Raw genomic sequence first — 56,152 nt, forward strand, 5'->3', positions numbered from 1 at the left:
ACCGCCCGCCTGCCCGGGGTACTCGGCACCAAGTGGGGATGGTCGGATCTCGGTGCGCCCGAGGTCGGCTCGGCCTCCTATGGAACCGGGTTCACCGTGGCGGCCTTCACCTGGGGCACGGCCGACGATCAGACCGGCGACGTGCTCGGCGCACTGCCCAGCGTGGTGGTCGACGTGCTCGGTGTGTCCGCCTGGTTCGCCCCTCGCTGAGCGCGCGCCCGCCGGCACGGCGGGCGCTCAGCGCACCCGGAACGAGACCACCACGTGGTCGCGGGCGAACTCGCGCAGGGCGGCGTCGTCGCCGAACGGAATCACGGTCTGCGGGGTCAGCGCCAGCGACACCGCGGTGCGCGCGATCATCTCGGCCAGCGGGGCTGGGTCGTACGCGGGCAGTTTGCCCTCCCCTTGGAGCCGAGTGATGAACTCGGCCACGTAATCGCGCCCGAGTTCGATGATCGGCGCGCCCTTCACGGTGAGGAACGGAAGCACCAATTCGGGTTCGGTGGCAAGCAAACGGTGCACCAGTTGGTTGCCGCGCAGGCCGTTCACGAACGCGACGAACAGCGCGACGATCTGCTCTTCGGCGCCGGCGTCCCGGTCGACCTGGCGCTGCAGCACGCCGTCCACCTCGTCGATGAACTCGCGCGTCTGGCGCAGCGCGACCGCCTCGATCAGATCGGATTTGCTGGCGAAGCGCCGATAGAGGGTGGCCAGTGACAGGCCGCAGCGCCGGGCAACCTCGACCATGCTGGTCCGCTTGATGCCGAAATCCAGGAAGGCCACCAGCGCGGCGTCGAGCACGCGCGCCTGGTTGCGATCCTCCGGACCGGAGTTGCGCACGAGCGGCAGCAATTTCGTCAGGCTCGCCATGTCACCCACCCTCTCCTCGGCGAAACGATGACACCGTCAGCATCGCATACCTTCACTCGTCTCGACCGGTGACCTTTGACAGCACCCGCCCTCAGATGACAAGGTGACCACAAAACCTTCTCATCGCTTCACCGCCGGTGAACGGAAAGACGAGGACGACGATGACCGCGCCCCTTCGTGCGACGACGCCCGAGCCGGTGCCCGGCAGCCGTTACGGCACCGCCGAGGACTTCGACATCGAGGAGTTCTGGAGCGGCGTTGCCGCCTTCCTCGGCGGCACCGCGAACGTGATCATGCAGCTGAGCCTGATGCCGGTCGCTTACGGCGTGCTGGAGAGCACCGTCGAATCCGGCAAGGTCACCGTGCACCCGTGGAAGCGGCTGCGCACCACGCTCACGTATCTCGCGGTCGCCCTGATGGGCACCGAGGAAGAGCGGGCCGCCTATCGCGATGCGGTGAACACCTCGCATCGCACCATCCGGTCCGGCGCCGAAAGCCCGGTGAAATACAACGCCTTCGACCCGAACCTCCAGCTGTGGGTGGCCGCCTGCCTCTACTGGGGCATCGTGGACCTGGAGGAGCGCCTGCACGGCCCGCTCGACGAGGCCGACGCCGACGCGTTCTACCAGTACGCCGCCCGGCTCGGCACCACCTTGCAGATGCGCGCGGAGCTGTGGCCCGCCGACCGCGCCGCCTTCGCCGAGTACTGGAACGCCAATCTGGGCACCAAGACCATCGATGCACGCACCCGCGCCTACTTCGACGGCCTGATCGACCTGCGCATGGTCGCGCCGCCGCTGCGCCTGTTCGCGCCGATGCAGCGCTTCATCGTCACCGGGCTCCTGCCGCCGCACCTGCGCGACGAGATGGGCATGCGCTGGACACCCCGCCAGGACCGCGCGCTGGGTCTGCTGCTGCGCGCGATCGGCGCGGTCCATCGCAGGCTTCCCCAGCGGCTGCGGCTCTTTCCGATGAACTTCTACCTGTGGGACCTGCGCAGGCGGCGCCGGCTCGGCAAGCCGCTGGTCTGATCGCGATCGCCGGCCAGCGCGCGCAGGAAGAACGCCAGATTCGCCGGTCGCTCGGCCAGCCTGCGAGTGAGGTAGCCGTACCACTCGTCGCCGTAGGGGACGTAGACCCGCATCGGGTGACCGGCCCGCGCCAGCCGCAGCTGCTCGGCGTCGCGCACCCCGTACAGCATCTGGTGCTCGAATTCCCCTGTGCCGCGACCTGATTCGGCGGCCATCCGCTGGGCGGCCGACACCAGCGCCGGGTCGTGGCTGGCCACCATCGGGTACCCACGTCCGCGCATCAGGATCTCCAGGCAGCGCAGGTAGGAATCGGTCACCTCGACGGCCCGCTGGTAGGCCACCGCCGCGGGCTCGCGATAAGCCCCCTTGCACAAGCGGATTCGTGAGCCCGGCCCGGCGAACTCGGCGCAGTCGTCCCGAGTGCGGTGCAGGTACGACTGGAGAACCATACCGAGCCAAGGGAATTCCGGCCGCAGCTCGCGCACGGCCGCCAAGGTGGCGTCGGTGGTGGTGTGGTCTTCGGCGTCCACCGTGACCCACACGCCTGCCTCGGCGGCCTTGGTGCACACGGTGCGCAGGTTATCGGTGGCGATAGCCGGACCGTCTACCGGCAGTGCCTGCCCGAGCGCGGACAGCTTGACCGAGACCTCCACCGGCATCGCCGCGCCATCCGGCCGCGCCGACCTGTCGGCGGCGGCGAGTTCGTTGATCAGCGAAAGGTATTCCGCCACCGTGGCATCGGCGCGGGCCCGGTCGGTGGTGTTCTCGCCGAGGTAGTCGATGCTGATCAACCTGCCGCTGTCGAGCAGCGCACGCACCACCGGCGCCAGCTCGGCCCGCGACTCGCCAGGCACGAACCGGCGCACGATCTCCGCGGTGACCGGTGTCCCGGTGAGGGCGCGCTTCATCCGCGGCGAGGCGGCCGCCGCGAGAATCACCGGACGCAGCGGGTTCATCGGTCCTCGAGAATGTCACGCATCACGCCTCCTTCTTCCGGCCGGCGCCCGGCGCCGCCGGTCTCACGAGTCCATGTGCGGGTACCGGTGCTGTACCGGCGGCACGAATGTCTCCTTGATGGTGCGCGGCGCCGTCCAGCGCAGCAGGTTCAGCGGCGAGCCCGCCTTGTCGTCGGTGCCAGAGGCGCGCGCGCCGCCGAACGGCTGCTGGCCGACGACGGCGCCGGTGGGCTTGTCGTTGATGTAGAAATTGCCCGCCGCGAAACGCAGAGCGGCGCCGGCCTGTTCGGCGGCATTGCGATCGTCGGCGAAGATGGCGCCGGTCAGCGCGTACGGCGCGGCCGATTCCACCTCGGCCAGAATCGCTGCGTACGAACCGGGTTCGGCGTCGTCGTAGACGTGCACCGAGAGGATCGGCCCGAAGTACTCGGTGGTGAACGACTCGTCGCGCGGATCGTCGGAGAGCAGCACCGTCGGCCGGACGAACCAGCCTTCGCTGTCGTCGTAGGTACCGCCGACCGGAATGGTGACGCCCGCGGCCCTCGCGCGTTCGATGGCCGCGACGTTCTTGTCGAAGGCGCGCCGATCGATCAGCGCCCCGCCGAAGTTCGACAGGTCGGCCACGTCGCCGTAGCGGATCTCGTCGGTCGCGGCGAGGAAGTCGTCACCGATGGCCCGCCAGACCGAACGCGCGATGTAGGCGCGCGAGGCCGCCGAGCACTTCTGGCCCTGATACTCGTATGCGCCACGAATAAGCGCGGTGCGCAAGGCATCCGGGTCGGCCGACGCGTGGGCGACGATGAAGTCTTTGCCGCCCGTCTCCCCGACCAGTCGCGGATATCCGTGGTAGCGGCCGATATTCGCGCCGACTTGCTGCCACAGCGATTGAAAGGTGCGGGTGGAGCCGGTGAAGTGGATGCCTGCCAGGCGCGGGTCGGCGAGCGCCACCTCCGAGAGCTGGATCCCGTCGCCGGTGACCATGTTGATCACGCCGGGCGGCAGGCCCGCCGCCTCCAGCAGCCGCATCGTGTGGAACGCGGCGAGCGTCTGCGTCGGCGAGGGCTTCCACACCACCGTGTTGCCCATCAGCGCGGGCGCGGTCGGCAGGTTGCCCGCGATGGCGGTGAAGTTGAACGGCGTGATCGCGTAGACGAAGCCCTCCAGCGGCCGGTAGTCCATCCGGTTCCACACGCCGGGGCTCGACTGCGGCTGCTGGGCCATGATGTCGCGCGCGAACGCCACGTTGAACCGCCAGAAATCGACCAGCTCGCACGGCGCGTCGATCTCGGCCTGCGCCACCGACTTGGACTGGCCGAGCATCGTCGCGGCGGCCAGCTTCTCCCGCCACGGTCCGGCCAAGAGATCGGCCGCGCGCAGGAAGACCGCGGCCCGGTCGTCGAAGGGCATGCTGCGCCATCCCGGCGCGGCCGCGATGGCCGCCTCGATGGCTCCGTGTGCTTCCGAATGAGTGGTATCGGTATAGGTCCCCAGCACGTGCCGATGACGATGCGGCGCGACGATCTCGTGCCGCTCGCCGATACCCGGCCGATGCTTGCCGCCGATGACCAGCGGCACGTCGACGGATTCGGCGGAGATCTCGGCCAGCTCGGCCATCAGCAGCTCGCGCTCGCGACTCCCCGGCGCATACGTGTGCACCGGCTCGTTGGTCGGAGTAGGGACAACCGTGACAGCGTCCATAACTCAGGCTAGCCCCAAATCCAGGTGTGGACGGAGCCCTCGGGCCACCGCGTGTCGGACGCGGTTCAGAACGGCGCCTCGGCCCACCAACCGTCGCGCACCTCGTCGAACGTGTGCCCCGGCCAGGCGACCTCGACCAGGATCGACGAGGTGGACGGGCTCACCCAGCCGTGCGCCGCCAGGGTGAACGGCGCGGCTGGATCGGTCGGCCGGAACACCTGGAGCCCACCGGGCCTGCTGAATTCGCGTTCGCCGGTCAACATGGCGTGCGCGGCGAGGTAGGCCTGTACCTCGCGGAACCCTTCGTACTCGGTGTACCAGGCGGTGACGCCGTCCGGATCGGTGCAGACGATCTGGCGCAGCGGCAGCGGGTCACCCGGCGCGGTCACCACCGTCGCCGCGGCGTGGCAGCGGGCGCCATGCCATCCCGTTCCGTCCGGGCTCGCCGGGATGAGCTGGGGAAAGGCGATCGCGACGGAATGCTGCGCACCCCACGCCCGCGGCTGCGGCCGGTTCGGGCGGACGAACTTCAAGTAGACGCCGACGGCGGCCACCGCACCCAGCCCGAGCACCAGCGCGGACACCAGCAGCAGCACGGAGAACGTCCGCCACCCGGACGACACCTTCCGTCCGGCGGCCCGCGCGGGTGGCGCGGCGAACGCGGCCGGACCGCTGGCCCAGCCGTGCGCGACCGCCGAACGCGGATCGGTCGCGCTCGCCGCCCTCGGCGCGGCGAGCGCCGTCTCCGTCCAGAGCGGAGTCCGCGGTGGAGTGAGCGGCGCCGAGCTGACCGAATCGTCTGCTGCCGCATGATCCGCGAGCCCGGGCGTGGTCACGCGACCGGTCACTGCCCGCGCCACCGCATCCGCGAAGGCACCGCAACCGGCGAAGCGGCGCGCCGGGTCCTTGTCCATCGCCCGGGCGATCGCCTCGTCCACCGCGGACGGCAGCCCCGGCACGAGCGATCCGGCTCGTGGCGGAGGCTGGGTGAGGTGTGCGGCGACGACCGCGCCCGGGTTGGTCCCGGTGAACGGCGGCTGTCCGGTCAACAGGGCGAACAGGGTGCAGCCGAGCGCGTACTGATCAGCGCGATGGTCGACCGGTCCGCCCGAAAGCTGTTCCGGCGCGGCGTAAGCCAGGGTGGCGTGCAATTCGCCGGTCCTGGTCAGCTGGTGGGTGTCCTCGAGCATTCGCGCGATGCCGAAATCGCTGAGCAGCACCCGGTCGCCGCCACCGTGCGCGGCGCTGAGCAAGATGTTGGCCGGTTTCACGTCCCGGTGCAGCACGCCGCGGTCGTGCGCGTAGTCCAGCGCGGCCGCGGTCTGGGCAACGATTCCGGCGGCGCGCGCCGGGTCCATCGGCCTGCCGCGGAACGCGGCCGCGTCGCCGCCGTCGACGTACTGCATGGAAATCCACAGCACGCCCTCGTCGGCGCCGCGATCGAGCACCGACACGATGTTCGGATGATCGAGCCGCGCAACGACATCGGCCTCGCGCTCGAATCGCCGCCGCGCTTCCTCGTCGGCGTAGAGCTGCCGATCGAGCAGCTTGAGCGCGATAAGGCGCGGCAGCCGCGGGTGACCGGCCAGGTAGACCGTGCCCATTCCGCCGCGGCCGAGCACCCGCTCGATCCGGTAACCGGCGAACACCTCGCCGACGGCGAGCCCCACCCCCTGCATCACAGCAACCTTTCACCGAGCCGATCGAGCGTCACGAGTGTACGAAGCGGGGTACATCAAGGCGAGCCGGTCACCTGTCGGCGCAGGTCGCGACCGGCTCGTGCCTACGTCGCCACATCGTGACCGGCCCATCGCGGCAACGCTCCCGCGCCGGACGAGGAACACTGTCGCCGGTGCGGGGCGAAATCAGTTCGCGCGCAAGCGCTCCACCGCGGCGGCGATGCGTTCGTCGGTCGCGGTCAGTGCGATCCGCACGTGCTCGCCCGAGGTCGGCCCGTAGAAGTCACCGGGCGCCGCGAGGATGCCGCGCTCGGCCAGCCAGTCCAGCGTGGTCCGGCAGTTCTCGCCGCGGGTGGACCACAGATACAGCCCGGCCTCCGAGTGATCGATGCGGAAACCAGCGCCCTGCAAGGCATTCCGGAGCTGCTCGCGGCGGGCGCGGTAGCGTTCGCGCTGCTGTGCCTCGTGCGCGTCGTCGCCGAGCGCGGCCGTCATCGCGGCCTGGATCGGGTAGGGCACCATCATGCCCGAGTGCTTGCGCACCTCGAGCAGCTCGGCGACCAGTTCGGGATCGCCCGCCACGAAACCGGCGCGGTAGCTGGCCAGGTTCGAGGTCTTCGAGAGCGAATGCACCGCGAGCAGACCAGTGTGGTCGCCGTCGCACACTTCGGGATCCAGGATCGAGAAGGGGCGGCTGTCCCAGGAAAGACCGAGGTAGCACTCGTCGGACGCGACGATCGCGCCACGCTCCCGCGCGAACGCGACGACCTTGCGCAGGTGCTCGACGCCGAGTACCCGGCCGGTCGGGTTGGACGGCGAATTGAGGTAGATCAGCGCGGGCGACTGGGGGCCGAGCCGGGTGAGCCCGTCGGCCCGCAGTATCTGGGTGCCCGCGAGCAGCGCGCCGACCTCGTAGGTCGGGTAGGCGATCTCCGGGATGACCACCAGATCACCGGAGCCGAGGCCGAGCAGTCTCGGCAGACCCGCGATCAGTTCCTTGGTGCCGATCACCGGCAGCACCGCCGCCGGGTCGAGTCCGGTGATCCCGTACCGGCGCTTCAGCGCGTCGACCGCGGCCGCGCGCAGTTCGGGAGTGCCGTGCGTGGTCGGGTAGCCGGGGATCTCCGCGACCGCGTTCAGCGCCGCCCTGATGATCGGGGCGACGGGGTCCACCGGGGTGCCGACCGACAGATCGACGATCCCGCCGGGATGCGCCGCGGCTCTCGCCTTGACCGCCGCGATGGTGTCCCAGGGAAAATCGGGCAGCAGAGCGCTGACCCGGCCACGCGAACTCACTCGGGTCTCACTCGCCCATCGGGGGAAGTTCTTTGATGAACGGCGGGTCGTAGTCGACCTTGCCGACCTTGGTCGCGCCGCCCGGCGAACCCAGCTCGTCGAAGAAATCGACATTGGCGTTCACGTATCCGCTCCACTGGTCCGGCGTGTCGTCTTCGTAGAAGATCGCCTCCACCGGGCACACCGGCTCACATGCACCACAGTCCACGCACTCGTCGGGATGGATGTACAGCATGCGACCACCCTCGTAGATGCAGTCCACGGGGCATTCCTCGATGCATGCCTTGTCCTTCACGTCAACGCACGGTTCAGCGATGATGTACGGCACTGCCGCTCTCCTAGTCTGTCCTCACCTGCGGGGATGGTCCGCCACGCAAAACCCTATCCCGACCACCCCACGTTACTACTGGTCAGCCTGCCCTAACTTCACCGGCTCCGCCCCCGCTCGCGGCGGGTATACCGGGTTCTCGTCCGCATCGAGGCCAAGCAGCCCGAGCTTAGTACTCCCAGCCGATCTTCTGCCGTCTCACGCCTATTGCGGTGGCGCGATCTCCAGTTCGGCCCACCGCAGTTCCAGTGGGAACGGATCCGACACCGAGACCGCCACCGGGCCCATGTCTCGATGTGTTGTGCCGACGTGCGTATACGGACCCGCGCGACCCGACAGCGCATAACGCTCGATCGTCAATGCGCCTACCTTGTCGAAGCTGAGCAGCCAGTAGTGCGGTATTCCGGCATCCGCGTAGTCACTCATCTTGTGCACGCGGTCGCGTCGAGCCGACCAGGTCGACAGCACTTCGGCGACGATCAGGCAGTGATCGGCGGCCAGTTGCTCGAACTCCGGCAAACACCGATGCAGTACCGCGTCGGGCTTGCGAGCTGTGGGCGGCACTTCCCAGAGCAGGACATCGACCTCGGTGTTCGTCTCGTAGCAGGAGCCGTGGCCACCGCGTCGCATCTCGTCGACAGCCACACGCTCCAACGCCAGGGAAAGCCTCGTACCGACCTTCTGGTGATCGCGGCTGCGCTGCTCCCGCGGCACGACGAAACCGTCGACGATCTCCATGCCTCGGCGGATGTCCTCGTCCAGGTCGAGATACGTCTCCCAAGTGATCGGCTCCGGTTGCGGGCCCTGCCAGCTGACGGTCACGATCCGATCGTAGTCGCGCACACTGCCGCCGACCGCTATCCGAGCGACAACGAAAGGGCGTGTGACTTGCGATCGACCCGGCCGTAGGTGGTCGTGCGTTCCCTGGCGGGACGGCCGATGCCGGCGGCGATCTCGACGAGCTCGGCGACCGTCTTCGCCGAGCCGTGCTGCGAGCCCGCCATCCGGGAGATGGTCTCCTCCATGAGTGTGCCGCCGAGATCGTTCGCGCCGCCGTCGAGCATCATGCGGGTGCCCGCCGTGCCGAGCTTCACCCAGCTGGTCTGGATGTTGTCGACGCGGCCGTGCAGCATGATGCGAGCCAGCGCGTGGGCCGCGCGGTTGTCGCGGATCGTCGGACCAGGCCGCGCCGCGCCCGCCAGATAGAGCGGGGCGCTCTGGTGCACGAAGGGCAACAGCACGAATTCGGTGAAACCGCCTGTCTGGTCCTGGATTCCGCGAATCACGCGCAGGTGGCCCACCCAATGCTTCGGGCTGTCGACGTGCCCGTACATCATGGTCGAACTGGAGCGAAGGCCGATCTCGTGGGCGGTGGTGATCACCTCGATCCACGCCGACGTGGGCAGCTTGCCCTTGGTGAGTACCCAGCGCACCTCGTCGTCCAGGATCTCCGCGGCGGTGCCGGGAATGGTGTCGAGCCCGGCCTCCTTCAGCGCGACCAGCCAGTCGCGGATGCTCTGCCCGCCGCGCGAGGCGCCGTTGACGATCTCCATCGGGCTGAAGGCGTGCACGTGCATGGACGGCACCCGCTGCTTCACCGCGCGCACCAGATCCGCGTAGCCGGTGACCGGCAGATCCGGATCGATGCCGCCCTGCATGCAGACCTCGGTGGCGCCGTCGACGTGCGCCTCCCATGCCCGGTCGGCGACCTCGTCGGTGCTCAGCGTGAACGCGTCGGCGTCGCCCTTGCGCTGGGCGAACGCGCAGAAGCGGCAGCCGGTGTAACAGATGTTGGTGAAGTTGATGTTCCGGTTCACCACATAGGTGACGTCGTCGCCGACCGTGTCGCGGCGCAGCTGGTCGGCCAACGCTGTGACGGCCTCGAGATCGGCGCCCTCAGCGGTGGCCAGCGCCAGGTAGTCGGCGTCGGAGAGCCCGGCGGGATCGCGTTCGGCGGCGCGCAGCGCGGCGAGCACGTCGGCGTCGAGCCGCTCGGGGGCCGAGGTGGCCAGGTCACGCGCCTGTTCGCGAATGGTGTCCCAATCGCCGAACGCGCCGACCACGTCCTGGCCGAGCGCGGAGTCGCTGCGGCTCTCGGTGTTGCGGCCCTCGGTGTCGATGGCGGTGTTCAAGTCGACCCGGCCCGCGGAGTCCCACGATTCGTCCGGCTCCTGCCACGGCAGGCCCGCCGGGATCGCGTCCGGATTCGCCAGACCGGTCGCGGGATCGGTCAGCGCGGCCACGTGCGCGCCGATGCGCGGATCCACCCACGGGTTGCCCACGAGGACGTATTTCGGGTGCGCCGAAGTCCTTTCGACGAGCTGGTAGCCCGCCGCCTCGGTGATCTCGCGCAGCGTGTCCAGATTCGGCCACGGCCGTTCGGGATTCACGTGATCCGGGGTCACCGGCGAGACGCCGCCCCAGTCGTCGATGCCCGCGTCGATCAGCGCCAGGCATTCCTCCAGCGACACCAGATTCGGCGGAGCCTGCACCGGCACGTCCGGGCCGAGCAGCAGGCGGGTCACCGCGATGGTCGCGCGGAACTCGGCCAGATCGGCGTCGGGCGCGTCGCGCATGGCGGTGTCGTCCTTGGCGCGGAAGTTCTGGATGATGACTTCCTGGATGTGCCCGAAAGCCTTGTGCTGCTTACGAATCGCCATGATGGACTCGGCGCGCTCGGTCAGCGTCTCGCCGATGCCGACCAGGATGCCGGTGGTGTACGGCACCGAGAGCCGCCCGGCGTCGGTGATGGCGCGCAGCCGCACCGCGGGGTCCTTGTCGGGACTGCCGTAATGGCACTGCCCCTTCTCGGTGAACAGCCGCGTCGAGGTGGTCTCCAGCATCATGCCCATGGACTGGGCCACCGGCTTGAGACGGGCGATCTCCTCCCAGCTCATCACGCCGGGATTCAGGTGTGGCAGCAGGCCGGTCTCCTCGAGCACCATGATCGAGACGGCGCGCAGGTAGTCCAGCGTGGAGTCGTAGCCGCGCTCGTCGAGCCACTGCGCGGCCTCCGGCCAGCGCGCCTCCGGCCGGTCGCCGAGGGTGAACAGCGCCTCCTTGCAGCCGAGCGCGGCGCCGCGGCGGGCGATGTCGAGCACCTCGTCGGGCTCCAGGAACATGCCCTTGCCCTCGGCGCGCAGCTTGCCAGGCACCGTCACGAACGTGCAGTAGTGACACTTGTCCCGGCACAACCGGGTCAGCGGAATGAACACATTGCGCGAATAGCTGATGGTCTTCGGCCTGCCCGCGGACTCGAGGCCGGCGTCGCGCACCCGCGCCGCGCTGCGACACAGCTCGACCAGATCCTCGCCGCGCGCGTGCAGCAGCACCGCGGCCTCGTCCACGTTCAGCGTCACGCCGTCTCGGGCCCTGCGCAGCGCGCGGCGCATGGCCGACGGGCTGGGCGGGGCGGGCGGGACACTCGGGGTCGCTAGCTCGGTCACGCCCTCGATCATGCGCTACCCATCCTGGACTGTCTCCCTCCAGTGCTCGTGTGTGAGCGTAAACAGCTCACGGGCACGGCGAGCCGCGCGGGACCCGTCGTGAGCGTTCACAACCTCACCATGCGCCACGGTTATTCCGCCGGCGCGGCGCGGGTGGCGAATGTTCGTGCAACCATGGCAGGCATGTCGCAGCCGCGCACGATCATGGCCGACCCGGCCTGGCGCCCGAGCCCCAAGGCCAAACTGCTGTGGACCGTGCAGGCGGCGCTGTCGTGGGCGGTGCCGTTGTTCGCGCTGCTCGTGTGGGCCGCGGTGGACTCACAGCGCCGCGGCTGGCAACTGACCGCGCTGGTGATCGGGCTGTTCTGCGCGGCGTTCAGCGTCGCCGTCGTGCCGTGGTGGCGCTACGCGGTGCACCGGTGGGAGGTCACCGACGAGGCCGTGTACACCAGGGTCGGCTGGCTCGCCCAGGAGAGCAGGGTCGCGCCGATCTCGCGGGTGCAGACCGTCGACACCGAACGCGGTCCGCTGGAGCGGCTGCTCGGCCTGGCCACGGTCACGGTAACCACCGCCTCGTCGGCGGGCGCGGTGCAGATCTCGGCGCTCGACCTGCCGGTCGCCGAAGCGACCGTGACGCGGCTGACCGAGATCGCCGCACGACATCGCGGAGACGCGACATGACCGAACCGCTACCCGGCGACATCGGACCGCCGTGGGCGAGGCTGGACCAGCGAATGCTGTTGGTGCACCCGGTCACCGAGGTGATCAGGTTCATCCCGGTGCTCATCGGGTCACTCATCCTCGGCACCAGCAGCGGCAATCCCGCGTGGAGCATCATCCCGCTGGCGCTGATCGTCGGATTCGCGATCACCCGCTGGTTCACCACGACCTATCGGGTCGGACCGACCCACGTCGAACTCCGGACCGGATTGCTCCAGCGCAGAGAGCTTTCGGTGCCGCGCAGCCGGATCAGATCCGTCGACATCGAATCCGATCTGCTGCACCGGGCATTGGGTCTTGCCGTGGTGGTCATCGGCACCGGGCAGCAGGCCGACAGCGGAGAGAAGTTCAAGCTCGACTCACTCGACGCGCGGGTGGTGCCCGCGTTGCGCGCGGAGCTGCTCGCGCACACGGGGCGTCCGGCCGGGACTCATGTCCAGGCCACGGGCGTCGCCGATGAGGAAGCGGCTCGGGCGCGGTCGCGGGAGATCGGGCACTGGCGGCCACAATGGGTGCGGTACGCGCCGCTGTCGCTGACCGGGTTCGCCGTCATCGCGCCGGTGGTCGGCGCGGCGTTCCAGTACGGGCTCGGCGAGTGGCTGTTCGAGTCCGAGGCCGCGCAGGATATCGGTGATCGCGCCGTCGCCGCCATCGTCCTCGCCGTGCTCGGCCTGATCGCCGTCATCGTGCTCCTGGTCAGCCTCGCGGCGTGCACGCGATACCTGACCACGTATTTCGGCCTCCGCGTGCTGAACGACGGCCGCACACTGCACCTGCGCCACGGCCTGTTCACCACCAGGCAGATCACCCTCGACCTGGCCCGCTTCCGCGGCGCGACCGTCAACGAGCCACTGCTGCTTCGCCTTTCGGGCGCCGCCGAACTCGAGGCCATCATGGTCGGCGAGAACCCGCGCCAGAAGATCCTCCCGCAGGCCCCGCGCGCCGCGGTCGAACGCACCCTCGCGGAACTGCTGAGTCCGCGCGCGAGACCGGGAGGTGCGCCAGGCGCGCCACCCGGCGCCGGCAGACCGGAGGCCGTCACCGCGCCCGAATTTCGTGCCGCCGCTGTCCAACACGCGCCACCCGGTCAACCGGCGCCGCTATCCACCACCGGGCCCGAGCCACGCGCTGTCGAGGCCGAACCTCCCCCGCTCGATCAGGGCACGCTACCGCGACCTTCTGAGTCCGAACCCCGCGCGTCCAGTCCCAGTGCCGCAAGCGAACTCGTGCCCGTGGCGCAGCTGACCGCCCGGCTCACCCGGCACGGTCCCGTCGCGCGCCGCCGCCGGTACACCAGGGCCCTGTCCCCCGTCGTCCTGCTGACTGTCGCGGTGCTCGCCATCGCGCTCGATACTCCCGTCTCTCCGTGGTGGTGGCTGTTGCCCGTCGTCGCCGCGGCGCTCGCCGTCGCTTTGGCCGAAGACCGCTACCGTGGCCTGGGCCACGCCGTCCTTCCCCGCACCGAGGCCGGGCCCGCCTGGCTCATCACGCGCGCCGGGTCCCTCGATCGCGATCGCGACTGCTTGGAGGCGCCCGGCATCATCGGCTGGACCGTTCGCCAATCCTTCTGGCAGCGCCGATCCGGCGTCGCCACCGTCATCGCCGCCACGGCCGCGGGCAAGAAGCGCTACCACGTCATCGACATCCCGCTGCCGCAAGCCTGGGCCCTCATCGAAGCCGTCACCCCCGGCGCGCTCGGCCGCCGCTGACACACCTCCCGCACACGTCGCAGAGGTCGTATGCGCCGCGCGGCAGCAAAGGGTCTGGCTGCTAGGCGCACAGACGTGTCGCTGGGGGACGGGCGTGCGGGGGCGGCGTTGAATGGGTATGTGGTCGAGACCGTAGCGCGCGACGAGTCCCGGATCGCCGATCGGCGGATGCGCCGGATGCAACGGGGCGATGCCTTCCGGCTCACCGCGTTCGGGGGGCTCGCGGCGCTCTCGCTGGACGCTCTGTCCAGCGTCGCCTACGGCCCCGAGGCCATCGTGCTCGTGCTCGTCGGCGCGGGTGCGGCGGCGGTGCAGTGGGCACTCCCGGTCTCGCTGGCGATCGCCGCTCTGTTGCTGGTGCTCGTCCTCTCCTACCGCCAGGTGATCGCCGCGCACCCGGACGGCGGCGGCGCGTATGCGGTGGCGAAGAAGGATCTCAGCCGGGGAGCGAGCCTGCTGGCCGCCGCCAGCCTGGTCGTCGATTACGTGCTGACGGTCGCGGTCAGCCTTTCGGCGGGCGCCGCCAGCCTGGCCAGCGCGTTTCCGGCCCTGCGTGATCACGAGCTGGAGGTCGCGCTCGCGGCGCTCACGCTCATCGCCATAGTGAATTTGATCGGCGTCGCCGAGTCCGCGAGAGTGCTGATGGCGCCGATGCTGCTGTTCGTCGGCTGCGTCCTCGGCGTGATCGCCGTCGGGCTGCTGCGGGCGGAGCCGGTGGCCGTGATCGGTGACGATCCAGGGCCGCTCGTCCCGATCGAGGCGCTCGGAGTGTGGTTGCTGCTCAAGGCTTTCGCCGCGGGCTGTTCCGCGCTGACCGGTGTGGAGGCGATCGCGAACGCGGTGCCGTCCTTCCGCACGCCCGCCGTCCGGCGCGCCCAGCACACCGAGGTCGCGCTCGGCATCCTGCTGTGCGTGATGCTCCTGGGTCTGGCGCTGCTGATCCGCATACACCACGTGGTGCCGCGCGGAGGAGTGACGATTCTGGCTCAGCTCGCCGCCGCCGCGTTCGGCACCGGATGGCCGTTCTACCTCGTGAACGTGGCCGTCGCGGTGACGCTCGGGTTGGCGGCCAACACGAGTTTCGGCGGGCTGCCCGTGCTGCTGGCGCTGCTGGCGAAGGATCGCCGGATGCCCTCGCTGTTCACGCTGCGCTCCGAGCGGCCGGTCTTCCGGTACGGCGTGACCGCGCTCGCCTTGGCAGCGGGCACGATTCTGATACTGGTCGACGCCCGGACGCACAGCCTGCTTCCGCTGTACGCGATCGGCGTCTTCATCGGCTTCACCCTCAGCCAGTGGGGACTGGTCCGCCACTGGCAACGGCAGCGCGACCCGGGCTGGGGGCCGCGCGCCGCGCTCAACGGGTTCGGCGCGTGCTTGACCGCCGTGGCCGCTGTGGTGTTGCTGGCCGAGAAGTTCACCGAAGGTGCCTGGCTGCTGCTGGTGATCATCCCGCTGTTGATCATCTTGTTCGCCAGGACCGAGAACTACTACCGAACGGTCGCCGCGGAACTGCGTCTCGGGGAGATCCCGCCGCGACCCGAGATCTCGGCCGGGACAAGGGCTTTGGTCATCATCCCGGTGGTCGCCGTGAGCGAGGCGACCGCCCGCGCGCTCGCCGTAGCGCTGCGCACGCGCGGCGAGATCGTCGCCGTCGCCGCCGAGATCGACCCCGCCGCCACCAAACGCCTCAGCGCCCGCTGGAAAGAATGGGATCCCGGCGTCCCGCTCACGGTGCTGCCGTGCCCGCACCGCAATCTGGTCACCACCTTGGTCGGCTACGTACGCAAACAGACCGCCAGGGGCCGCGACGTCACCGTGCTGGTCACCCACGTCGAAGCCCGCCACTGGCGCCACCGCCTGCTGCACAACCCGCGCGGCCCCGTGCTCGCCGCCGCGCTGCGCGCCCGCACCGACGCCGTCATCGCCACCCTGCCGATCCGCGTCGACTGACCCGCGCGACGACTTCGTCAGCGGTTGCAGTGCGAGGCGTGCGAGGTCAGTGCTGGACTGGGCGGAGGTAGAGGTAGGCCAGGGGCGGGACCAGGCCGCAGAGGAGTAGCAGGAGGGTCGGCCAATCGCTCAGGAGCACGAGATCCCCGCCGGGGCCTGCGACGGTGCAGGCCAGGAAGCCGAAGGTCCAGACGATGACCGGCAGCAGAGCGACGCGGATGCTATCGGTGAGGGTGCGCATCGCCGCGATCAGCAGGACGTTGAGCGTGGCGGCGAGCAGGACCGTCACCGGGAAGGCGATCGCGCCCGAGCCGGACGCCGCGGCGAGCGGTGCCGCCACCAGGCTCGTCTCCTTCGGCGCCGGGAGATGCGAGGCGCCCAGATAGACGGGCAGATAGAGGACCTCGAAGGCCAGGGTGAACAGCCCGCTCAGTACGAGCACGGCCATCAGCGCCAGCCGTATGGGTTCGGCGATCCACCTTCGATCATCGGTATGGGGCGCGTCAGCGCGCTTGTCGATCGCCGTCACGGCACCGGCGGGTAGCCGAGGATGGTCAGCAGGTGGCTCTGCATGTCGACGAAGGCGTACAGCACCGACATGTACAGCTCGTGCTGGTGCTCCGCGCCGGGGCGCAAGCTGTCCACGAAGGCCGAGATGGCGTTCTGGAGGTCCCAGTTGTACACGTCTTGGAGTCTATGCCCCGCCGCGGAGGCCGCGGATCGCGCACCGTGTCCGGTTCAGCCGATCCCGCTGAACAAGTCGTGTTCGCGCCCGTCCGGTCCGACCGGCCCACGCGCGCCGCGGACCAGCACGAAATGTTCCTCGGGCAGCACCGGCTGAGCGATGTCGTTGGAGAGCGCGAACTCCCGCCCGGACGGCGCGACCGTCACCTGGGTGGCGTGTGCCCGCAGCGCCGCACGCTTGGCGGCCAGCGCGTCGGACACCTCGACGGTGGTCGTCACGGTGTGACTCGGCACGCTGGCCAACTCCCCCGCCGCGGGCAGCCGCCAGCCCTTCGGCAGCGCGCCGGGCAGGCCGTCGACCGTGCGGCGGGCCAGCGCCTCGGTGTACAGCCGCAGCATGTCGGCGTCGGTCACGGTCCAGTAGAACTTCGGCACGTCCCAGCCGCGCTCGGCCGCTTCGTGCACCGCGGCCGTGGCGACCTCGTGCGCCCTGATGTGATCGGGGTGGCCGTAGCCGCCGCGCGGGTCGTAGCCGATCACCACCCGCGGCCGCAGCTCGAGCAGGATCTCGACGAGCGCGTCCACCGCCTCGGAACCGGAGCGCACGAACGCCCTCGGGTGCTCGGCCGACGGCGTGCCCGCCATCCCGGAGTCCCGCCAGCGACCTGCCCCGCCCAGGAAGCGCGGCGGCGCGGCGTCCAAAGCGGCCAGCGCCCTTGTCAATTCGAGGATCCGGTAGCCGCCGAGTTGATCGGCACGATCCGCGGTGAGCTGGGCCCACCGCTCGCCGATCACCTCGCCTTCCTCGCCGAGGGTGCAGGTGACCACGGTGACCGGGACGCCGCGACGGCGGTAGTGCGCGATCGTGCCGCCGGTGGTGATGGATTCGTCGTCCGGATGCGCGTGCACGAGCACGATGCCGCCGGTTCCTTCGGCGGCGGTCACGGGATTCTGCGCCACATCGCGGCGTCGCCGAAGATGCCCACCTGGATGGCGCCGCTCAGCGACGCGCCGTCGACGCGCGGGCCCGCGGCGGCGACCAGGTTGTCCTGCACGATCGGCAGCACCGTGGCCAGCCCCCACAGCGCGGGCTCGGCCTCGGCGAGCACCTTCGGGACGTCGATGCCGCGCAGCGCCGCGTCGATCGCGGGTTGCAGCACCGGATCGCACACGCCGGACAGGTTGCTCGGCGCGCGCCGCGCCGCCTCCACCGCGGCCTGTGCCTCGCCGTCACGGGGGCCGGGTTCCGGCGGCAGGCAGCTGTAGCGGGAGGCCAGCACGTTGGCCGGATCCGCGCCCGCGACCTCCCAGCCGACGATGGCGTCCACGCCGCCCTCTACCAGCTCCTTGCCGTACAGCGCGTCGGCGGCGACGCTGCGCACGCTGGCATCGATACCGGCGCTGCGCAATTGGTCGGCGGCGGTGTTGGCCACCGCGAGCGCGGTCGCGTCACCGGTGACCGCGCCGATCCGGAGGGCGAGCACCTTGCCGTTCTTCGCGACCGGCCGCGGCTGCGGCGCGGGCGAGGTCGGCGAGACCACCGCCGGTGGTTCCGGAGCGCGGGCGAAACCCGCCTCGGCCAGCAGCGCGAACGCTTCGTCAGGTGCGGGGCGGGGCGGAGCGGTCGGCGCGTAGCCGGGGTCGGATGGCGTCAGTATCTGCGCGCGCACCGGCTCGACCCAGCCGCCGGTCTGCGCGCCGACGGTGGCAAGCAGCGCGGGATCGAGCAGCGCGAGCACGCCACGCCTGACCCGCGGATCGGCGAGTTCGGTGGTGCGCCCGTTCAAGACGAACTGGAGTTCGCGCGATTGCGCCATGATCGCGGTGCGCACCGACGGGATCGCGGCCAGTTGCGCCTGGGTCGCGACACCGCCGTGCACCAGCGCCATCTGCGCGTCACCGGTGCGCAGCGATTCGGCCAGCTGCGCGGGAGTTCCGCCGCGGCGCAACAAGATCTGATCCGGACCTGCCGGAGTGCCCCAGTAGCGGTCGTTGCGTTCCAGCAGGATCTCGTCGCGGCCGGGATCCACCGACTTGATCGCGAAGTTGCCGCCGGACACCGGGATGCCCTCCGCGAGACCGTTGGCGAATCCGCCCGGCTGATCCTTGATCAGGTGCGAGGGAAGCAGATTCGCGAACAGCTCGCGCCACGCGGGATACGGCTGGGTCAGCACGACGGTGACAGTCTTGCCGCCGCCGGAGGAGTTCACATCCGAAATCAGCCGGTAGGCAGCCGAATCCGCGACACCGGGCTGGGTAAGCATCTGCTGCCAGAGGAAACGGAAGTCCTCGGCGGCGATCGGCGCGCCGTCGGACCAGTTGGCCTGGTTGCGCAGCGTGTAGGTGATGGTGAACGGTTCCTGACTGGTGACCTCGGCGGAGGTCACCAGCGCGGTGTCCGGCACCCAGTCGGTGGCGCCGCGCACGATGGGGTTCGGCACCGGACGGAACGGGCTCGGCAACACCATCGAGCTCACCGCGGAGGTGGCGGGCGACTGATCCGACCGCAGGTGCGGGTTGAACCCGATGCCGATGTCGTCGATCCCGACGACGACGGTGTTCTTGCCCGGCTTGGCAGGCGTCGTCTTCGGGCTGTCCGTGCTCTCGATGGGCGGGGGCGGGTTCGCGGTGCATCCGGCGAGCACCGTCACGGAGGCCGCCAACAAAACCATCAGTGCGCGCGACATCGCGCGTCGTGTTGCCCCCGAGGTCACGCCCGGCACTCTACTTCGCCGAGCCCCCGTTCGCCTACGCGGCGCCGCCGCGCTCTCGCGCAGCGGCGCCGGGGCTTCGCGTTCGCCGATCCGCTTGCGCACTACAACGCGGCCCGGTCCCGCGCCTTCCGCCTGGACAGCTCACGGGCCCGCTCGTTCTGGCCGAGGACGACCTTGCGCACCCGGACCACTTCGGGGGTGACCTCGACGCACTCGTCGGCGGCGCAGAACTCCATCGCGCCTTCCAGATCCAGCTGCAGTGGCTTGGCCAGGGTCTCGATCACGTCGGCGGTGGAGCTGCGCATGTTGGTCAGCTTCTTCTCGCGGGTGACGTTGATGTCGAGATCCTCCGCGCGCGGGTTGATGCCGACCACGTGGCCCTCGTAGGTGTCCGCGCCCGGCTCGACGAAGAACTGGCCGCGGTCGGCGAGCTGGATCATCGCGAACGGCGTCACCGAGCCCGCGCGGTCGGAGACCAGCGAGCCGGTGTGGCGGGCCCGGATCTCGCCCGCCCACGGCGCGTAGCCGTGCGAGACGGCGTTGGCGATGCCGGTGCCCCTGGTCTCGGTGAGGAAGTCGGTGCGGAAGCCGATCAGGCCGCGCGAGGGAACGATGAACTCCATCCGCACCCAGCCCGCGGCGTGGTTGCTCATCTGCACCATCTTGCCCTTGCGCGCGGCGAGCAGCTGGGTGATCGCGCCGAGGTACTCCTCGGGGCAGTCGATGGTCAGCTCTTCGTAGGGCTCGTGCACCTTGCCGTCGACCTGCTTGGTGACCACCTGTGGCTTGCCGACGGTCAGCTCGAAGCCTTCGCGGCGCATGGTCTCCACCAGGATGGCCAGCGCCAGCTCGCCGCGGCCCTGCACCTCCCACGCGTCGGGACGGCCGATGTCGAGGACGCGCAGCGAGACGTTGCCGACCAGCTCCTGGTCCAGCCGCGACTTCACCATGCGCGCGGTCAGCTTGTGGCCCTGCACCCGGCCGACGAGCGGCGAGGTGTTGGTGCCGATGGTGACCGAGATCGCGGGCTCGTCGACGGTGATGCGCGGCAGCGCGACCGGGTTGTCGATGTCGGCGAGGGTGTCGCCGATCATGATCTCCGGGATGCCCGCGATGGCGACGATGTCGCCCGCGACGGCCACCTCGCCGGGCTGGCGCTCGACGCCGATGGTCTGGAGCAGCTCGGTGATCTTGACGTGCTTGACGCCGTCGGCGTGCATCCACGCGACGTTCTGGCCCTTGCGCAGCTCGCCGTTGTGCACGCGCACCAGCGCGAGGCGGCCGAGGAACGCCGAGGCGTCGAGGTTGGTGACGTGCGCCTGCAGCGGAGCCGCCGCATCGCCCTTGGGCGCCGGGATGTACTCCATCAGCACGTCGAACAGCGCGTCGAGGTTCTCCGCGTCGGGCGCGCTGCCGTTCTCCGGGCGCTCCTTGGATGCCTTGCCCTCACGGCCGGAGGCGTAGAGCACCGGCAGGTCGAGGGCGAGCTCGGCGGCCTCGGCCGCGGCGTCGTCCAGGTCGGAGGCCAGGTCGAGGAGCAGGTCGTGGCTCTCCTCGACGACCTCCTCGATGCGCGCGTCGGGGCGGTCGGTCTTGTTGACGACCAGGATCACCGGCAGCGACGCGGCCAGCGCCTTGCGCAGCACGAAGCGGGTCTGCGGCAGCGGGCCCTCGGAGGCGTCGACCAGCAGCACGACGCCGTCGACCATGGAGAGGCCGCGCTCGACCTCACCGCCGAAGTCGGCGTGGCCGGGGGTGTCGATGACGTTGATGACGGTGACCGAGCCGTCGGGATGGTGCCGGTGCACCGCGGTGTTCTTGGCGAGAATGGTGATGCCCTTCTCGCGCTCCAGATCGCCGGAGTCCATCACCCGGTCGACCGGTTCGGCCCGCTCGGCGAAGGCGCCCGACTGGCGCAGCATGGCGTCGACCAGCGTCGTCTTGCCGTGGTCGACGTGGGCCACGATGGCGACGTTGCGAAAATCGCGTGCAGACGACACGCCTGAATCCTCCTGCTGTTCGGTGTTGGTACCGGCCGACCCCTGCAAACAGGTGGAGAATGAAAACTCACCGGGCATCGCGGCCAGCTACAGACTACCGGCTACCGAGCGACCCCCACGTATCAGGCGCTCGAGTAAGGGTATGCTAACCATCGTGGGCAAGGTCAAGGCTAAGAAGGTTTCGGGTCTGAAACCCAAGAAGAAGTGCTGTCGCAAGAAGACGCGCTGCTTCAAATGCCCCGTTGTCATCATGCGGATGAAGAAGGCCGAGGCCGCCGGGCTGTCCGGCAAGGATCTCAAGAAAGCGCTGAAACAGGCTCGGGCAGCCTGAATTCCGCAGATTCCGGTGCACCCTCGGCAAACGGGGTACAACCGGCTTATGAGCACCCCATTGCTTTCCGAAGCCGAGATCGCCGACGCGCTGGCCGGGCTGCCCAACTGGAGCCGCTCCGGCGACAACATCACCCGCACCGTGCAGGCCGCCTCGTTTCCGGCGGGCATCGATCTGGTGCGCCGGGTCGCCGACGCGGCCGAGGCCGCGAACCATCATCCCGACATCGATATTCGCTGGCGGAAGGTGACCTTTGCGTTGTCCACCCATTCCGCGGGCGGCCTGACCGCGTTGGACTTCGGCCTGGCCCGCGAGATCGACCTGCTCGCGTCGCAGTCCGAGTAGCCGTCTATCACTCCGGCAGCCGCGCCCGATCGCCGCGGTCCACCCGACTGCGTCGCGGAACCTGTGAGCGACGAACCCGGGCTACCCCGCCCGCGCGGAGCCGGCGACCACCTCGCGCGCCGCCTCGCCGGCCGACCGCTCGCGTCGCGCGCCGGCCCAGATGATCCAGGCGAACAGGACGAGCACGCCGAGCACGTCCACCGCGCCCAGCCAGGACAGCACGCCGGGCCGGGAGATCTCCCAGATCGTCGGCTGGAAGAACGACAGCACCCACGGCACGCCGATCAACATGGTCACCAGCCAGTAGCCGGCCAGGATTCGCGCGCCCGGCGCGGCGCGCAGCGGCCCGTAGACCAACCAGAGCACCGCGGGCAGCAACCACACCCAGTGATGCGACCACGAGATCGGCGAGATCAGCAACCCGAACAGCTGCACCAACAGCAGCGTGCCCATCCGGTCGTCCGGTTCCAGCGCCCGCCAGGCGAAGAAGGCGAGCGCGGCGACCGCGAGCACAGCCGCGATCCACACCGGCCCAGATTCCACGTCGTGGCCGAGGATGCGGCTCAACGTCCCGCGCAGCGACTGATTCCATACCGAGCCGACCGGGCCGATCCGGTCCGCGTCGCCGAGCAGCGTGCCGAAGTAGCGCGTCGCCTCGTGGTTGTTGATCAGATAGCTGATGCCGACGGTCGCGCCGAAAACCACCGCGGACCACAGCGCGGTCCCCCAGCGCCGCCGCGCGACGAAGTAGAGACCGGTGATCGCGGGCGTCAGCTTGATGCCCGCGATGACGCCGACCAGCCCGCCCGACAACCACCATCGCGAGCTGCGCACCGCGAGCATGGCGCCGAGCACCAGGAAGACGTTGACCTGTCCGTAGTCGATCGTGGTCCGCACCGGCTCGAGCCACACGCCGACCGTCGTCCAGCCGACCGCCGCTGCGCGCCAACCGGGTTCGCGCAATCGCTCTTCGCCGACGATCAATTCCAGCGCGATCCAGACCACGCCGTAGAGCGCCGCGACGGTGGCCAGCAGCCAGCCGACCGCGATCACTTTGAACGGCAGGAAATGCAGCGGGAAGAAGACCAGCGCGGCGAACGGCGGATAGGTGAACGGCAGCGGGAAATCCGGCGTCTTCTCCGCGTAGGTGAAGTCGTAGAGCCGATCGGTGAGCAGCGCCGCCGAACCGTCGACGTAGACGTGTAGATCGACCAAATTCATCCCGTTGCGTGCCACCAGCATCCACAGCAGACGGGCCAGAACGGACAGACCGAGCAGCAACACCGCCAGTCGCAGATGGGCAGCGGCCGGACGCTGGTCCGACCGATCGCTGTCTCGGTTCAAGTCGCGGGCTTTCGGGTCGGGGAAGCGGTCGCGGGCGGCGACCCGCCGATGTTCGGTGTGTCGGAGGCAAATGCCGAAGGCTGCGACTAGATTAACCGCAGCGCCCATCTATCCATGCGCGCTGGCAACACCGATAACATTTGCATCACCTTTCACATCGGTAACACCTCGCCGCACTACCGTTCGGTAACACTGATCGTCCACGGCACAACGTGATAACGACCACCGCTGTACAACTCGGTGGTCGTGTCCTTAGAGTGACCCCCGAAACAATGGGTCTTTACCCATTGACCAGATGTACCCCGAGGTTAAGGACGGCTAGACCAGTGCTTCGCACCCGAGGATCGCGGATCGCATTGACCGCACTCGCCATGGCGGCGAGCGCTTCGCTCGCCGCGCCGGTCGCAGTAGCGGCACCGGCGCCCGCCCACACCGCGGTTTCGAATAGCGTTCCAATGGTGCCCGAGGGCGTTCCGGTGGACGCGATCGCCGCGCTCACCCCCGCCATCGTCGGCGCCATCGCACGCCCTGCCGATGTCGCAGGACCGCAGTCCGCGATCCTCGATCAGGCTCGCATCCTGCTCAACAGCTTGAATCTGCCGCCGCAGATCAAGTCGACGCTGGAACGGATCATCACGTTCCTCGACGGCAGCGGCGGCGGCGGTCCGGAACTACCGCAGGACGGCCCGGTCATCGCCCAGTTCCTGTACCCCACCATCGGCAAGGGCTGCATCAGCGCGTCCGCCGACTCGGTCGGCACGGCACTCGCTGTTCCCGGCCCGGCCACGCTGCCTCCGCCCGGCCCCGCGGCCGGTCAGACCGGTTTCGTGTTCACCGCGCTCGGCACCAAGTCGCCGACCGCCGAGCAGAACCCGCCGATGACCGTGCAGTGGCTGAACCTCGACACCGGTCAGTCCGGCGTGCAGGCGCTGACCGACGAGGCGAAGATCAACCCGGACGGCCCTGCGACCCTGTCCGCCATCGTGAACACCGGCCGCGGCCGGATCGTCGCGGTGGTCGGCGGCTCGCTCACCACCAAGGCGCCCGACGCCGAGGCGCGCACCTGCTCGTTCCTTCCGACGCTCGGCTTCTTCAGCGTCTGATGTTTTCGAAGCCCGGCCGGTCGATCGCGACCGCCGGGCTTCGGCATGTCCGGAGCCGCCGACCAGGGCAGCCCAGCACCGACACACCGCCGCATTACGGCGATATTTCCCGGCACAGTCTCCGTTGTGGTAGACCGAAGGCATGTCGATTGCCGAAGGAACGGTACGACCCCGCTCGATCCGGAGCAGGCGCTCGCGCCGATCAATTCTGTCCATCCGCTCCGAGGGCTCGATCCTGTCCATCGGATCGGCCTACTCGATTCTCTCGATCGGCAGCGTCGGTTCGGTGCTCTCGATCGGGTCGGTCGGATCGTTCGGCTCGGTGATCTCCTCGGCCTCCTTCGCCAGCATCGGATCGGCCCTCTCCGGTCTGTCGCGCTGGTCGCTGCTGTCCTGGATGGGCAACCACGAAGCCCCGGAGACCCGCCCGAACCTGCGCGTGGTGCCGGACGACGAACCGGACCTGCGCGTCGCCCCGGTCTGCCACTCCCAGACATAGGCGTCCGAACCAGGCACACCTCCGTGTCCTTCGGGCATGGACGGACCGCGTCCAGCTGAATGGCCCGGCGCACCTGCGCATTCGCTCTGCCCGTGCGCGGAATCTATCGACGGACCCCACCCCACCGCGCGAACTAGGCCTCCGGCCTCGGTTTCGGCCGATGCGCCAGGGCTCGCGATGAACTCCGTCCAACCGCGCGAGCCACGCCATACCCCGCCCCACTCCGGCCCATGCGCGGGCGCAATCGACGGATCCACCGCCTGGTTCAGCGCATCATCGCCCCCACTCCGGCCATGCGCGGACGCTATCGAGAGCCCCGATCCGCCACGGAAACGAGACTCCGCATTCGCTCCGGTCATGTACGGACGCTATCGATGAACTCCGTCCGGCTGTGTCGGTTGAGGCACCTCCGGATTCGCTCCGACCCTGCGCGGGTCTATCGACGGAGCAGTTCCAACGGCGTGAATAGGCGTAGGACTCGCGCTCACCACTGCCCGTATTCGGGCTTCAGAATCTCGTTGAGGTCGATGCCGATGCCGTCGATGGCGCGCTTGTCGATCTCGAACTGGTGCAGGTGGGCGGCCGGGTGCACGAAACCCTTCGGGGTGCCCCAATTGTGCTGCCAGTACCAGGAACCCAGGCCCGCCGCCGTGGCGAGTTCGATGGTCGGCGAGTTTGCGTAGACGCCGACGTTTTCTTTACCGACCACCGCTTGCCAGCCGAGCAGGTACGGCGCGATCATGGTCGCGAAATCGACCGGGGTCGGGTTGTCGTCGATGGACGCGTAGATGGGCCTGCCCTCGGGGCCGCCCGCGGCCAGGTGCAGTTCGAGCCCACGTTCGGCGTGTCGCTTGCCCGCCTCCAGTCCGCCGCGCCAGTCGGCGGTCGGCCCCTTGCCGAACTGATAACAGGACACGATCTTCAGCCCGGCGGCGGCGAGTTCCTCGACCTCGCGGGCGAGCAGCGGTTTGCCCACCATCCACTCGGCGCCGGGCCGTCGATCGGAGACGTAGCGGATGACGCCGACGTGCCCCGCTTCGAGAATGGCGTCAGCCGAGGGCACGCCACCGGAGTAGTCGATCAAAGTGCCGAAGGTTCCTCTCGCGGACGCGGGGCCTGCGGAGCTTGTCACGCCGAGCGCGGCGGCCGCTGCGGTGTAGGCGAACAACTTGCGCCGGGACAGATCGAAAGAACGCATCGCAGGACTCCTTCGCACAACCCGTATTGGCTGGCAGCGTGCCCGGCGCACCTTCCCCAAGGCTCACACGCGCGCCGGGAGCCTCGAACGTGAACTCATTTCATCACATTTCACATGCGAACCGCTAGACCCATCGGACACATGATTCTCATTCGCCACAGGGGTTACGCGTCAGGCTATGCCGTCGATCCGCGCGGCCACGTCGATGGTTCGCCCCGAGATGTCACCGAGTTGCTCGCGCACCACCCGCTCCACCTGTGCGATCACCTGTTTCCTGATTCCCGCCAGCGCGCCGAGTGTCGCCGCGCGCATTCCGCGCGCCTTGAAATGCATCCGCAGGTCGTCGGTCACGGGCGGCGGCACGTCGATGACGATCAGCAGCGGATCGGCCGCCCGAGCGGTCAGCACCAGCGGAATCTCGACGTCGGCGCGGTACTCGTTCGCCTTGAAGATCTGCACGGTGATGTCCAGACCAACCGGCAGTGTCAGGTCGAACTCGACGAGATCACCCGGTCCCGTGATCCGTTCGGCCAGGCGCGGCTGCCGAATCGCCCCTTGCACGGTGACGGTGGCTCGGTCCTTCGGCCCCGCTTTCAGCGGCCCCACGGAGATCGGCCGTCCGGCCATCTTGTCGACGACCTCGAACACCCGGTCCCGCGTCACGATCCGGGCGAAGAATCGGTGGCCGAATTCGCCGTAATCGATCCACTCGAATTGTTCCCGCTCGCGGTGCCTCGACCGGACGCCCGCGACCATCGCCTCGACGTCGAAGACCCGCGCGCTCCTGGCCTGCGGTTCGGCCAGCATGGCGTTGACCCGATTCGCGACCTCCCGCTGCACCAGTCCCGCGATCGGATCGAGCAGCCACTCCCAAGCCGACTCCACAGTCTGGGCGCGCAGCACGAAGCTCACGTCGCGGGTGGTGATGGGCGGGATGTCGATGACGATGAGCAGTGGGTCGGCGGTGCGTGCGTGCAGCGTGAGATCGATCTCGACGACCGCCGCCAACCGCAGCTTCCTCCCGCCGAGCCGCACCTTCACCGCGAGGGTGAGCGGCACCGTCACCTGGAAGACCACGTGCGGATCGTGGCGGAGCACCGTGGGATCGCCGACCTTGCCCTCTGCGATGAATCCTGCGAGTCCGGGCGGGCCGATGTTGAAAGGTCCGATAGCCATGCCCCGCCCGGCCATGGAGGCCACCGCGGCCACGATGCGTTCCTCGGTCACCGCATGGGTGACGAAGCGTTCGCCGAAGGCGGCGTAGTCGATCCAGGACGGGTCGTTCGTCGTTTCTTCGGTCGGCTGCATCAGAGATTCCGAAACCCTCACCTTTCAACGGACAACCGACACGGTACGCGACAAAAGTTTCCGAATATCCGAACGTTCGGGGAACCCTGTCCTGCTGATGAGGGGGTAGCAGGACAGGGCCCGACACGACAGCGCTGCCGGGCGCTGTCGTCTCCATACTAAGGCTCGGCGGAGGACGCGCCGAGCCTCGCACGCGCCGAATCGGACGGTCTGAGCGGCAACAAGTTTCAGAAACGCCCGTATCCGACGACGTCCTTCACATCGGCCATGTGGAACCGGTGGATGCGCACCTCGCCGAATTCGTTGCCGCCGATCGTGGTCACCTCGCCGTTCGCCGCCTCGAGCACGATATTCGTGTGCTGGGAGAATTGGCTTTCCGGTCCATAGAGCAGCACGTCGCCGGTGCGGGGGCGATATCCGCTGCCCGCCGGCGCGAATCTGTCGGATCCCTCGTAGTACTCCTGGAGGGTGTAGACGCCCGGAATTCGCCACGACCCGGAGTTCGGGTTCGACAGCGGATGCCCGGCCTCGCGCATCGTCCAGCTCACGAAATCGGCGCACCAGGGCTCGACAAGCCCTTCGGCGTACTTCGGGCCGCCGCCCTGAGCGGCGAACTCGCGCTCCAGCACCTCGACCAGCCTGGCCTGCGCCGGTTCGAGGGTGGACCGGTCGATGTCGGGGAACGCGGTAGGACTCTCGCCGATCACGGCGGGGTGCCCGGAGCTCGTCCGCAACCAGAGCGCACCCGCGGCGACGGCCGCCACGACGACCAACCCCAGCGCCAGCAGCAGACCGAGCCGCGCCCGGGTTCTTTCCGGTACCGACACGCCGTCCCCCCAATCACTTTGTACGACCACTCATCCTTAGGACGAACGGCCGCCGCGAACGGTTCCCGGATCGCGACCCAAATAGCGCAGCAGTGCGGCGACCGCGTCGTCGTCCGGCGCGCCGTCGATCACCGGGGCGTACGCGCCCCACTGACGCAGCGGTTCCACGATCTCCATCACCGGCCCGCCGCCCGGCGCGGGGTTGGCGGTGCGCGCCGCGGCCAGCAAGGCGCGGGACATCTCATCGTCGAGCGGCGAGGGCTGCCCGGTGGCGACGGCGAGATCCCACGCGTGCACCGCCGCGTCCAGCGCGCACAGCACGGCCGCCACGGGCGTCGGGAGTGCGCCGTGCGGCAGCGGGGTCGGCACCTCGTGGGTCTCGTCGGTGACGGTCGCCCACGCGGCGGCGGTCTGTTCGATCGCGTCGCGCACCAGGGCGACGGGTGAGCCGTCGATCGAACCCGAGGGGGCGAAGGGGTTTTCCATCGGGCCGTTCCCGATGCCGAGGCACTTCGCGTACGCGAGCTGATCGCCTGCGGCGTGCTGAATCACCTGCGTCACATCCCATTCCGCGCACGGCGTCGGCAGGCGCAATTGGTCGTCGCGGATTCCGGCGACGACGTCGGTGAGCGCGCGGTACGCGGCGGCGAGGGTCTCGCGCCAGACGGTGGTGAGAACCACATCGGTGTGCATGGCGGGCCTTTCGGTTGTGCTTTGCGGTACTGACTACGAGCCTATGAGCCCATTAGGCTGCTTTCGTTCCTAATAGTTCGGGAGGCAATCGTGGCGGAGACCACAACCCGCGTGCTGCGTCTGCTGGCGTTGCTTCAGGACCGCGCCTACTCCGGCCGCGAGCTGGCCGACCGGCTCGGCGTCACGGATCGCACGCTGCGCAACGACATTCGCAGGCTGCGCGAGCTCGGCTATCCCGTGCACGCCGAGCGCGGCGCGATCGGCGGCTACCGGCTCGGGCGCGGCTCCACCATGCCGCCGCTGCTGCTCGACGACGACGAGGCCGTCGCGGTGGCGGTGGCGGTAGGACTGGCCGAGGACGGCGCGACCGGCATCGCCGACATCACCGAGCACGTCGGCCGCGCGCTGGCCAAACTCGAGCAGATCCTGCCGAAACGCTTGCAGCGCAAGGTCACCGCGCTGCGCAGCGCCACCGCGATCGGTCCGGCGACCACCGGCTCCCGCGAGCCGGACGCGCCCGTCCCCGCCGAAGTGCTCACCGTGCTGGCGGGCGCGATCCGCGACGGCGCCGCGGTGCGGCTCGACATCGCCAACGCCGCAGCGGAATTCGGCGACCTGATCGAGGCCGAGCCGTATCGGCTGATCAATTGGCAACGCCGCTGGTACCTGGTCGGCTACGTTCTCGACACGCACACCTGGCGCGCGATCCCCGTCGCCGGTGTACGCGACGCGACCGCGACCGGCCGCCGTTTCGCCGCCCGCGCGCTGCCCGACGACGACCTCGTCGCCTTCGTCATGCGCGACGTCGCCAGCACGGGATGGCGGGTGCACGCCGAGGTCACGGTGCTGGCGCCGGCGGAGGTCGTGCTCGCCCGGATCAATCCCGCGGTCGGCGTGGTCGAGCCGGTCGACGAGAACAGCTGCCTGCTGCATACCGGCGCGGACGCGCTGGAGACCATCGCCATCTACCTGAGCATGCTGATGATGGATTTCCGCGTCGACGGCCCGCCGGAGCTGGTCGCGCACCTGCGGACACTGGCCCGCCGCTACACCGACTCGGTGCGCGACGCACCGGCCTGACCGGTCAGGCCTTCTTGCCCATCGGAATGCACGCGGTCAGCGCGATGGCCACGATCGCGGCCGCCATGGCGATGAAGAATGTGGTGTGGAAGCCGTCGCGGGAGGGCAGCAGGTGCGCGCCGAGCGAGATCGTCATGTGCGCGAGCACCACGCTCATCACCGCGGAGGAGGTGGACGTGCCGATCGAGCGCATGAGCGAGTTGAGCCCGTTGGCGGCGGCCGTCTCCGTGATCGGCACGGCGCCCATGATCAGCGCGGGCATCGCCGCGTAGGCCAGACCGACGCCGCCCGCGACGATCACGGCCGCGAGCATGATCTCCCAGACGCTGTTCATCAACAGCACCGCGCACAGGTAGCCGACGGCGATCACGCCCGATCCGAGCATCAGCGTCAGCTTCGGCCCGCGCGCCGCCGACAGCCGCGCCGAGACGGGCGAGAGCGCCATCATCACCAAACCGGTTGGCGCGAGGGCCAATCCGGCGCTCACCATGGACAGCCCGAAACCGTAGCCGGTCTGCTCGGGCGCCATCAGCAGCTGCGGGAAGGTCAATGACATGCCGTACAGCGAGAAGCCGACGGCGATCGAGGCCATGTTGGTGAACAGCACCCGCGGCCGCGCCGAGACCCGCAGGTCGACCAGCGGTGCGCGCTGCCGCAATTCGAAGAAGCCCCAGCCGAGGAAGACCACCAGCGAGACACCGAACAGCGAGAGGATCGAGGCGCTGGACCAACCCCAGTCCGCGCCCTTGGTGATCGCTACGAGCAATGCCAGCAGGGCGATCGAAAGACCAACGGCCCCACCGAAATCGAAGCGAGCGGGGGTGCGCACCGGCGATTCCGGCACGAAAACGAAGACCAGCGCCGCGCAGACGACGCCGAGCGCCGCCGAGCTCCAGAACAGCACGTGCCAGTCCGCGTTCTGCGCGATCGCCGCGGCCACCGGCAGGCCGATCGCGCCGCCGACGCCGAGCGTCGCGCTCATGATCGCCATGGCCGAACCGACCCGCTCGGCGGGCAATTCGTCGCGCATGATGCTGATGCCCAACGGAATCGCGCCGACGGCGGCGCCTTGCAGCGAGCGACCGACGATCTCCGGCAGCAGCGAGGAGAAGCTCGCGCAGACCACCGAGCCGGCGATGAGCGAGAGCAGATTCGCGAACAGCACGCGGCGCTTGCCGAACATGTCACCGAGGCGGCCGCTGATCGGCGTGAACACCGCGCCCGCCAGCAGGGTCGATGTGATCACCCAGGACGCGTTCGACGCGGAGGTGCCGAGCAGCGTCGGCAGCGCCGGAATGATCGGAATGACCAGCGTCTGCATCAGCGAGACGACGACACCGACCATGCCGAGCGTCGCGATGAGCAAGGCGGGAGTCGGGCGGCGCCGGGTCTCGGCGTCCGTGACAGCGGGGGACGCTTCGGCAGCTAAGGTCATGGATGTGTACGCTACACACGCCGTGTATGCTGCACAATTTGGTAGAAGAGTGATCCGCGCGACATAGTTGTGCCATGTCAGACCGGGAACCCGCCGACCACGCAGCGCTCACGCGCCTCGTCTTCGAGCTCACGCTGCTCTCCCGGCACTTCCCCACCTCGGTGCTGCGCCGCCCCGGCTTCCAGCTGGACCGCTCCGCCTTCCTGCTCCTCACCAGGCTCGAAATCGACTACCCGCTCAGCCTGCGCGAACTCGCCGACGCCTTCCGCCTCGACGTCTCCACCATCAACCGGCAGGTCGGCGCGATGCTGAAACAAGGCCTGGTGGAGCGAGTTCCTGACCCCGAGGGAGGCATCGCCCGCAAGATACGGGCCAGCGCCAAAGGGCTGGATCTGCTTGCCGCCGACCGCGCCCAGAGTCACGACGGCATCGGAGCCGTTGTCGCCGAATGGTCCGAGGACGACATCGATCAGCTCGGTGTGCTGGTCGCCCGCTTCAACGAATCCATCGAGCACATCGAGCACAATCCGTGGCCGCGCCCGCCCGCGGCGCGCTGACCCGCGACCGACTTCGCCGAATCCGCTGCGTGGCGCCGCGCGGCCGTTAAGCTCCCGACGATGGGAGAACTTCGGCATTCCCGGCGCCACCGCACGGCCCGCCCGAGTTGGTTCGCCTGGGACAACTACCTGATCGGCGTCGTCGGCCTCGCCTTCGCCGTCGCCTTCGGCACGGCGGCCGCGATCCTCGCCCAGGCCGGGCACCATCCGCCCGCCCTCGCGGTCGCGGTGTTCGCGGCACTGTTCGCCACGCCCGCCGCGGTGCAGGCGATCGGCGAACTGTTCGCGGGGCTGGCGCTGGTCGGCATGCTGCTCGGTTCGATCGTGCTGCTGCCCGCGCTGCTGGTGAGCCCGACCGCGCGCCGCTGGGCGAAACGGCGGTGGGCGCGCGCCACGGTCTGACCGGTCAACCCGCGCGCGAGTAAACGCCCGGCGTGATGCCGTAGCAACGACGGAACCAGCGGGTCAGGTGCGCTTGATCGGCGAAACCCGCCGCCACCGCCGCCTCGGCGACCGGATGGCCCGCCGCGATCAGCCGTCGCGCCGCCCGCAGTCGCAGAATGCGCTGGTAATCACTCGGCGCCAGACCGTAATTCGCGCGAAAAGCCCGGTAGAGCGCGAAGCGGCTGGCGCCCGTCGTGGTGACGAGATCGTCCATCGACAGCGTCTCCAGATAACGCTCGTCGAGCACATCGCGCACGCGGCGCGCGATCGCGCCGTTGCCGCCGCCGATCACCGTTCTTTCGCGCGGGGCGCGCGCGCCGCGCTGTACCAGCGCCGCGACCGTCGCGGATAACGCCTCGTCCCTTGCCAATTCGGTGGCGTGCGAGGTCAGGCTCGCGTACAGCCTGCCGAGCGTGCCCGCGAGCAGCGGGTCGTGCAGCACGGGTTCGGCGAAGAGCGGCAGGCCCGCTGGGCGACCGGCCCGGTCGGAGAGCAGGTCGGTGATCAACTCTGTGCCGATGTGCACGATCCGGTAGGTGAAGCCCGCCTCGGTCGCGCTGTGCCCATCGTGCGGCTCGTCGGGATTGAACGCCATCACCATGCCTGCCGCGCTGACCCTCGCCGCGCCCCGGCAGTCGAAACTCTGCGCGCCGAAATCGGTGAGTCCGAACGAGTACGTCTCGTGGGCGTGCGGGTGATAGACGTGCCGCTCGAAGTGGGCGCGCATCACCTCCACCGGGCGATCCGGCATCCGCCGATACTCGACCCACTCGCTCACCGCTCCATTCTCACCGCACCAGCGTTCAATACCTCGCGGCGGCCCGCGCCGAGTATCGAAACGTGCGTATCCGTTTGCTGTTGATCGTGGTCATGGCCCTGTGGGGTAGCGCGTTCGCCTCGTCCAAGGCGGCCGTCGGGGATGTCCCGCACGAGGTGGCGGGCTTCCTGCGCTTCCTCGTCGGCGCCTTTGTCTTGCTCGTGGCGCTGCGCGCGCCGCGACTGCCCGCCGCCGAAGTGCCGCGCGTGGTCGGCGTCGGCATGGTCGGCGTGTTCGGCTACAACGCGCTGTTCTTTCTGGCGCTCTCGCTGGCCCCGGCCGCGGACGGCAGCGTGATCGTGCCGATGGCCGCTCCGGTCTGCACGGTCGCGGTGGGCGTCCTGCTCGGGCGCGTGCGATTGTCCGGCGCCCGACTGCTCGGGCTTGCGCTCGCCGCTGTCGGGGGCATCGTGTTCTTCCTCGGCATTCCCGATACCGGCGACAGCCGCCTGCTCGGCGACCTCCTCTTCCTCGGCGCCGCGGCTTGCTGGTCGGCGTACACCCTGCTCGGCGCGCCGCTACTGAGCCGATTGCCCGCCGCCACCGTCACCGTCTACGCGACCGCCGCGGGCGCCACCGCCCTCGGCCTGCTCGCCGCCCCCGCCTTCGCCGACGTCCGCTGGTCCGAACTCGGCCTCGAATTCTGGCTCAACCAGGCATATCTCGGCGCGCTGCCGACCGCACTCGCCTACGTGCTGTACTACCACGCGGTCGGCCGGGTCGGTCCCACCACAGCGACGTCCGCTATGTTCCTCGTCCCGGCCTTCGGATTGACCTGCGCATGGGTGGTCCTCGGCGAATCCATCGCGCCTCTGCAAGGGATCGGGGCCGGGTTGATGTTCGTCGGCGCGTGGACGAATACGCGTCTCGCGGTGGATGATTCGAGGTCCGTGGATTCCGCTCCGCGGGTAGCGGATTCCGCGCCGCTGGCCGCACCCGTCGTGGCAGTGCTCGAGCCCAGCGGAAGCGCAGCCCTTTTCGGCACTTCGACACTGGATGCCGACCCACGGTCCGAGTCCGACCGATCCACGGCCAACAGCGACCGACCGGATGTCGAGCCGGACCCGTCGACAGTCGTGCCGACGTCGTCCGAGTTCGACTCAGCCACAACGACTTCCAATCGAACAGCGGGTGATCGATCACATGGATCGGATCGATCCGTCGCTCGGCGGCAGTGAGCGTTACTCATCACGTTTCGATTTGGGGCGGGCGCGCAGGTGCGCGCGTTCGCCTTGTTTGCCGAAGAGACTGAGGAATTCGACGGGTTCGGAGTCGGCGGCGCCGAACCAGTGCGGGATGTGGGTGTCGAATTCGGCCGCTTCGCCGGGGGCGAGCACCAGATCGTGCTCGCCGATGATGGCGCGGAGGCGCCCGTTCAGCACGTAGAGCCATTCGTAGCCCTCGTGGGTCTGGAGGCGAGGTTCCGCGCCAGGGCCTGCGGGGTGGAGGACGATCTTGTAGGCCTGGATGCCGCCCGCGCGACGGGTCAGCGGCACCATGGTCATGCCTTGGCGGGTGACCGGCCGCAAGTGGACGCGCGGATCACCGGTGGGCGGCGCGTCGACGAGTTCGTCCAGCGTGACGCCGTGCGCCCTGGCGAGCGGCAGCAAGAGTTCGAGGGTCGGACGGCGGTCGCCGGACTCCAGGCGGGAGAGGGTGCTCACGGAGATCCCGGTGGTGGCCGAGAGGTCGGCCAGCGTGGTTTCGCGCTGCCGCCGTAGGGCACGGAGTCGGGGACCGACCGCGTCGAGCGCTTGGTCGAGGTCGTCGTCCATGGGACCAGTTTGCCAGATCGGCAAAGAATGTTGCCGTTCCCGGTGGCGGGCTCGCATAGTCTTCGCAGGAGGTGGTCATGGTGACCGATCAGCGGAGAGACAACTACGACGTGGTGGTGATCGGCGGCGGCGCCGCGGGGCTGAGCGGGGCGCTGATGCTCGGCCGATCGCGCCGCTCGGTGCTGGTGATCGATGCGGGCGCGCCGCGCAACGCTCCGGCCGAGGGCGTGCACGGCCTGCTTGCCAGGGAGGGCACGCCGCCCGCCGAATTGCTGGAACGCGGCCGCGCCGAGGTGCGCGAGTACGGCGTCCAGCTCACGTCCGGCGAAGTGCGCGGCGCGAAACGCGACGGCGACGGTTTCGTCGTGACCTTGGCCGAAGGCCGAATCGTCGGAGCCCGCAGGCTGCTGGTCGCCACCGGCTTGGTCGACGAACTGCCCGACATTCCGGGCTTGCGCGAACGCTGGGGCCGAGACGTGGTGCACTGCCCGTATTGCCACGGCTGGGAGGTCCGCGAACGGCCCATCGGCGTGCTCGCCACGGGTCCGATGTCGGTGCACCAGGCGCTGCTGTTCCGGCAGCTGAGCGCCGACGTCACGTTCTTCGCCGGCACCACCTCACCGACGCGGGAGGAATCGGTGCAGCTGGCGGCCCGCGGCGTGCGGCTGGTCGAGGGCGAGGTCGCGCGACTGGAGATCACCGACGACCGGATCACCGGCGTGCGGTTGAGCGACGGGACCGTGATCGAACGCGAGGTCGTCGCGGTCGGGTCGCGGATGGTGGCGCGAGCCGATTTCCTCGCGGCGCTCGGACTGCGTCCCTCCGAACATCCCATGGGCGAGTTCATCGCCGCCGACCCGACCGGCCGCACCGAGGTCCCCGGCGTGTGGGCGGCGGGGAACGTCACCGACCTTGCCGCCCAAGTAGGCACGGCCGCCGCCGCGGGCGCCACCGCCGGAGGACACATCAATGCCGACCTGGTCGCCGAGGACACCAGGAACGCGGTCGCCGCGTATCCGTTCTCACCCGACAACGAAGCCCGCCTGTCCGCGGCGGCGGGCAATGGCCACGGCCTCTGAACACGAAAGGCGCACCGTGCCCGAACAACTCGACCACGCATTCTGGGAAGCCCGCTATCGAGGCCATTCGACAACCCAGCGCCCGCAACCCAATCCACACCTCACGGTCGAGGCGGCGAATCTGGCCCCCGGCCGTGCGCTGGACGCGGGCTGCGGCGAAGGCGCGGAAGCCGTTTGGCTCGCCGCACACGGGTGGCGGGTGACGGCGGTGGATTTCGCCACCGCCGCCCTCGATCGGGCCGCCGAGCTGGCGAACCTCCGCGGACCGGAGATCGTGGACCGAATCGATTGGCTGGCAGCGGATCTGACGGAGTGGACGCCCGAGGAGGACGGCTACGACCTCGTCTGCTCGCACTACGCCCACCCCGCCACGGGAGCCGAAACATTGCTTCGGCGACTGGCTCCCGCCGTCGCGCCCGGCGGCACACTGCTCATCGTCGGCCATCACCCCTCGGACGCGCACTCCGCCGCGCACGCGACCGGCGTGCACGTCACCGCGGAGGATCTGGCGGCAACGCTGGAACCCGATCGCTGGGAAATCACCGTGGCGGAGACCCGATCTCGCACGATGACGCACGGCAGTCACCAGATCGAGCTGCGCGACACGGTTCTGGTGGCCCGCAAGCAACGCTGAATTCATCCCTGTATCAAGTGGCCCGGGGCGCGGCCATGGCCTGTCGGATCGACGTCTGCGGGCGATGGCCGCTTGTACCGCTGCCTTACTTCCGGGCCGACACCAGCATCGGCTCGTGCAGGTCGAAGTACGTGACCTCACCCATCAGCCTGCTCTCCTCTTCGAGCAGCGGACGCAGATCGTCGGGAATCTCCATCTTCTCGTGTTCCCGGGCCTCGGCTTCGGACCTGAAATACACCGCCTCGACGTATCCGTCGGCGCCGTGGGTCGCCAACGTGCCGCCGAGAATGTCCGGACGCGCTTCGTGCAGACGGTCGTCGGTCAGCGCTTGCAGTTCGCGCATCCGGCGCGCGTCGGTCGTGTGGCCCTCCATGATCTGCACGAAGCCCGCCTCGTCGGAGCCGCCGCCCATCCACTGCGTCACCTCCGGGCAGTCCATGAAGGTGACCGGTCCGTCGAAGCACTGCTCCGTCTCGGACCACCAGGCGCCCTGCTCCGGGCGCGCACTGTTGCGTCGCGCCGCATCCTCGGATTCGAAACGGGCGAGCGCGATGAACGTGCCGTCGTCGCACAGTCCGTACGTCGTGCCGAGGTACCCGACAGCGCCCGGTTCCAGCTCCGCTGTCCACCGATCCATGCACCGATTCAGCCGGTCGGCGTCGGACACTTTGCCTTGAATCACTTGGATGAACATCTGTCCTCCTCGTGTGGAGCGATCACTCCGAAAGCCGCGGTGCCGACGCGTCGCGGTCCACCGAGCGTGGGGAATGGCCCGGCCCGCCAACGCCGCCGCCGCACCGTCAATCGTTCGCCGCCCGGCCTGCAAGCGCAAGTGTCCGCAGTCCGACTCACACCCAAGGCCGACGCGAGCCCTCGGGCGGCCGATCAGACTTCCAATTCCTCTTCGATGCCCCTGAGGTGGTGCCTGGCCAGCGCGAGGTTGGACCGGCCGCGGTCCAAGGCGAGGTAGAGGAAAAGCCCTTTGGACTTTCTGCCCGTCATCGGCCGGATGATGTGGTATTGGCCGGAAAGCGTGATGAGGATGTCCTCGATATCCTCTTTGAGGCCGAGCTGTTCCATGGTGCGCAGTTTGGCGCGCACCACCTCGGTATTGCCCGCGGCGGCGACCTGAAGGTCCAAAGCCTTCGAGCTGCTGAGCATTCCGAGCGCCATACCGCTGTTGTAATCGACGACCGCGGCGCCGATCGCGCCGTCGATCACCATCATGTCCTTCAGTGCCAGATCGAGATTCGACATTTCATTCCTTTCGATGGGTGTGCGTTACCCGGTCCCTGCCGGGCTTGTGCGTCATCGCCGCCAGATGGTCGACGATCGCGCGGGCCACCGGGCGCGACTCCAGATGGAGCCGGCCGACGTTCACTTCGGATCCGGCCAGTACGGTCAGCGAGGCCCAGCCCGCCGCGTAGATCACCACGTGCCCCTCGGTGCCGCGCACCACGACCTCGTGGAAGCCGCCGCCGTTGGCGGTGGCGGCCAGCCGGTACGACAGCGCGAGATGCGAAGCCGACAGCGCTGCCATTCCGTCGGGTTCGATGTGCGCGGGCAGGTCGTGCGCGATCAGTAGCCCGTCGCCGGACGCGACCAGCGCGCCGGTCAGCTGTGGCACCCGATCCCGCAGCATCTTCAGTTCCGCCAGCACCGCCGCGTTCGGTCCGGGTCCGGACATCGCCACCTTGGTCAACCTTCCCATCCATTCGCCGAGCAATTTCTTTCGCGCGGTCACGCAAGCTCCTCCAACGCCGCCCGTAGGCGAACCAGCACGTCGCGGTCGACGGGCTCCCACCGTTCCGCGGGCGGCGGCGGGACCATGCGCACCCGACGGCGTAGGGGTGGGCCAGTGGGCTGGCCCGGTGCCGACGCCGTCACGGTCACCGGCTCCGCGCACGCCGCAAGTTCGGCGCTACGATGCCCGGTCAGCTTGGAATGCTTGCCCTTTCGCGTCTCGATTCGTGCGGGTGCCCCGTCTTCACGCGGTCCGCTGTAGGGGGCGAAGCCCGACGGGGCGGCGTGACGACCTGGCTCGACGACAATCGAAGCGGGCGGCTCGATCAAGCCCGCCGCGGTCAATTCCCGCACCGCCTCCAGACAGCCGTACGTGGTGCGGCCCAGATCGCGGGCGATACCGGTGATGCTGCGCTGGGTATCCGCCGCCGCGAGCACCTCCGCCTGGCCCGCGGTGAGCACCACGTGGCGTCGCCGGACGCGGCGTACCGGCACCACCGCGGCCCGGTCCACCAGCTCCGCGGGCCACGGGCCGGATTCGGGATCGCCGCGCCGCTCGCATTCCTGCACCAGCGCGCGCGGCGTGATGTGGCAGACCGGGGCCAGCCAGTGCGGCGGCGCGGGCCGGAACTCGGGTTCGTCGGAGGAAGCGAGCAGGAAGTATGCCGCATCGAAAACGGACAGCAGCGCAAGGGTTTCCAAGCGTGGCCGCGCCAGCAGCTGCCCGGGATCACCCGCGCCGGCGCGCCGCCAATCCTCCGCGGTCGCCACGCCCGCCTCCACCACCAGCCGGTCGAGGCCGGTCGTTCTGCGGCAATCGGCGGAGGCGATCACGCCGCCGGTGAGATGAAAAGCGCCGTCACCGGCGTGTAAGACACCTGTACTCCCTTCCTTTTCCAGCCGCCGCAGTTCGACGGCGAGTTCAACGCCCATAACCGTCCTCGGCGAATTCCGCGAGAATCGCCCGCAGTCGATATCGCGCCATCGCCAGATTTCCGGTGTCGACGTCGCACAGCAAGTGCACGAAAAGCCGGCCGTCGAAGTCGCCGTCCACCAGATTCAGCAGGTGAAATCCGCGGGACCCGCACACGATGATCTCGGTGAGATCGTCGCCGTCCCTGCCGGTCGCCAGCGCCGAGCAGCCGAGCACCGTACGAACCACATCCGTTGTGGCCGCGGCATCTTCGTGCTGATCGACCAGATCGTGCTGCCCGGCCGCCGCGATCGCAAGACCACTCGCCCCGTCTACCATAGTCACGCTGCGCGCACCCGGAATGTCCATGATGCGTTTCAAGCAGCCCTCGATACCGATCACCGTGCCACCGCTTGTCTGTGAGGGTTTTAGCGAGTCACGACGCTACACACGGCCCCGGAGATCTGTACAGCTATCCACGGGAAATTCTTCGGCACACAACGCATTTCCCCCGGATACGCCAAAAGAATACCCTGCGGTATTTCAAACCTACCGGTAGTTAACGGACTTTGGTCATTTCGCGTTGCGAAATTAGGTTGCACACAACGCGGAAGACCCGCGGTGCGGGATTCACCGCCCACGTCTTCGAGCAGCTACCGCTGCCCCCTCCGCCTCGCGAACACGTTGCCTTCGAGCACCTTTAGGCTCCAGAAGGCGGGTTACGATCGGGCCATGCTGCGCACGGGGGGAATGCACCGCGTCACCGTTCTCATCCCCGATGACGTCGTCGTGCTCGACGCCGCGATACCGATGGACGTCTTCGGCTCGGATCCGAATTACCAACTCCAGGTATGCGCGGCGGCTCCGACTGTGCGGACATCAGTGCCGGGATTGTCCTGCGGCGCGGTCGCCGGACTCGAGGCCATGGAAAGGTCGGACACTGTTGTCGTTCCCGGTTACGCGTCCTTCGATCGGCCGCTACCGGAACCCGTGATCCGAGCGCTGCGGGATGCCCACGGGCGCGGCACGCGCATACTGTCGATCTGCACGGGCGCCTTCGCCTTGGCGGCCGCGGGCCTGCTGGCCGATCGGCCCGCCACCACCCACTGGCGCGCCGCACCGCTGCTCCAGGCCCGCTATCCGGACATCGATATCCGGCACGATCGCCTCTTCGTCGACAACGGCGACGTACTGACCTCGGCGGGCGTCACCAGCGGCATCGATCTGTGTCTTCACCTGGTGCGCAAGGATTTCGGCGCCGCCGCCGCGAACGACCGGGCTCGCGATCTCGTCGCCCCGCCGATCAGGGAAGGCGGGCAGACCCAGTTCACGCGGCCGTTCCTCGCCGATACGCCGGCTGCGACGCTCGCCGACCTTCGCGCGTGGATCCTGGCCAACCTCGACCACCCCCACACTCTCGACGGCCTGGCCCGCCGCTGCAATCTCTCCCGCCGCACCTTCATCCGCCGATTCCGCGATGAGACCGGCACCTCAGCACACGCCTGGATCACCACCGCCCGCCTCGACCACGCCCGCGAACTCCTCGAGAAGACCGAACTCTCCGTCAGCCAGATCGGCTACCGCACCGGCCTCGGCAACCCCGCCAACACCCGCGCCGTATTCAAACGCCACCTCGGCATCGGCCCGGGCGAGTACCGGCGCAGCAGAACGGTCACTGGCGGGCCAGCCACTCCGACAGCCGTGTCGGACCGACCTGTGCGCCCTCACCGGGCAGCAGGCTCTGCTGCTCCAGCACCGCCCCGAAATACCGCGCCTGCGGATCGGTGACCACTTCGCGCGGATCGGAACGCGCCGTCAGCACCGTGCGAATCCACTGGTCGAGGCCGAATACCTCAGGGCCGGCGATCTCGACGGCGCCGTTCACCGGCGTGCCCGCCGCGGTGCGGCCGACCGCGGCGGCCACGTCGTCGGCGGCCATCGGCTGCACACCGGCGCCGGGCAGCCGTACCGTGCCGTCGGTGGTCGCCGAGTCGGCGATGCCGCCCGCGAACTCGAAGAACTGCGTCGCGTGCACGAGCGAGTACGGCAGACCCGATCCCTTGATCAGCTCCTCCTGCGCCACCTTCGCCCGGAGGTACCCTGACTCGGGCAACCGGTCCGTGCCCACCACCGACAGCGCGACATAGTGGCCGACGCCTGCCTCCGAGGCGGCGGCGAGCAGGTTCGTGGTGGAGGTCCGGAAGAACTTCATGACGTCGTCATCGGCGAACGACGGCGAATTGGAGACATCGACGAGGACCTCCGCACCCTCCAGTACCTCTTTCAGACCTTCGCCGGTCAGTGTGTTCACCCCCGTGCTCGGCGCGGCCGGAACGGCTCGATGGCCGTGCTCACCCAGCCGAGCGACGAGCTTCGAACCGATCAGCCCGGTGCCGCCGATTACGACGATCTTCATGCTCATCCCTTCCGTTCGAGTGCTGCTTCGAGGGCCGGAGTTCCCCTGCGTCGAGGACAGAACAATCGGCCATTTCCTGACAAGCGCCGTGTACCCACGGCGGACCCGCGATCACCGCCGGTCGCAGCGGCCGCCGGAGAACCGACGTCAGGCCACGATGTCGAACAGCGTCAGTTCCCGCGCCGCGGCGGCGCGCTGTTCGGCGCGCTCACGGATCGCGCACGTCGGCCCTATCCCCTGCGCGACCGATTCCGCCGACACCAACCAACCGTGACAACGGCGACAATGCGCCACCAGCCTGATCTCGGGACGGTCATCGATCTCGGCCATCTCGCACTCCTTCGGCCGCAGTAGTCTCCCCACCCTGAGAGTGACAGAGGGGACCGACACGTTCCCGCGATCCGGCCTGCATCGAGACCGACGGCGCCGCAGGGCATTCTGCGACAGGGAGGGCACGACATCGCCTGACTTACGCTACGAGGACACCATTCTCGTCCTGGCCGTTTGCTTCGGCGCGGGTTAGACGTGCAAATGCGCCGACGCGGCCCCGTCGCGGGAGTCGATGCTGGCTCGCCGAGAGGCTTCGGCATCGCCTGTCCGAGAAGGTCTCACTGTTCCTGTGTGATGGTGGCCAGTTGTCGTGCTCGGTGGAGAAGGTGCGGGTCGTGAGCGTTGACCAGGAGAAGTCCCGGCCCGGCCGACATCCAAAGTTCGCCAAGCCGTTCGTGATTGGCCCGAACGGCGGGCAGGTCATGTGCGACGAACCGTTCCATGGCGGTCAGGGCGCTCGGCACACGGCCGGTGCCGTCGATCTGTCCATGGTGGTAGAACGCGTCGCCCGCGTGCAGAATCCATCGGTCGCCCGTATCGACCGCGACAGCGGCGTGGCCGCGGGTGTGGCCGGGCAGGCTGATCATGACGAGGCCGAGCGCGATATCGGCGAGTTCCTTCGCGGCCGCGAAGCCATTCCACGATTCACCGTCCCCGGGCGCGTGCCGAACGAGCGTCGGGTAATGGGCTCGCTGCGTCGGCAGGTAGCGGCCCCGCTCGACCAGCCCGCGCGGACGAAGCGCCGCGGCGGCTTCGTCCGCGGTGAGATGCACTCTGGCCCACGGGAAATCGGCGAGTCCGCCGGTGTGATCGGCATCGAAGTGGGTGAGGACGATATCCCGGACGTCGCGCGGGTCGTACCCGAGCTTTTCGATCTGCCGGATGGCGGCCTCGGACTCGTCGAACACCGGACGGACGTAGTACCGGGCCGGGCCGAATCTGCCACCGGGATCGGCGGCGTCGCGCAGGCCGAGCCCACTGTCCACCAGCACCAGCCGGTTAGCGGCCTCCAGCAACAGGACGTGGCATACCAGGCCATCCGGCGTGCGCGGCGGGCGCATGGTGCCGCAGTTGAGGTGGTGCACCTTCATCCGAGCGGTTCCTCGGATCCCTTGCCGCCGACGAACGCGCGCACGGTCACGGTCTTCTCCTCCGGTGGGTCGGCGGCGGTCAGTCGCCGAGGTCGGGTGGCGTGGTGGCCAGCAGGCGCGGATCCGGTTCCGCACCGGCCATGGCGAGGGCTCCTGCGACGGCGCGGCCGAGTTTGAGCAGGTCACGCGGATCGCGCTTGTCGAGCCCGCCGACCAGCTGTTTGAGGATGGTGAGCTGGTCGAAGTAGATCCGCTCGGTCACGAGGCGCTCCTGCTCGTCGAAGACGAAGTAGGCGGTCATCCTCGTGCGGTGCCGGGAGCCGGTCGGGGGGATCTTGCCGAGCGGACCGAGATGCGTTCCGAGCAACCAGAATTCGACGATGACCGCGTCGTGGCTGTGCCGGAACGCGATGAGCTCGTGATCCTGATCAGGGAAGGCGACGCGGGTGTCGTGGTAGTAGTCGCGCACTTCGCTGTCCCCGTCGTGCACGAGCATCTGCGCGATCAGCTCGTAGTGCGGGTGCGGGAACGTCGACAGGGTGGCGTCCCAGTCCTGGCTGACCTCGTCGCGGAAGTGGTCGAGCACCAATTTCTCTCGCGCGCGCAGCACGTCTTCGGGCGGCAGGGTGAATCGTTTCGGCATGGAAGTGCTCCTCAAAGACTCGGTCCGTGGGTGATGTGACCGTGGCTGAACGTGGGCCGGGTACCGGGATTGGTCCACGCGCCGGTGAGCTCACTGGACGGGAAGAACTGCAGGAATCGCGGGTCGGTCTGGCTGCGATCGGCCAGCGTCTTCTCGGCGATGATCGAGTTGTACTGTTCGGCGGTCGTCTCGATCGTGTTGGCGTTGAGCACGACCTCCTGCTGCCACCGCGCCGCCCATGCCGCCAGGCCTGGCATACGGGAATGCTCGGGAGTCAGCGCCTCGGCGGCGATCACGTTCTCACTGCTGACCCAGATGCCGGTCGCGGTGTTGAGCACCAGACTCTGGTTGCCGAACACGTGCCCCGGCGTCTTGACGACGGCGACGCCCGGCCCGAGCACCACCGATCCCTCGATGGGCAGGAACGCCTCGGCGGGCACGTCACGGTATGCCGCGGGCTGATACCACGGCCGCTGCAATGGATGCAGTTCGGCCATCGCGGCCAGCTCGTCACGCTGCACGATCACCTTCGCGTTCGGGAAGATCGCCCGCGGCGTCGACTCGAGATCCTCCTGATAGACCGTGGTGCCGACCCACCGGCGCAGATCTTGGGTGTGCAGGTGGTCGAACATCAGGTAGTCGACTTCCTCCGGACCGATCCCCAATCGCGCGAGATGACTTGGCACGGTGCCGTGCTCTCGAACGACTTGCCGCTCGAGCACTCGCGGCGTTCGCTTCGACAGGTCGGCGAAATACGGTGTGTACCTGCCCAGTTCGACATCCGAGGGCTCGAACAGCAGCGTCCGGTGACGCCGCGCCGAATCGTGCCAGCGGATCACCAGCATGCGGTTGGTGATCGACAGGAAAGGCGCGATCGCCCGCGAAGCGCGGAACAGACCGAACCGCGTCGGGTACGGCAGCGTCACCAGGTCGCATGTCGTGACGCTGTCCGGTGTGCCGGTGCTCGGGAACTCGCGGCGGAACGAGCGCGCCTGATCCCGAACCCTCCGCAACCGGGTGCCTGGGCTGTCGCCATTCGTGGCGAAGGCGTCGATACGGTCCCCCACGGTCGGAAGGTCGTCGACGGTGGCCGGACCCCAGGGAAAGCGCATACGGATCTCCAATATCCACAATGTGGGTTAATGTCAGCCGAACTTATACCCACGATGTGGATTAAATCAAGGGAGTGCGGAAAGATGACGGTATGGCCACTCCCGCCCCCACCGCCCGCCGCGGCCGACCGCCCAAAGGCGCGGCCCAGCTGACCCGCACCGGGATCGTCGAGGCGACCCTCGAAGTCATCGGCGCCGACGGGGTGGGCGGCGTCGGGATACGAGCCGTCGCACGCGTGCTCGGAGTCGACCCGAAAAGCTTGTACAACCACGTCGACGGCAAAGACGGCCTGCTCGACGCGGTCGCCGAGCACTTCCTCGGCTCGATCGCACTACCGCCCGTCACGGGCGACCTGCGCGGCGATCTGCGCGCCATCGCCGACGCGTTCCGCGACCGAGCCTTGCTGCACCCGGAAGCCGCCGCACTGGTGCTCACGCGACAACTGGCCTCGCTCGAGGGCTTGGCGCCGATTCAGCGGGTCCTGGAGGTCTTGCGCGCCGCAGGCTGCGAGCCGCAGGAAGCCGTCCACCTGCTGCGCACCGTGCTCGCCACACTCATCGGAACCCTGCTTCGCGAAGTCAACGCGGGCCCCACCTACGGCACCAGCGACACCGCGGGCATCGCCGACCGCCGAGCCACCCTCGAACACTCGGGACTCCCCGCCGTCGCCGAGGCCGCACCACATCTGGCGCGGTTCGACAGCCAGGCCGAGTACGAGTACACGATGAACTTCGCCCTCGACGCGGCCGCCGCCCGAATCGAAAGCTCGAGGCGGAGTAGGCCGTAGCGACACCGGCAAAAGAACCGAGCCCCATTCGGATTTCCGGATGGGGCTCGCCCGCGTGTCGTAGTTGTGGATCGTCTGTTCACACAGACCCTGCTCCCAGCGGGTGCACATCCGCACTTTGAAACTTTTGCTCTCTACCCCAGGTAGAAGTCGCAGAAGTTTCACTCGAACCTTCAACGATACTGTCGATGGCAGTGCAATTCCGGAAGGGATGTTCATGTCTACTGCCGCATCACCGCGTGAAATCGGCCGCCAACTCGACGACCCGGCAAGTCTCGGCCGCGCCGTCGACGAACTGCTCGCCACCCGGACCGAGCCGCCGACCCTGCTCGCCCTCGGCGAGCCGACACATGGGATCGAAGCATTCCCGTTGCTGCGCAACGAAATCCTCGGCCACCTCGTCGAACGGGGGTACCGGTCGATCGTGCTCGAGACCGACTTCTTCGCCGCGTCCGTCGTCGACGACTACGTGGCCGGGGCACCGGCGGAGATCGACACGGTGCTCGCGAGCGGGTTCAGCCACGGGTTCGGCGCCGTACCGGGCAATCGCGAACTCGTCGAATGGCTTCGCGCGCACAACGCAGACCGTGCGCCGCAGGATCGAGTTCGCTTCTACGGCTTCGACGCGCCGGTGGAGTACTCCGGTGCGCCGAGCCCGCGACGCTCACTGTCCGCGGTGATCGACTACCTGCCCGCAGCCCTACGGCCCGAATCAGTCCGGGAACTCGATACTTTGCTCGACAAGGACGCGGACTGGACCAACCAGGCGGCCATGTTCGACCCGGTAGCGTCCATTGGCGACTCCGACCGCGCACGCGCGCTGCGCATCGTCGGCGACGATATCGCCAGCGCGCTGCGCCGCGCGGCGCCCGGCCTGCGGCCCGCCGACCCATCCGGCTACGACCGCGCCCTCGCGCACGCACGCACCGCCCTGGGCCTGCTGCGCTATCACGCCGCCATGGCCAGCCCCGCAACCGATCGCATCGCGACCTTGCTCAGCCTGCGCGCCGAGATGATGGCCGAGAACCTGCTCGCGATCGTGAGCCAAGAGCAGCGACGCGGGCCAAGCCTGGTATTCGCGCACAACGAGCATCTCCAGCGTGCGCAGTCCGACGCGTCGAGTGAGAACTGGGGCAACGCAGGCGCGCTCGTCGGGCTCGCCCTCGGCGATCGCTACCTGGTCCTGGCAACCGACGCCGGCCCCGACAGCGATCCTGGCACCCTCCAGCGCGCATTGGCCGAGGCGAGCACCCGCCGCACCCTGTTCCCGGCCCAAGCCCTACGCGCCGCGCTTCCCCCATCACTCGACACCGGCAAACCCATTGTGCCCGGCCACATCCCGCTCGAACCGGCAGACCTGGACCGCGCCGACGCGATCATCTTCATCGCCGACACCGACGGAAAGCGGCACCAGTACTGGTAGCGACATGCCCGGAGGCAACGGGCAGCAAGGCACTCGCGCGGTGACGCCGACCGGGTCAGCCGTGGCCTCAGCGACCAGCGTTCTCCTCCCACCTCAATGGGATGTGATTGTGTTTGGGCAATGCTTCCCGCGATCCGCTCCATGCGGCTGTCCGCCACCACCGCGCAGCTGAGGCAGCGAGCCTCCGTCGAAGTCGGCCGGGCGAAGCAGCCCCGGCCTGACAGGCAGTTGCGCCGAGAGCAGCCAGCGCCCGACATTCGACACCTAGATCCGAGATGGCTTGGCGCACATGCCTATATGAACTGGCCAAACCGGCGTGGCCTGGAACAGGGTTCGGTATCGCCCAGCTATGCGGCGTAGGGCGGTCCGCCTACGCTGCAGATGCCGATGTCCGTATGGACGCGACTCGGGAAGGTTCGGGGTATTCGGTGAAGTAGGCACCTTCGTTCCACGGAACACCGAGTACGACCACGAAATCTTGATCACCGAACTCGGTAGCGAGACGCTTCCAGTTGCGGACCAGGTACTCGACGGCGGCCCAGGACGAATCACCGCGTACGCCAACGCAGAAGAAGTTCACGGCGTCCTCACCTCTGCGGTGCACCTTCTCGATCAGGGCGAGATTTTTTCGGGCTCTGATGTGCTGCACGTTGTCACCATCGAGGCGAACGGCGACCGTCACCTCGTCGCCGGCCGTGTACCAGGCTTCTCCGAGGCGCAGCTCGGCATCGAGTGTCGCTCTGACCAGCTGTCGTTCCACCCCGTACCGACGGATTACGTTGCGTGCACTACTACCGACGACGATGCAGCTGTCGGACAGCTGAGCACCATCCGTTGTCGGCGGGCTGACCTCCGCCAGATGCTGTATCGGACGGCGTAGCCACAGCCCGTCGACAAGGCCACGCGCAATCTCCGGAAGCCGCAACGGAGCGGCGCCGAAAAGCTTGTTCACGCTCTGGATCGCTTGGAACTCGTGAAAAGCGAGCGCGAGACGGGGTCTGCCGTCGGACCGCGGGGTAGGTTCTGCGGCATTCGACAAATACACACTCACGCGACGACTGTTTCCGAGTCCGAAGAACCGGACCATTCTTCGCTCGACAGTGCGGCTTCCTGCCAGGAATGCCAGCCCGAGCGCGAACCAAAAGGCAATATTGGCAACGAGATTCGTCGCGACCGCCAGCACGAAAGACACGGTCGAAGTCTAGACGTAGGTTCACCTCGCGCCGACGAGGTTCTCTGAGGTGACGACGATCGGATAACCGTCGCATTCCCCGGAACATTCACTCGTGCCGCTGGGCGAGCGGTCGCACGCGAGAAGCATTGAATTCAGACCATGCTTGTTAGCCGATTGCATGCTGAGGCCGGAGTCGTGCGAAATTCAGTCGGCAAATCCCGCTGATCGCCGTGTTCCAGCGGCACAATGTCGGCCATGCGCACATTTGCCCGATTGTTGCAGGCTGTTGTCACCGGGGCTCTGATCGTGACAGCCGGTCATGTCGTCGCGGCCGCCCCCGCCGCAAGCATCCCCCACGTTCAATTGCCCTGGCCGACTCCCGAGCCGGACGGGGTGCAAGCGACGGGGGCGGTGCTGGCCGAGGGAATCACTGGCACGGCGCTGTGGTCGCGACGGCCGGACACCCCGGTGCCGATAGCCAGCATCACGAAGGTGATGACGGCACTGGTCGTGATCGACGCCGGCGACCTCGACCGAACTATCACCGTGCCGCAAGAAGCCATCGCCTACTGCAACAGGAACGCCGGAAGCACCGCGGGCCTGGCCCCCGGCGAGGTGCTCACCACGCGACAGATCCTCTACGCGCTGATGCTGCCATCGGGCTGCGACGCCGCCTACACCCTTGCCGAGGCATACGGGCCCGGCCAAGACGGCTTCATCGCCAGAATGAACGAAACCGCGCGCGGATTGGGCCTGGCTGGAACGGAATTCACCGACCCCAGCGGCCTGCCCATTCCCACCGACCACTCCAACTCCTCCACACCGGCGGACCTGGTGACTCTCGGACTGCGCGCGATGCGCCTACCCGCGTTCCGCGAGATCGTCAGCTCGCCGACCTATCACGTCCCCGCGGGCCCCGGCAACCGCGAGCACCTCTGGCACACGACGAACCGGCTGCTGCGCGACTATCCCGGCACCATCGGCATCAAAACCGGATGGACCGACGCCGCGGGGACCTGCCTGCTGTTCGAGACGGTGAGGGCGGGAATACCGCTGGTCGGTGTGGTTCTGAACAGCTCACCCAGCAGCGACGTCGTCGCGAAGGACGATGCCGAGCGCATGTTGAACTGGGCCTACGACCCGGTCCTCAGCCTGCTGCGGATCGGTTAGCGCCGAACGCGTGGGCGGGGACGCCCCCGTCGATATCATCTCGTCGGCCCTATCGAGAACCTCGTCGGTTCCCGCAACGACCGGTAGGAGACCACCATGATCTTCATCGTCGTACGATTCACCACCCTCCCCGAGTGGACCGACCGGTGGCTGGACTTGACCGCCGACTTCACCGCCGCCACCCGCGCCGAACCTGGGAACCTGTTCTTCGACTGGTCCCGCAGTGTCGACAACCCGGCCGAGTTCGTTCTGGTCGAGGGCTTCCGAGACGACAGCGCGGGAGCCGCTCACGTAGCGAGCGATCATTTCAAGCAGGCTGTGAGACAACTCCCCCAGGCATTGGCCACAACCCCGGCCATCATCAGCCAGAACATCGACGCGACCGACTGGTCCGAGATGGCCGAGATGCGCGTAGAACCCGCCCCCTGACCCAAGACGAATGCGAAGGACTGGCGGCCCCTGGTACAAGCCCGGGCGATGCGCGAAGGCGGCGTTGATCGCGTCGATCGAACGGTGCCCGTTCAACGCGGCTACGAGACCGAAGCGAGCAAGAAGTGAGCCCCCATTCGAATAACCGGATGGGGGCTCACTAGAGTCCCCACCAGCAGCGATAGCTCAGCTGCTTTACTGCTTCCCTGAGGCTCGGACGTCGAAGCGGAATTCGCCCCTGTCGTCCTCGATCAGTGAGTATGAGTCGACATAGCCCACTCCAGTGAGCGATCGAGCCGGTTATCGTTGATTCATCACGTGAGTTACGGTGCGGGGCATGGCTCCGGTGCTCGGGTGTGACGCAGCAGGAAACGAGCGGGGCGGTTGAGGGAGAATACGGACGTGCTCGACGCAATCAGGAAGAAGTTCAGAGACCAGCTCGGGGTACCCGCGATCGTGTCGCCGATGGGCGCCACGGCACTCGTCGGCGGCTAGCTCGATGTCGGACCGGGAAGTGCCGGGACGCGGATCCCATCCGGAGCCCGGCGGGACGAGGTTCGACGCGGCCGAACGGTTGCGCAGAAAGCTGGAAGGCACGAAGGCTCCCGAGACCGGTTCCCCCGAGGCGGGAGACGGCACGTCGAAAGTCACCCGGCTGCCGCGGCGACCGCGGCGAATTTCCGAAGCCGGCGAGCGCCCCCACCAACCTTGGCGCTCGGAAGGCGGCTCTGTCTACGACCCTGCGCCGACCAGGCCCGTGCTGCGATCAGAACTACAGCTCGATACAGGGCTGTGGCCGGTCGACCCCGGTGCCGCGAAGCACCCCGCTCCCGAGGATGATCCGGGCGGAGCCGAGCATCACGGGAGTGTCATCGATTTCTTCGCAGCGCGGCGGAAACGAGCCGGTGACGGCGCCCCGGCCGCAGGCATTCGGCGCGTGGCCAGACCGCGCCGAATCGAAAAGACGGCAGCCGAGGGCTCCGGCGCCGACGATGATCAAGACAGTAGCCGCAGCGATGACCGCGATCCGCCACAAACGGACGGACCCGGTCAGTAGCAACCTCCCACCGTGGTGACGTCCCTCTGGTGACCGAAGACACCAGGACGACACCTGGGAGCTACTTCTTCCGAAACGCAGACGTTGAATGTGGCGTCCGCGAGCCAAGGCGACCGGTTGGCTCTACGGACGAATCCCACGAAAACCAACGCGGAGCGGCTTATGCTTCGGTCGCCCCGGAAGCTTGGGTCGCGGTGGAATCGGTAGCCGCGATAGCGAGAGCGGCCAGGTCGGCGTGGATATCGTCCAGCGGGACCGTCGAGCATTCGGCACGAGCGATGATCATGGCACCCTCGACCGCTGACAACATGAGTGCTGCGAGACGTTCGGCGCGCGCCGCCGGGATGCCGTACTGCACCAGCACCTGAATCAACGCGGTACGCCATTGCCGATACGCGTCACGGCAGGCGAGGGTGAGTGTGGTGGAACGCGGAGCGGAATCGAGGGTGACAGTGCTGACCGGGCACCCGTTCAGATAGCCCGATTCGACGAGCCCTCGGCTCAAGTGCAGGGCGAACTGCTCGCAGAACGAGCGCACGTCCGGTGCGTGGGCGGCGGTTTCGCGGATCAACCGGGTGAACTCGTCTGCGGATTCCCCGATCGCCGCGACCGCCAGCTCTTGTTTCCCGCCGGGGAACAGGTAGTACAGCGAGCCCCGGGGGGCGCCGCTGGCTGCGACGATCTCACTGAGCCCCGTGGCCTGATAGCCCTGGCGTTGCAGTAACTCGCGGGCGGCCGCCACCAGGCGCGGCCGGGAATCGGATGAGGGGCGAGGCATATCTCCAAGAATACTATGCCGATCGGTCAAGCTACGATAATACTATGCTGACTGGTCAAGTTACTTTCGAGAAGGGTAGATGACGATGAAGGTGCTGCTTACGGGTGCTACCGGGTTTTTGGGGCGACGCGTAGTGCATCGGCTCGCGGCAGAAGGACACGAGGTATCGGCGCTGGTCCGCGGTACGGGCAGGCGGATTCCGCATGCGACCGTCGTGCCGGGCAGCCTCGAGGACGTGGAGGCGTGGGAAGATCGGCTGGCCGGTATCGACGTCGTCGTTCACGCTGCGGGTTTGGTGTCGACTTGGGCTCCTCGGCGTGCCCTCGACGAGGCGATCGTCGACGGCACGCGCGACGTGCTGACTGCGGCCGTGCGGCACGGCGTGCGCCGATTCGTCTATATCAGCAGTGAATCGGTGCTGCAGGACGGTCGGCCGCTGCTCGACATCACCGAATCCCAGCCCACCCCGGCCCTGCCCAGCTCCCGCTACGGCCAGGCGAAACTCGCCGCCGAACACCTGATCCGCGCACACGCGGACGCGATCGAGACGATCGTGCTGCGCCCCACCTTCATCTGGGGTCCGGGTTCGGGGCAACTGGCCGACCTGGCCGCCCGCGCCCGCGCCGGCAAACTGCCCCTGATCGACCAGGGCAGAGCGAGTTTCGAACATGTCCACGTCGACAACGTCGCCGCCGCTGTCGCCGCCGCGTTGCACGAGGGTGCGCCCGGCGGCACGTATCTCATCACCAATGGCGAGCCGATGCCGGTCCGCGAGTTTCTGGCAGGCGTGCTCGCTGCCCACAGTGCGCCGATGCCGACCCGGTCGGTCCCATCCGGGCCACTATTCGCCCTCGCCCGTGCCGGCGAATGGCTCTGGTCCACCCTGCCACTGCCCGGACGTCCGCCGCTGACCCGATTCGAGGTTGAATTCCTGGCACTGCCAAGGCGATACGACATCACCCGTGCGCGCAATGAGCTGAAATACGAGCCCGCCGTCGGCTTCGCCGAGGGCATCGCAGGTCTCGACGAAACCCCCGAGGCCGTCTAGCCGCAGCACCCGCGCCCCACTGCCGTAGTGCTGTCGCATGGCCGGGACGAACTGATCGACGCAGTACGAAAGGCGGCTACTGGGCTGGCCGCCACGTGGTGTTATGCCGCACTTCGGTGGTGGAGAGGAAACGGGTCAGGGCGCGATCGATGAACTGCTCCTCGTCCGCGGCGACGGTGGTGGTGTAGGCGCCGGAGGTGACCAGCGGGCAGCGTCGGCGATGTCGTCGGCCCACACCTCGGCGAGGATCAAAGTTGTTGCTTTGCAATCGATTATGCTTCCACGAGCCTACGGGACGCGGAAGTCGTAGCGCCGTCGGCGGAAGTTGGACGGCAATTCAGCGGTTCGTCGGCGGCCGACTCCGTCCACGCGCTCTCATGCAAATTATCGAGTGGTAGGCGCTGATCGAACTCTGGGACCATCGGGTCAGCGTTCGACATTGATTCCGATGGAAGGAAATCGCGGATGACCACGCCGCGGCGGTACTGGATAGAATTCGACCCACAGCAGTGCTCCGACACACGGTTGTGGCAGGGCGTCGGCGTGACCGGATTCGACGTACCGGATTGCCTGTCGATGGTGGCGAAGCTGTTCCCCGACGAACCGATGCCGCCCGTGCACCGAATTACGGCCGACATTTCACTGGCCGAGCCACTGCCGGTGAATCCTCGCTATCTCGGAGTCCCGGTGTGGCGCGGCGTGTGGTATTCACCCGTCAACCTTGCGACCGGGCCGACCCGCGCCATCGACCGAAGAGGTGCGCCTTCCGAATGCCCGACACCCGTCACAACTTCGGGCCGCCGAATGCGGGCCAGCCAGACACTGCACACGAAGACCACATGGTGGGACGAAATCCCGCATATCAATGGCCTGCCGTGGCCGCTGGTGACCATGCACTACGCCGAGTACGGCCGCGGAATGCGGCTGAGCGCCCCAACGCTGCGCGCCGCCTGCGCCACGGATCCGACCTACGGGGACATGGTGCGCGAAGCTCTCGACTACATGATCGCGTGGCATCCGACACCGGACGAATGGTTCGACCCGACCGGAATCAGGTTCGCCGATCAACGGGACTTGGACGAGTACCTGCGAGCCATCCGCGACTACCTGTTCGGAACTCGCCCGGAGCCGCTCTACCCTCCCGGCAGCGAACCGCTTTCACCCGAGGACGAGTACCTGCGAGCCATCCGCCGCTTGGTCATCACTCGCCCGGAGCCGAACCAGCCATCGCGTGTCGCCGACGAAACGACTGGGCCTCCACCCGCGGATACCGAATGAGGGCCCAGCAGCGTCTCTACCAAGAGCGATGAAGCTCGTGCGCGACCTATTCCCAGGGCTTAGACGTTGAAGCGGAACTCGACCACGTCACGCAGTAGAATCATGTCATGCCGATGGTGCCTGTCCGTGCCGTGATCTATCTACGGGTGAGTCTCGACCAGACCGGCGAAGGGCTCGCCGTCGAGCGCCAGCGCGAGGACTGCGAGGTAATCGCCAAATCCAGGGGATGGACCGTGGTCGAAACCTACACGGACAACAGCATCTCGGCGTTCAACAAAGCCAAGACCCGCCCGGCCTACGACCAGATGGTCGAGGACTACAAGGCCGGCCGATTCAATGCCCTGATCACTTGGGACCTCGACAGGCTCACTCGCCAACCTCGCCAGCTCGAGGATTGGATCGATGCCGCCGAGACACAAGGACTCCGGCTCGTCACCGCCAACGGCGAGGCTGACCTGCAAACTGACGGCGGCCGGATGTACGCCCGCATCAAAGCAGCGGTAGCACGAGCCGAGATGGAACGGAAAGGTGCACGGCAAAGCCGTGCCCAACGCCAACGAGCTGCCAAGGGCCGACCGCCGCGGGGTATCCGCGCCACCGGATACACCCTCGACGGTGAGCTGGTACCGGACGAGGCCGAAGCAGTCCGCGCGGTGTACCAAGCGTTTGCGAACGGATCATCACTGAAGGCCATCGCCGCCGCACTCTCCGGCGCCGAGCCCACGGTGCGCGCGGTCGGCGACAGAACGAGAATCCAGGACCTTCCGAAATCGGTTCCGCCACTGCCGACGCGCAGCGGCCGACCGTGGAATCCCACATCGGTCATCTCGATTCTTCGAAACCCCCGGTACGCAGGGTGGAGCATGCTCGATGGTGAAATCGTCCGCGACGAGACCGGGGCGCCAGTACGCGGCCTATGGGAAGCCATTGTGCCGGACGGTGTCTGGCTGGATGTGCAACGCAGACTGGACGATCCGCGGCGAAAGACCAACCGGGCCGGAACCGACCGCAAGCACCTCGGGTCCGGTCTCTACCTCTGCGGTCTATGCGATTCCCCTGTTCGAGCGCACGGAGTCCGCTACCGCTGCGCTGGCCACCTCATGCGTATTCGAGAACGGATCGACGGGTTTGTGTTGCAGTTCGTCGAACGCCGACTCGCCCAGCCTGACCTGGCTGATTTGCTTGCTCACCAAGACGATGACCGGATCGAAGCACTCGTGCGAGCAGAACAGCAGGAACGCGATCGGCTCAAGCGAGCACGCGCCGACTACAAGGCCGAACTGATCGACGGCGCGTTGTTCGCCGAGATCAAGCAAGAAACAGAAGACAAGATCGCGGCTTTGGAGGTTGAGCGAATCGGTCTCACCGCTGGCACGGCCGCATCCGAAATCCTGCTCGCCCCCTCGCCGGTCGACGCCTTTACCGACGCGGATCTCGCTGCACGCCGTGCTGTGATCGACTTGTTGTGCGAAGTCCGCCTCTACCCAGCACCGCGGGGTCGAAAGACGTTCGATCCGAAGTCGGTTCGCATCACTCCAAAGTAGTACGGTCTGATATGTACGCCGACCAGCATGTTTAAGTGTTTGGTGTGGCGGGTTTTTGGCCGCGAATTGGTGGCTGCTTTTGCATCGGTCAAGGCGGCAGCGTCGCGATTGCCGTCAGCAAGCCCACCATGCACCCCGGCTGCTACCTCGCGGACCGATAGCTGTTTCCGATGCTGTGAAGTTGCTGACAGATTCGCTGGCGCTCGCAACTCGGCAGCCGACCCGGCTGCTCGAAGCCGCGGTAGACCAACACGACTCCGGCGTGCGCGCCCGTGCCCCCTCTGGGCGGCCTGCCTCCCGGCGAGGGCGGGGTGCAGGGGCAGCGCCCCGCCTCGCTGCCTCTGGCTGCGCAGCTTTCCCGGTCCATAGCGCGCATCTTGGCCTTGTGCTGGGTGCTCCTCCGGTATGGCCTGGGGCGACTCGATCACGCCGGCGGCGGCCGTCAAGGGTGGCCGCCAGGCCATCGCCGTAGGCGACGCGTCAGCGCCCTTGATGGTCGTTGTCGTCGTGATAGCCCCGAATTAGGCCATACCGGAGGAGCACCCAGCACACCGCGCGCCGGACCGCGCGACCGCCAGGTCGCGGAACCCGCCCCTATCGCGCCACGCGCTACGTCAGCCGAACAACACGCACAGTCGCGTGCAGTAGACCGCAGCCGAAGCAGA

58 protein-coding genes (1 of these 58 running past the window's edge) are annotated in these 56,152 nt (G+C 68.3%); 23 read left to right on the forward strand and 35 right to left on the reverse strand.

The window, feature by feature from the left end:
- Positions 1–210: the 3' portion of a hypothetical protein gene (locus NX1_RS17730; RefSeq protein WP_157119818.1), read on the forward strand. Its footprint begins 534 nt before the window's first position; only the last 210 of its 744 coding nucleotides appear in the window; the start codon falls outside the window, past its left edge; it ends in the stop codon at positions 208–210.
- 27 nt (positions 211–237) lie between these two features.
- Here NX1_RS17730 and NX1_RS17735 read toward each other — a convergent pair whose 3' ends face one another.
- A complete protein-coding gene (locus NX1_RS17735; protein ID WP_068060218.1) occupies positions 238–870 on the reverse strand; it encodes a TetR/AcrR family transcriptional regulator in 633 nt (210 codons plus the stop codon).
- Positions 871–1,031: 161 nt separating this feature from the next.
- Here NX1_RS17735 and NX1_RS17740 point away from each other — a divergent pair, with 161 nt between their 5' ends.
- A complete protein-coding gene (locus NX1_RS17740; RefSeq protein ID WP_068060220.1) occupies positions 1,032–1,901 on the forward strand; it encodes an oxygenase MpaB family protein in 870 nt (289 codons plus the stop codon).
- On the opposite strand, the gene NX1_RS17745 is transcribed toward NX1_RS17740, so the two are convergent.
- The 7 genes from NX1_RS17745 to NX1_RS17775 all read right to left on the reverse strand — a co-directional run bounded on the left by NX1_RS17745 (position 1,850) and on the right by NX1_RS17775 (position 11,316).
- Positions 1,850–2,857, reverse strand: a complete 1,008-nt coding sequence (locus tag NX1_RS17745; RefSeq protein ID WP_068060223.1) for a proline dehydrogenase family protein — start codon at positions 2,855–2,857, stop codon at positions 1,850–1,852. The genes NX1_RS17740 and NX1_RS17745 overlap by 52 nt on opposite strands.
- Positions 2,858–2,920: 63 nt before the next feature.
- Positions 2,921–4,555, reverse strand: a complete 1,635-nt coding sequence (pruA, locus tag NX1_RS17750; RefSeq protein ID WP_068060226.1) for an L-glutamate gamma-semialdehyde dehydrogenase — start codon at positions 4,553–4,555, stop codon at positions 2,921–2,923.
- Positions 4,556–4,620: 65 nt separating this feature from the next.
- Entirely contained in the window at positions 4,621–6,234 is a 1,614-nt protein-coding gene (locus NX1_RS38435; protein ID WP_068060229.1) for a serine/threonine-protein kinase, read from the reverse strand.
- Between the two features lie 186 nt (positions 6,235–6,420).
- Positions 6,421–7,530, reverse strand: a complete 1,110-nt coding sequence (gene dapC / locus NX1_RS17760) for a succinyldiaminopimelate transaminase (protein WP_068060232.1) — start codon at positions 7,528–7,530, stop codon at positions 6,421–6,423.
- A gap of 7 nt (positions 7,531–7,537) precedes the next feature.
- A complete protein-coding gene (gene fdxA / locus NX1_RS17765; RefSeq protein WP_011211287.1) occupies positions 7,538–7,858 on the reverse strand; it encodes a ferredoxin in 321 nt (106 codons plus the stop codon).
- 204 nt (positions 7,859–8,062) lie between these two features.
- Complete coding sequence (locus NX1_RS17770) at positions 8,063–8,680, reverse strand: Uma2 family endonuclease (RefSeq protein ID WP_157119819.1); 618 nt, start codon at positions 8,678–8,680, stop codon at positions 8,063–8,065.
- A 35-nt stretch (positions 8,681–8,715) separates the two neighbouring features.
- Entirely contained in the window at positions 8,716–11,316 is a 2,601-nt protein-coding gene (locus tag NX1_RS17775; protein WP_068060238.1) for a bifunctional FO biosynthesis protein CofGH, read from the reverse strand.
- Positions 11,317–11,487: 171 nt separating this feature from the next.
- Between NX1_RS17775 and NX1_RS17780 the strand changes: the two genes are divergently transcribed.
- The 3 genes from NX1_RS17780 (at position 11,488) to NX1_RS17790 (ending at position 15,683) form a co-directional block, all read left to right on the forward strand.
- Entirely contained in the window at positions 11,488–11,985 is a 498-nt protein-coding gene (locus NX1_RS17780; protein WP_157119833.1) for a PH domain-containing protein, read from the forward strand.
- On the forward strand, positions 11,982–13,733 hold the full coding sequence (locus NX1_RS38035; RefSeq protein WP_245668549.1) for a PH domain-containing protein: 1,752 nt from the start codon (positions 11,982–11,984) through the stop codon (positions 13,731–13,733). The genes NX1_RS17780 and NX1_RS38035 overlap by 4 nt, the downstream gene beginning before the upstream one ends.
- 168 nt (positions 13,734–13,901) lie before the next feature.
- On the forward strand, positions 13,902–15,683 hold the full coding sequence (locus NX1_RS17790; RefSeq protein WP_068060448.1) for an APC family permease: 1,782 nt from the start codon (positions 13,902–13,904) through the stop codon (positions 15,681–15,683).
- A gap of 46 nt (positions 15,684–15,729) precedes the next feature.
- Here the strand turns inward: NX1_RS17790 and NX1_RS17795 are convergent, their stop codons facing one another.
- The 5 genes from NX1_RS17795 to typA all read right to left on the reverse strand — a co-directional run bounded on the left by NX1_RS17795 (position 15,730) and on the right by typA (position 21,081).
- A complete protein-coding gene (locus NX1_RS17795; protein WP_068060241.1) occupies positions 15,730–16,212 on the reverse strand; it encodes a hypothetical protein in 483 nt (160 codons plus the stop codon).
- Entirely contained in the window at positions 16,209–16,367 is a 159-nt protein-coding gene (locus NX1_RS36950; protein WP_169812248.1) for a hypothetical protein, read from the reverse strand. Before NX1_RS36950 ends, NX1_RS17795 begins: the two co-directional genes overlap by 4 nt.
- Positions 16,368–16,421: 54 nt before the next feature.
- Positions 16,422–17,312 (reverse strand): N-acetyl-1-D-myo-inositol-2-amino-2-deoxy-alpha-D-glucopyranoside deacetylase, encoded by an 891-nt coding sequence (gene mshB / locus NX1_RS17800; RefSeq protein ID WP_068060451.1) that lies wholly within the window; start codon positions 17,310–17,312, stop codon positions 16,422–16,424.
- A complete protein-coding gene (locus NX1_RS17805; RefSeq protein WP_068060243.1) occupies positions 17,309–19,054 on the reverse strand; it encodes an ABC transporter family substrate-binding protein in 1,746 nt (581 codons plus the stop codon). Before NX1_RS17805 ends, mshB begins: the two co-directional genes overlap by 4 nt.
- 128 nt (positions 19,055–19,182) lie before the next feature.
- Positions 19,183–21,081 (reverse strand): translational GTPase TypA, encoded by a 1,899-nt coding sequence (typA, locus tag NX1_RS17810; protein ID WP_068060454.1) that lies wholly within the window; start codon positions 21,079–21,081, stop codon positions 19,183–19,185.
- A 154-nt stretch (positions 21,082–21,235) separates the two neighbouring features.
- Between typA and NX1_RS36955 the strand changes: the two genes are divergently transcribed.
- Both NX1_RS36955 and NX1_RS17820 read left to right on the forward strand, forming a co-directional pair.
- Complete coding sequence (locus NX1_RS36955; RefSeq protein WP_169812249.1) at positions 21,236–21,412, forward strand: hypothetical protein; 177 nt, start codon at positions 21,236–21,238, stop codon at positions 21,410–21,412.
- 48 nt (positions 21,413–21,460) lie between these two features.
- A complete protein-coding gene (locus tag NX1_RS17820; RefSeq protein ID WP_068060249.1) occupies positions 21,461–21,757 on the forward strand; it encodes a 4a-hydroxytetrahydrobiopterin dehydratase in 297 nt (98 codons plus the stop codon).
- An 81-nt stretch (positions 21,758–21,838) separates the two neighbouring features.
- Here the strand turns inward: NX1_RS17820 and NX1_RS17825 are convergent, their stop codons facing one another.
- The gene (locus NX1_RS17825) at positions 21,839–23,173 is read right to left on the reverse strand and encodes a mannosyltransferase (protein ID WP_373864884.1); all 1,335 of its coding nucleotides are present in this window, start codon (positions 23,171–23,173) and stop codon (positions 21,839–21,841) included.
- 299 nt (positions 23,174–23,472) lie between these two features.
- Here NX1_RS17825 and NX1_RS17830 point away from each other — a divergent pair, with 299 nt between their 5' ends.
- Both NX1_RS17830 and NX1_RS17835 read left to right on the forward strand, forming a co-directional pair.
- Complete coding sequence (locus NX1_RS17830) at positions 23,473–24,204, forward strand: Rv1157c family protein (protein WP_245668557.1); 732 nt, start codon at positions 23,473–23,475, stop codon at positions 24,202–24,204.
- Between the two features lie 142 nt (positions 24,205–24,346).
- Entirely contained in the window at positions 24,347–24,703 is a 357-nt protein-coding gene (locus tag NX1_RS17835) for a hypothetical protein (RefSeq protein WP_068060255.1), read from the forward strand.
- A gap of 484 nt (positions 24,704–25,187) precedes the next feature.
- Here the strand turns inward: NX1_RS17835 and NX1_RS17840 are convergent, their stop codons facing one another.
- From NX1_RS17840 to NX1_RS17855, 4 genes are all read right to left on the reverse strand, one after another.
- Positions 25,188–25,901, reverse strand: coding sequence for a DUF1906 domain-containing protein (locus tag NX1_RS17840; RefSeq protein WP_068060258.1), 714 nt, complete (start codon positions 25,899–25,901; stop codon positions 25,188–25,190).
- 171 nt (positions 25,902–26,072) lie between these two features.
- Entirely contained in the window at positions 26,073–27,209 is a 1,137-nt protein-coding gene (locus NX1_RS17845) for a hypothetical protein (protein WP_068060261.1), read from the reverse strand.
- A 227-nt stretch (positions 27,210–27,436) separates the two neighbouring features.
- Positions 27,437–28,036 (reverse strand): CHAP domain-containing protein, encoded by a 600-nt coding sequence (locus NX1_RS17850; protein ID WP_068060264.1) that lies wholly within the window; start codon positions 28,034–28,036, stop codon positions 27,437–27,439.
- A 36-nt stretch (positions 28,037–28,072) separates the two neighbouring features.
- Positions 28,073–28,729, reverse strand: a complete 657-nt coding sequence (locus NX1_RS17855; protein ID WP_068060267.1) for a TIGR03086 family metal-binding protein — start codon at positions 28,727–28,729, stop codon at positions 28,073–28,075.
- 90 nt (positions 28,730–28,819) lie between these two features.
- On the opposite strand from NX1_RS17855, the gene NX1_RS17860 reads away from it, so the two are divergent.
- Complete coding sequence (locus NX1_RS17860; RefSeq protein WP_068060270.1) at positions 28,820–29,809, forward strand: helix-turn-helix transcriptional regulator; 990 nt, start codon at positions 28,820–28,822, stop codon at positions 29,807–29,809.
- A gap of 4 nt (positions 29,810–29,813) precedes the next feature.
- Here NX1_RS17860 and NX1_RS17865 read toward each other — a convergent pair whose 3' ends face one another.
- A complete protein-coding gene (locus tag NX1_RS17865) occupies positions 29,814–31,244 on the reverse strand; it encodes an MFS transporter (RefSeq protein ID WP_068060274.1) in 1,431 nt (476 codons plus the stop codon).
- 74 nt (positions 31,245–31,318) lie between these two features.
- On the opposite strand from NX1_RS17865, the gene NX1_RS17870 reads away from it, so the two are divergent.
- The gene (locus NX1_RS17870) at positions 31,319–31,801 is read left to right on the forward strand and encodes a MarR family winged helix-turn-helix transcriptional regulator (RefSeq protein WP_068060277.1); all 483 of its coding nucleotides are present in this window, start codon (positions 31,319–31,321) and stop codon (positions 31,799–31,801) included.
- A gap of 60 nt (positions 31,802–31,861) precedes the next feature.
- Positions 31,862–32,203: a hypothetical protein gene (locus NX1_RS17875; protein WP_068060281.1), complete on the forward strand. Its 342-nt coding sequence runs from the start codon at positions 31,862–31,864 to the stop codon at positions 32,201–32,203.
- A gap of 4 nt (positions 32,204–32,207) precedes the next feature.
- Here the strand turns inward: NX1_RS17875 and NX1_RS17880 are convergent, their stop codons facing one another.
- Positions 32,208–33,023, reverse strand: coding sequence for an AraC family transcriptional regulator (locus NX1_RS17880; protein ID WP_245668552.1), 816 nt, complete (start codon positions 33,021–33,023; stop codon positions 32,208–32,210).
- A 62-nt stretch (positions 33,024–33,085) separates the two neighbouring features.
- Between NX1_RS17880 and NX1_RS17885 the strand changes: the two genes are divergently transcribed.
- A complete protein-coding gene (locus NX1_RS17885; RefSeq protein WP_157119820.1) occupies positions 33,086–34,240 on the forward strand; it encodes a DMT family transporter in 1,155 nt (384 codons plus the stop codon).
- A gap of 3 nt (positions 34,241–34,243) precedes the next feature.
- Here NX1_RS17885 and NX1_RS17890 read toward each other — a convergent pair whose 3' ends face one another.
- The gene (locus tag NX1_RS17890) at positions 34,244–34,837 is read right to left on the reverse strand and encodes a helix-turn-helix domain-containing protein (RefSeq protein WP_068060287.1); all 594 of its coding nucleotides are present in this window, start codon (positions 34,835–34,837) and stop codon (positions 34,244–34,246) included.
- Positions 34,838–34,914: 77 nt separating this feature from the next.
- Between NX1_RS17890 and NX1_RS17895 the strand changes: the two genes are divergently transcribed.
- A complete protein-coding gene (locus NX1_RS17895) occupies positions 34,915–35,916 on the forward strand; it encodes an NAD(P)/FAD-dependent oxidoreductase (protein ID WP_218024140.1) in 1,002 nt (333 codons plus the stop codon).
- A 16-nt stretch (positions 35,917–35,932) separates the two neighbouring features.
- Positions 35,933–36,550, forward strand: coding sequence for a class I SAM-dependent methyltransferase (locus NX1_RS17900; RefSeq protein ID WP_218024141.1), 618 nt, complete (start codon positions 35,933–35,935; stop codon positions 36,548–36,550).
- Positions 36,551–36,635: 85 nt separating this feature from the next.
- On the opposite strand, the gene NX1_RS17905 is transcribed toward NX1_RS17900, so the two are convergent.
- The 5 genes from NX1_RS17905 to NX1_RS17925 form a co-directional block, all read right to left on the reverse strand.
- Positions 36,636–37,244, reverse strand: coding sequence for a hypothetical protein (locus tag NX1_RS17905; RefSeq protein WP_068060295.1), 609 nt, complete (start codon positions 37,242–37,244; stop codon positions 36,636–36,638).
- 191 nt (positions 37,245–37,435) lie between these two features.
- A complete protein-coding gene (locus NX1_RS17910; RefSeq protein WP_068060298.1) occupies positions 37,436–37,807 on the reverse strand; it encodes a hypothetical protein in 372 nt (123 codons plus the stop codon).
- Between the two features lies 1 nt (position 37,808).
- The gene (locus tag NX1_RS17915; protein ID WP_245668553.1) at positions 37,809–38,294 is read right to left on the reverse strand and encodes a roadblock/LC7 domain-containing protein; all 486 of its coding nucleotides are present in this window, start codon (positions 38,292–38,294) and stop codon (positions 37,809–37,811) included.
- Positions 38,291–39,226 carry a hypothetical protein gene (locus tag NX1_RS17920; protein WP_068060299.1) on the reverse strand — a complete coding sequence of 312 codons (936 nt, stop codon included), beginning with the start codon at positions 39,224–39,226 and terminating at the stop codon, positions 38,291–38,293. The genes NX1_RS17915 and NX1_RS17920 overlap by 4 nt, the downstream gene beginning before the upstream one ends.
- A complete protein-coding gene (locus NX1_RS17925; RefSeq protein ID WP_245668558.1) occupies positions 39,216–39,545 on the reverse strand; it encodes a hypothetical protein in 330 nt (109 codons plus the stop codon). The genes NX1_RS17920 and NX1_RS17925 overlap by 11 nt, the downstream gene beginning before the upstream one ends.
- A gap of 345 nt (positions 39,546–39,890) precedes the next feature.
- Between NX1_RS17925 and NX1_RS35475 the strand changes: the two genes are divergently transcribed.
- On the forward strand, positions 39,891–40,994 hold the full coding sequence (locus tag NX1_RS35475; protein ID WP_218024142.1) for a GlxA family transcriptional regulator: 1,104 nt from the start codon (positions 39,891–39,893) through the stop codon (positions 40,992–40,994).
- On the opposite strand, the gene NX1_RS17930 is transcribed toward NX1_RS35475, so the two are convergent.
- The 5 genes from NX1_RS17930 to NX1_RS17950 all read right to left on the reverse strand — a co-directional run bounded on the left by NX1_RS17930 (position 40,879) and on the right by NX1_RS17950 (position 44,798).
- Positions 40,879–41,622: an SDR family oxidoreductase gene (locus tag NX1_RS17930; protein ID WP_068060469.1), complete on the reverse strand. Its 744-nt coding sequence runs from the start codon at positions 41,620–41,622 to the stop codon at positions 40,879–40,881. The two genes, NX1_RS35475 and NX1_RS17930, sit on opposite strands and share 116 nt — an antisense overlap.
- Positions 41,623–41,769: 147 nt before the next feature.
- Positions 41,770–41,952 carry a DUF6011 domain-containing protein gene (locus tag NX1_RS17935; RefSeq protein ID WP_068060305.1) on the reverse strand — a complete coding sequence of 61 codons (183 nt, stop codon included), beginning with the start codon at positions 41,950–41,952 and terminating at the stop codon, positions 41,770–41,772.
- 278 nt (positions 41,953–42,230) lie between these two features.
- Positions 42,231–43,043, reverse strand: coding sequence for an MBL fold metallo-hydrolase (locus NX1_RS17940; RefSeq protein WP_068060308.1), 813 nt, complete (start codon positions 43,041–43,043; stop codon positions 42,231–42,233).
- A 79-nt stretch (positions 43,044–43,122) separates the two neighbouring features.
- Positions 43,123–43,686 carry an ester cyclase gene (locus NX1_RS17945; RefSeq protein WP_068060310.1) on the reverse strand — a complete coding sequence of 188 codons (564 nt, stop codon included), beginning with the start codon at positions 43,684–43,686 and terminating at the stop codon, positions 43,123–43,125.
- 11 nt (positions 43,687–43,697) lie between these two features.
- A complete protein-coding gene (locus NX1_RS17950) occupies positions 43,698–44,798 on the reverse strand; it encodes an MBL fold metallo-hydrolase (RefSeq protein ID WP_068060472.1) in 1,101 nt (366 codons plus the stop codon).
- A 92-nt stretch (positions 44,799–44,890) separates the two neighbouring features.
- Between NX1_RS17950 and NX1_RS17955 the strand changes: the two genes are divergently transcribed.
- Both NX1_RS17955 and NX1_RS17960 read left to right on the forward strand, forming a co-directional pair.
- Positions 44,891–45,586, forward strand: coding sequence for a TetR/AcrR family transcriptional regulator (locus tag NX1_RS17955; RefSeq protein WP_068060313.1), 696 nt, complete (start codon positions 44,891–44,893; stop codon positions 45,584–45,586).
- A 217-nt stretch (positions 45,587–45,803) separates the two neighbouring features.
- The gene (locus NX1_RS17960) at positions 45,804–47,009 is read left to right on the forward strand and encodes an erythromycin esterase family protein (RefSeq protein WP_068060475.1); all 1,206 of its coding nucleotides are present in this window, start codon (positions 45,804–45,806) and stop codon (positions 47,007–47,009) included.
- Positions 47,010–47,379: 370 nt separating this feature from the next.
- Here the strand turns inward: NX1_RS17960 and NX1_RS36380 are convergent, their stop codons facing one another.
- Positions 47,380–48,201, reverse strand: a complete 822-nt coding sequence (locus NX1_RS36380; RefSeq protein WP_157119821.1) for a hypothetical protein — start codon at positions 48,199–48,201, stop codon at positions 47,380–47,382.
- 237 nt (positions 48,202–48,438) lie between these two features.
- Between NX1_RS36380 and NX1_RS17970 the strand changes: the two genes are divergently transcribed.
- Positions 48,439–49,353 (forward strand): D-alanyl-D-alanine carboxypeptidase family protein, encoded by a 915-nt coding sequence (locus NX1_RS17970; RefSeq protein WP_068060478.1) that lies wholly within the window; start codon positions 48,439–48,441, stop codon positions 49,351–49,353.
- 96 nt (positions 49,354–49,449) lie between these two features.
- Entirely contained in the window at positions 49,450–49,782 is a 333-nt protein-coding gene (locus NX1_RS17975) for a putative quinol monooxygenase (protein ID WP_068060317.1), read from the forward strand.
- Positions 49,783–50,554: 772 nt separating this feature from the next.
- On the opposite strand, the gene NX1_RS17980 is transcribed toward NX1_RS17975, so the two are convergent.
- Together NX1_RS17980 and NX1_RS17985 are read right to left on the reverse strand one after the other, a co-directional pair.
- The gene (locus NX1_RS17980; protein ID WP_157119822.1) at positions 50,555–50,782 is read right to left on the reverse strand and encodes a hypothetical protein; all 228 of its coding nucleotides are present in this window, start codon (positions 50,780–50,782) and stop codon (positions 50,555–50,557) included.
- 217 nt (positions 50,783–50,999) lie between these two features.
- The gene (locus tag NX1_RS17985) at positions 51,000–51,617 is read right to left on the reverse strand and encodes a TetR/AcrR family transcriptional regulator (protein ID WP_068060322.1); all 618 of its coding nucleotides are present in this window, start codon (positions 51,615–51,617) and stop codon (positions 51,000–51,002) included.
- Positions 51,618–51,696: 79 nt separating this feature from the next.
- Between NX1_RS17985 and NX1_RS17990 the strand changes: the two genes are divergently transcribed.
- Positions 51,697–52,665: an NAD-dependent epimerase/dehydratase family protein gene (locus tag NX1_RS17990; RefSeq protein WP_084501521.1), complete on the forward strand. Its 969-nt coding sequence runs from the start codon at positions 51,697–51,699 to the stop codon at positions 52,663–52,665.
- A 76-nt stretch (positions 52,666–52,741) separates the two neighbouring features.
- Here the strand turns inward: NX1_RS17990 and NX1_RS36385 are convergent, their stop codons facing one another.
- Positions 52,742–52,900: a hypothetical protein gene (locus NX1_RS36385; protein WP_157119823.1), complete on the reverse strand. Its 159-nt coding sequence runs from the start codon at positions 52,898–52,900 to the stop codon at positions 52,742–52,744.
- A gap of 230 nt (positions 52,901–53,130) precedes the next feature.
- Between NX1_RS36385 and NX1_RS17995 the strand changes: the two genes are divergently transcribed.
- Positions 53,131–53,943: a hypothetical protein gene (locus NX1_RS17995; protein ID WP_068060325.1), complete on the forward strand. Its 813-nt coding sequence runs from the start codon at positions 53,131–53,133 to the stop codon at positions 53,941–53,943.
- Between the two features lie 107 nt (positions 53,944–54,050).
- On the forward strand, positions 54,051–55,487 hold the full coding sequence (locus NX1_RS18000; RefSeq protein WP_068060327.1) for a recombinase family protein: 1,437 nt from the start codon (positions 54,051–54,053) through the stop codon (positions 55,485–55,487).
- The last annotated feature ends 665 nt before the right edge of the window (positions 55,488–56,152 follow it).

Source organism: Nocardia xishanensis NBRC 101358, assembly GCF_001613365.1.
Lineage (GTDB): Bacteria > Actinomycetota > Actinomycetes > Mycobacteriales > Mycobacteriaceae > Nocardia > Nocardia xishanensis.

Coding starts and splice junctions, on each gene's coding strand:
- NX1_RS17735 (WP_068060218.1), bottom strand. CDS start 870: ATGGCGAGCCTGACGAAATTGCTGCCGCTCGTGCGCAACTCCGGTCCG.
- NX1_RS17740 (WP_068060220.1), top strand. CDS start 1,032: ATGACCGCGCCCCTTCGTGCGACGACGCCCGAGCCGGTGCCCGGCAGC.
- NX1_RS17745 (WP_068060223.1), bottom strand. CDS start 2,857: ATGAACCCGCTGCGTCCGGTGATTCTCGCGGCGGCCGCCTCGCCGCGG.
- pruA (WP_068060226.1), bottom strand. CDS start 4,555: ATGGACGCTGTCACGGTTGTCCCTACTCCGACCAACGAGCCGGTGCAC.
- NX1_RS38435 (WP_068060229.1), bottom strand. CDS start 6,234: ATGCAGGGGGTGGGGCTCGCCGTCGGCGAGGTGTTCGCCGGTTACCGG.
- NX1_RS17775 (WP_068060238.1), bottom strand. CDS start 11,316: ATGATCGAGGGCGTGACCGAGCTAGCGACCCCGAGTGTCCCGCCCGCC.
- NX1_RS17780 (WP_157119833.1), top strand. CDS start 11,488: ATGTCGCAGCCGCGCACGATCATGGCCGACCCGGCCTGGCGCCCGAGC.
- NX1_RS38035 (WP_245668549.1), top strand. CDS start 11,982: ATGACCGAACCGCTACCCGGCGACATCGGACCGCCGTGGGCGAGGCTG.
- NX1_RS17790 (WP_068060448.1), top strand. CDS start 13,902: ATGCGCCGGATGCAACGGGGCGATGCCTTCCGGCTCACCGCGTTCGGG.
- NX1_RS17805 (WP_068060243.1), bottom strand. CDS start 19,054: ATGTCGCGCGCACTGATGGTTTTGTTGGCGGCCTCCGTGACGGTGCTC.
- NX1_RS17820 (WP_068060249.1), top strand. CDS start 21,461: ATGAGCACCCCATTGCTTTCCGAAGCCGAGATCGCCGACGCGCTGGCC.
- NX1_RS17830 (WP_245668557.1), top strand. CDS start 23,473: ATGGCGGCGAGCGCTTCGCTCGCCGCGCCGGTCGCAGTAGCGGCACCG.
- NX1_RS17835 (WP_068060255.1), top strand. CDS start 24,347: ATGTCGATTGCCGAAGGAACGGTACGACCCCGCTCGATCCGGAGCAGG.
- NX1_RS17840 (WP_068060258.1), bottom strand. CDS start 25,901: ATGCGTTCTTTCGATCTGTCCCGGCGCAAGTTGTTCGCCTACACCGCA.
- NX1_RS17845 (WP_068060261.1), bottom strand. CDS start 27,209: ATGCAGCCGACCGAAGAAACGACGAACGACCCGTCCTGGATCGACTAC.
- NX1_RS17855 (WP_068060267.1), bottom strand. CDS start 28,729: ATGCACACCGATGTGGTTCTCACCACCGTCTGGCGCGAGACCCTCGCC.
- NX1_RS17865 (WP_068060274.1), bottom strand. CDS start 31,244: ATGACCTTAGCTGCCGAAGCGTCCCCCGCTGTCACGGACGCCGAGACC.
- NX1_RS17870 (WP_068060277.1), top strand. CDS start 31,319: ATGTCAGACCGGGAACCCGCCGACCACGCAGCGCTCACGCGCCTCGTC.
- NX1_RS17875 (WP_068060281.1), top strand. CDS start 31,862: ATGGGAGAACTTCGGCATTCCCGGCGCCACCGCACGGCCCGCCCGAGT.
- NX1_RS17890 (WP_068060287.1), bottom strand. CDS start 34,837: ATGGACGACGACCTCGACCAAGCGCTCGACGCGGTCGGTCCCCGACTC.
- NX1_RS17895 (WP_218024140.1), top strand. CDS start 34,915: ATGGTGACCGATCAGCGGAGAGACAACTACGACGTGGTGGTGATCGGC.
- NX1_RS17905 (WP_068060295.1), bottom strand. CDS start 37,244: ATGTTCATCCAAGTGATTCAAGGCAAAGTGTCCGACGCCGACCGGCTG.
- NX1_RS17910 (WP_068060298.1), bottom strand. CDS start 37,807: ATGTCGAATCTCGATCTGGCACTGAAGGACATGATGGTGATCGACGGC.
- NX1_RS17920 (WP_068060299.1), bottom strand. CDS start 39,226: ATGGGCGTTGAACTCGCCGTCGAACTGCGGCGGCTGGAAAAGGAAGGG.
- NX1_RS17925 (WP_245668558.1), bottom strand. CDS start 39,545: ATGGTAGACGGGGCGAGTGGTCTTGCGATCGCGGCGGCCGGGCAGCAC.
- NX1_RS17930 (WP_068060469.1), bottom strand. CDS start 41,622: ATGAAGATCGTCGTAATCGGCGGCACCGGGCTGATCGGTTCGAAGCTC.
- NX1_RS17935 (WP_068060305.1), bottom strand. CDS start 41,952: ATGGCCGAGATCGATGACCGTCCCGAGATCAGGCTGGTGGCGCATTGT.
- NX1_RS17940 (WP_068060308.1), bottom strand. CDS start 43,043: ATGAAGGTGCACCACCTCAACTGCGGCACCATGCGCCCGCCGCGCACG.
- NX1_RS17945 (WP_068060310.1), bottom strand. CDS start 43,686: ATGCCGAAACGATTCACCCTGCCGCCCGAAGACGTGCTGCGCGCGCGA.
- NX1_RS17950 (WP_068060472.1), bottom strand. CDS start 44,798: ATGCGCTTTCCCTGGGGTCCGGCCACCGTCGACGACCTTCCGACCGTG.
- NX1_RS17955 (WP_068060313.1), top strand. CDS start 44,891: ATGGCCACTCCCGCCCCCACCGCCCGCCGCGGCCGACCGCCCAAAGGC.
- NX1_RS17960 (WP_068060475.1), top strand. CDS start 45,804: ATGTCTACTGCCGCATCACCGCGTGAAATCGGCCGCCAACTCGACGAC.
- NX1_RS17970 (WP_068060478.1), top strand. CDS start 48,439: ATGCGCACATTTGCCCGATTGTTGCAGGCTGTTGTCACCGGGGCTCTG.
- NX1_RS17975 (WP_068060317.1), top strand. CDS start 49,450: ATGATCTTCATCGTCGTACGATTCACCACCCTCCCCGAGTGGACCGAC.
- NX1_RS17985 (WP_068060322.1), bottom strand. CDS start 51,617: ATGCCTCGCCCCTCATCCGATTCCCGGCCGCGCCTGGTGGCGGCCGCC.
- NX1_RS17990 (WP_084501521.1), top strand. CDS start 51,697: ATGACGATGAAGGTGCTGCTTACGGGTGCTACCGGGTTTTTGGGGCGA.
- NX1_RS17995 (WP_068060325.1), top strand. CDS start 53,131: ATGACCACGCCGCGGCGGTACTGGATAGAATTCGACCCACAGCAGTGC.
- NX1_RS18000 (WP_068060327.1), top strand. CDS start 54,051: ATGCCGATGGTGCCTGTCCGTGCCGTGATCTATCTACGGGTGAGTCTC.